This is a genomic window from Stenotrophomonas sp. PUT21, assembly GCF_052232875.1.
Taxonomy (GTDB): domain Bacteria; phylum Pseudomonadota; class Gammaproteobacteria; order Xanthomonadales; family Xanthomonadaceae; genus Stenotrophomonas; species Stenotrophomonas maltophilia_N.
Map to the genome: position 1 here is coordinate 846408 of NZ_CP197645.1, position 57671 is coordinate 904078.

At 67.7% G+C, this 57671-nt stretch carries 45 protein-coding genes (2 of these 45 cut by a window edge); 26 read left to right on the forward strand and 19 right to left on the reverse strand.

What is annotated here, in order from left to right; genetic code table 11:
- Nucleotides 1-130, forward strand: partial view of an RNA-binding S4 domain-containing protein gene (locus ACTT2I_RS04020; protein ID WP_088432165.1) — the end only. Its footprint begins 275 nt before the window's first position; 130 of the gene's 405 nt are visible here — the last part of the coding sequence; its start codon lies beyond the left edge, outside the window; its stop codon occupies nt 128-130.
- A 69-nt stretch (nt 131-199) separates the two neighbouring features.
- Here ACTT2I_RS04020 and katG read toward each other — a convergent pair whose 3' ends face one another.
- The 4 genes from katG to ACTT2I_RS04040 form a co-directional block, all read right to left on the reverse strand.
- Nucleotides 200-2434, reverse strand: coding sequence for a catalase/peroxidase HPI (katG, locus tag ACTT2I_RS04025; RefSeq protein WP_443096787.1), 2235 nt, complete (start codon nt 2432-2434; stop codon nt 200-202).
- Nucleotides 2435-2638: 204 nt separating this feature from the next.
- Complete coding sequence (locus tag ACTT2I_RS04030) at nt 2639-3250, reverse strand: DUF937 domain-containing protein (RefSeq protein ID WP_421100534.1); 612 nt, start codon at nt 3248-3250, stop codon at nt 2639-2641.
- A 92-nt stretch (nt 3251-3342) separates the two neighbouring features.
- Entirely contained in the window at nt 3343-5898 is a 2556-nt protein-coding gene (gene mutS / locus ACTT2I_RS04035; RefSeq protein ID WP_443096850.1) for a DNA mismatch repair protein MutS, read from the reverse strand.
- A gap of 229 nt (nt 5899-6127) precedes the next feature.
- Entirely contained in the window at nt 6128-6523 is a 396-nt protein-coding gene (locus ACTT2I_RS04040) for a barstar family protein (RefSeq protein ID WP_088434358.1), read from the reverse strand.
- A 311-nt stretch (nt 6524-6834) separates the two neighbouring features.
- Between ACTT2I_RS04040 and ACTT2I_RS04045 the strand changes: the two genes are divergently transcribed.
- The 11 genes from ACTT2I_RS04045 to ACTT2I_RS04095 all read left to right on the forward strand — a co-directional run bounded on the left by ACTT2I_RS04045 (nt 6835) and on the right by ACTT2I_RS04095 (nt 22827).
- On the forward strand, nt 6835-7692 hold the full coding sequence (locus ACTT2I_RS04045) for an HpcH/HpaI aldolase/citrate lyase family protein (protein ID WP_421100741.1): 858 nt from the start codon (nt 6835-6837) through the stop codon (nt 7690-7692).
- 85 nt (nt 7693-7777) lie between these two features.
- Nucleotides 7778-10225 (forward strand): sodium:solute symporter, encoded by a 2448-nt coding sequence (locus ACTT2I_RS04050; protein ID WP_421100740.1) that lies wholly within the window; start codon nt 7778-7780, stop codon nt 10223-10225.
- 93 nt (nt 10226-10318) lie between these two features.
- Entirely contained in the window at nt 10319-11200 is an 882-nt protein-coding gene (locus tag ACTT2I_RS04055) for a LysR family transcriptional regulator (protein WP_088434361.1), read from the forward strand.
- 244 nt (nt 11201-11444) lie between these two features.
- Nucleotides 11445-13619, forward strand: coding sequence for a TonB-dependent receptor (locus tag ACTT2I_RS04060; protein ID WP_293984707.1), 2175 nt, complete (start codon nt 11445-11447; stop codon nt 13617-13619).
- Nucleotides 13620-13718: 99 nt separating this feature from the next.
- Nucleotides 13719-14996: a serine hydrolase domain-containing protein gene (locus ACTT2I_RS04065; RefSeq protein ID WP_172407569.1), complete on the forward strand. Its 1278-nt coding sequence runs from the start codon at nt 13719-13721 to the stop codon at nt 14994-14996.
- Nucleotides 14993-15946, forward strand: a complete 954-nt coding sequence (locus tag ACTT2I_RS04070; protein WP_421100739.1) for a ribokinase — start codon at nt 14993-14995, stop codon at nt 15944-15946. The genes ACTT2I_RS04065 and ACTT2I_RS04070 overlap by 4 nt, the downstream gene beginning before the upstream one ends.
- Before the next feature lie 37 nt (nt 15947-15983).
- A complete protein-coding gene (locus ACTT2I_RS04075; RefSeq protein ID WP_421100738.1) occupies nt 15984-18173 on the forward strand; it encodes a formylglycine-generating enzyme family protein in 2190 nt (729 codons plus the stop codon).
- Nucleotides 18170-20035 (forward strand): glycoside hydrolase family 127 protein, encoded by a 1866-nt coding sequence (locus tag ACTT2I_RS04080; protein WP_421100737.1) that lies wholly within the window; start codon nt 18170-18172, stop codon nt 20033-20035. Before ACTT2I_RS04075 ends, ACTT2I_RS04080 begins: the two co-directional genes overlap by 4 nt.
- 137 nt (nt 20036-20172) lie before the next feature.
- A complete protein-coding gene (locus ACTT2I_RS04085; RefSeq protein WP_088434366.1) occupies nt 20173-21363 on the forward strand; it encodes a CaiB/BaiF CoA transferase family protein in 1191 nt (396 codons plus the stop codon).
- Nucleotides 21364-21379: 16 nt separating this feature from the next.
- Nucleotides 21380-22336, forward strand: coding sequence for a transaldolase (locus tag ACTT2I_RS04090; protein ID WP_443096788.1), 957 nt, complete (start codon nt 21380-21382; stop codon nt 22334-22336).
- A 128-nt stretch (nt 22337-22464) separates the two neighbouring features.
- Nucleotides 22465-22827, forward strand: coding sequence for a glycine zipper 2TM domain-containing protein (locus tag ACTT2I_RS04095; protein ID WP_019184476.1), 363 nt, complete (start codon nt 22465-22467; stop codon nt 22825-22827).
- Nucleotides 22828-22911: 84 nt separating this feature from the next.
- On the opposite strand, the gene ACTT2I_RS04100 is transcribed toward ACTT2I_RS04095, so the two are convergent.
- From ACTT2I_RS04100 to fabR, 6 genes are all read right to left on the reverse strand, one after another.
- Nucleotides 22912-25227 carry a hypothetical protein gene (locus ACTT2I_RS04100; protein WP_421588887.1) on the reverse strand — a complete coding sequence of 772 codons (2316 nt, stop codon included), beginning with the start codon at nt 25225-25227 and terminating at the stop codon, nt 22912-22914.
- A 35-nt stretch (nt 25228-25262) separates the two neighbouring features.
- Nucleotides 25263-25973 carry a PilW family protein gene (locus ACTT2I_RS04105; protein WP_421099747.1) on the reverse strand — a complete coding sequence of 237 codons (711 nt, stop codon included), beginning with the start codon at nt 25971-25973 and terminating at the stop codon, nt 25263-25265.
- Nucleotides 25970-26404, reverse strand: coding sequence for a type IV pilus modification PilV family protein (locus ACTT2I_RS04110; protein ID WP_421099746.1), 435 nt, complete (start codon nt 26402-26404; stop codon nt 25970-25972). The genes ACTT2I_RS04105 and ACTT2I_RS04110 overlap by 4 nt, the downstream gene beginning before the upstream one ends.
- A complete protein-coding gene (locus tag ACTT2I_RS04115) occupies nt 26388-26891 on the reverse strand; it encodes a pilus assembly FimT family protein (protein ID WP_421099745.1) in 504 nt (167 codons plus the stop codon). The genes ACTT2I_RS04110 and ACTT2I_RS04115 overlap by 17 nt, the downstream gene beginning before the upstream one ends.
- Nucleotides 26892-26901: 10 nt before the next feature.
- Nucleotides 26902-27315 carry a type IV pilin protein gene (locus ACTT2I_RS04120; RefSeq protein WP_088435163.1) on the reverse strand — a complete coding sequence of 138 codons (414 nt, stop codon included), beginning with the start codon at nt 27313-27315 and terminating at the stop codon, nt 26902-26904.
- A 206-nt stretch (nt 27316-27521) separates the two neighbouring features.
- On the reverse strand, nt 27522-28184 hold the full coding sequence (gene fabR / locus ACTT2I_RS04125) for an HTH-type transcriptional repressor FabR (RefSeq protein ID WP_026069985.1): 663 nt from the start codon (nt 28182-28184) through the stop codon (nt 27522-27524).
- 93 nt (nt 28185-28277) lie between these two features.
- On the opposite strand from fabR, the gene ACTT2I_RS04130 reads away from it, so the two are divergent.
- Both ACTT2I_RS04130 and ACTT2I_RS04135 read left to right on the forward strand, forming a co-directional pair.
- Nucleotides 28278-29351, forward strand: a complete 1074-nt coding sequence (locus ACTT2I_RS04130; RefSeq protein ID WP_421099744.1) for a ferredoxin reductase — start codon at nt 28278-28280, stop codon at nt 29349-29351.
- A gap of 2 nt (nt 29352-29353) precedes the next feature.
- The gene (locus tag ACTT2I_RS04135; RefSeq protein ID WP_088435161.1) at nt 29354-30487 is read left to right on the forward strand and encodes a fatty acid desaturase family protein; all 1134 of its coding nucleotides are present in this window, start codon (nt 29354-29356) and stop codon (nt 30485-30487) included.
- Here ACTT2I_RS04135 and ACTT2I_RS04140 read toward each other — a convergent pair whose 3' ends face one another.
- From ACTT2I_RS04140 to ACTT2I_RS04150, 3 genes are all read right to left on the reverse strand, one after another.
- Nucleotides 30488-32662, reverse strand: a complete 2175-nt coding sequence (locus ACTT2I_RS04140; protein WP_443096789.1) for a TonB-dependent receptor plug domain-containing protein — start codon at nt 32660-32662, stop codon at nt 30488-30490.
- 113 nt (nt 32663-32775) lie between these two features.
- Nucleotides 32776-34278, reverse strand: coding sequence for a peptidoglycan DD-metalloendopeptidase family protein (locus ACTT2I_RS04145; protein WP_421099742.1), 1503 nt, complete (start codon nt 34276-34278; stop codon nt 32776-32778).
- On the reverse strand, nt 34275-34661 hold the full coding sequence (locus ACTT2I_RS04150) for a BlaI/MecI/CopY family transcriptional regulator (protein ID WP_088435158.1): 387 nt from the start codon (nt 34659-34661) through the stop codon (nt 34275-34277). Before ACTT2I_RS04150 ends, ACTT2I_RS04145 begins: the two co-directional genes overlap by 4 nt.
- A gap of 222 nt (nt 34662-34883) precedes the next feature.
- On the opposite strand from ACTT2I_RS04150, the gene ACTT2I_RS04155 reads away from it, so the two are divergent.
- From ACTT2I_RS04155 to ACTT2I_RS04170, 4 genes are all read left to right on the forward strand, one after another.
- Nucleotides 34884-36857 (forward strand): oleate hydratase, encoded by a 1974-nt coding sequence (locus ACTT2I_RS04155; RefSeq protein WP_421099741.1) that lies wholly within the window; start codon nt 34884-34886, stop codon nt 36855-36857.
- A 113-nt stretch (nt 36858-36970) separates the two neighbouring features.
- On the forward strand, nt 36971-37573 hold the full coding sequence (locus ACTT2I_RS04160; RefSeq protein ID WP_421099740.1) for an ECF-type sigma factor: 603 nt from the start codon (nt 36971-36973) through the stop codon (nt 37571-37573).
- Nucleotides 37570-40269 (forward strand): protein kinase domain-containing protein, encoded by a 2700-nt coding sequence (locus ACTT2I_RS04165; protein WP_421099739.1) that lies wholly within the window; start codon nt 37570-37572, stop codon nt 40267-40269. The genes ACTT2I_RS04160 and ACTT2I_RS04165 overlap by 4 nt, the downstream gene beginning before the upstream one ends.
- Before the next feature lie 138 nt (nt 40270-40407).
- Nucleotides 40408-40614 carry a hypothetical protein gene (locus ACTT2I_RS04170; protein WP_443096790.1) on the forward strand — a complete coding sequence of 69 codons (207 nt, stop codon included), beginning with the start codon at nt 40408-40410 and terminating at the stop codon, nt 40612-40614.
- Between the two features lie 33 nt (nt 40615-40647).
- Here ACTT2I_RS04170 and ACTT2I_RS04175 read toward each other — a convergent pair whose 3' ends face one another.
- Complete coding sequence (locus ACTT2I_RS04175; RefSeq protein WP_421099737.1) at nt 40648-41781, reverse strand: metallophosphoesterase; 1134 nt, start codon at nt 41779-41781, stop codon at nt 40648-40650.
- Nucleotides 41782-41908: 127 nt separating this feature from the next.
- Entirely contained in the window at nt 41909-43333 is a 1425-nt protein-coding gene (locus tag ACTT2I_RS04180; RefSeq protein WP_421099736.1) for a diguanylate cyclase, read from the reverse strand.
- Nucleotides 43334-43476: 143 nt separating this feature from the next.
- On the opposite strand from ACTT2I_RS04180, the gene ACTT2I_RS04185 reads away from it, so the two are divergent.
- The 3 genes from ACTT2I_RS04185 to ACTT2I_RS04195 all read left to right on the forward strand — a co-directional run bounded on the left by ACTT2I_RS04185 (nt 43477) and on the right by ACTT2I_RS04195 (nt 47637).
- On the forward strand, nt 43477-44526 hold the full coding sequence (locus ACTT2I_RS04185) for a cation diffusion facilitator family transporter (RefSeq protein WP_421099735.1): 1050 nt from the start codon (nt 43477-43479) through the stop codon (nt 44524-44526).
- A gap of 87 nt (nt 44527-44613) precedes the next feature.
- A complete protein-coding gene (gene gpmA, locus ACTT2I_RS04190; protein WP_176990015.1) occupies nt 44614-45363 on the forward strand; it encodes a 2,3-diphosphoglycerate-dependent phosphoglycerate mutase in 750 nt (249 codons plus the stop codon).
- Between the two features lie 180 nt (nt 45364-45543).
- Complete coding sequence (locus ACTT2I_RS04195; RefSeq protein ID WP_421099734.1) at nt 45544-47637, forward strand: M13 family metallopeptidase; 2094 nt, start codon at nt 45544-45546, stop codon at nt 47635-47637.
- Between the two features lie 85 nt (nt 47638-47722).
- On the opposite strand, the gene ACTT2I_RS04200 is transcribed toward ACTT2I_RS04195, so the two are convergent.
- The 4 genes from ACTT2I_RS04200 to ACTT2I_RS04215 all read right to left on the reverse strand — a co-directional run bounded on the left by ACTT2I_RS04200 (nt 47723) and on the right by ACTT2I_RS04215 (nt 53497).
- Complete coding sequence (locus ACTT2I_RS04200; protein ID WP_088435148.1) at nt 47723-48319, reverse strand: HD-GYP domain-containing protein; 597 nt, start codon at nt 48317-48319, stop codon at nt 47723-47725.
- Between the two features lie 106 nt (nt 48320-48425).
- The gene (gene mfd, locus ACTT2I_RS04205; protein ID WP_421099733.1) at nt 48426-51893 is read right to left on the reverse strand and encodes a transcription-repair coupling factor; all 3468 of its coding nucleotides are present in this window, start codon (nt 51891-51893) and stop codon (nt 48426-48428) included.
- Nucleotides 51894-51967: 74 nt separating this feature from the next.
- Complete coding sequence (locus tag ACTT2I_RS04210; protein ID WP_019184458.1) at nt 51968-52513, reverse strand: GNAT family N-acetyltransferase; 546 nt, start codon at nt 52511-52513, stop codon at nt 51968-51970.
- A gap of 126 nt (nt 52514-52639) precedes the next feature.
- Nucleotides 52640-53497, reverse strand: coding sequence for a 23S rRNA (adenine(2030)-N(6))-methyltransferase RlmJ (locus ACTT2I_RS04215; RefSeq protein WP_088435146.1), 858 nt, complete (start codon nt 53495-53497; stop codon nt 52640-52642).
- 45 nt (nt 53498-53542) lie between these two features.
- Here ACTT2I_RS04215 and creB point away from each other — a divergent pair, with 45 nt between their 5' ends.
- The 5 genes from creB to ACTT2I_RS04240 form a co-directional block, all read left to right on the forward strand.
- Nucleotides 53543-54232, forward strand: a complete 690-nt coding sequence (gene creB, locus ACTT2I_RS04220) for a two-component system response regulator CreB (RefSeq protein ID WP_421099732.1) — start codon at nt 53543-53545, stop codon at nt 54230-54232.
- A 2-nt stretch (nt 54233-54234) separates the two neighbouring features.
- Entirely contained in the window at nt 54235-55692 is a 1458-nt protein-coding gene (creC, locus tag ACTT2I_RS04225) for a two-component system sensor histidine kinase CreC (protein ID WP_421099731.1), read from the forward strand.
- A gap of 92 nt (nt 55693-55784) precedes the next feature.
- Nucleotides 55785-57104 carry a cell envelope integrity protein CreD gene (gene creD, locus ACTT2I_RS04230; RefSeq protein WP_421099730.1) on the forward strand — a complete coding sequence of 440 codons (1320 nt, stop codon included), beginning with the start codon at nt 55785-55787 and terminating at the stop codon, nt 57102-57104.
- A 9-nt stretch (nt 57105-57113) separates the two neighbouring features.
- Complete coding sequence (locus ACTT2I_RS04235; protein ID WP_421099729.1) at nt 57114-57545, forward strand: hypothetical protein; 432 nt, start codon at nt 57114-57116, stop codon at nt 57543-57545.
- A 100-nt stretch (nt 57546-57645) separates the two neighbouring features.
- Nucleotides 57646-57671, forward strand: the start of a protein-coding gene (locus tag ACTT2I_RS04240) for a M28 family metallopeptidase (RefSeq protein WP_088435168.1). It continues 1561 nt past the right edge of the window; only the first 26 of its 1587 coding nucleotides appear in the window; the start codon lies at nt 57646-57648; its stop codon lies beyond the right edge, outside the window.

Sequence of the window (57671 nt, forward strand, 5' to 3'; positions counted from 1 at the left end):
ACGTGCGCGCCGGGCGGAGCTGCGCCTGCAGCGCGCCGCGGCCAAGAACGGTTACCAGCCGCCGGAACACAAGCCGGACAAGCGTGCGCGTCGATTGATCCGTGCGCTGGGCGATCTGGACGCGCTGTGATCCGCGCCCCGTGGACATGAAAAGACCGGGCCAGTCGGCCCGGTCTTTGTATGTGCCCGCAGTGTTGAATCAGCGCAGATCGTAACGGTCCAGCTCCATCACCCGCGCCCAGGCAGCGACGAAGTCGCGAACGAACTTCTTCTCACCGTCCGCGCTGGCATAGACCTCGGCCAGTGCCCGCAGCACCGAGTTCGAGCCGAACACCAGGTCCACCCGGCTGCCGCTCCAGCGCTGCGCGCCGGTGCTGCGGTCGCGTCCGCTGTAGCTGTCGCCATTGGCCACCCATTGCGTGCGCATGTCGAGCAGGTTGACGAAGAAGTCGTTGCTCAACGTGCCGACGCGATCAGTGAACACGCCGTCCTGGCTGCCGCCGACATTGGTGCCGATCACCCGCAGTCCGCCGACCAGTGCGGTCATCTCCGGCGCGGTCAGGGTGAGCAGCTGTGCGCGGTCGATCAGCAGCGCCTCGGTGGGCACGCTGTAGCGCCCCTTGACGTAATTGCGGAAGCCATCGGCATACGGCTCCAGCACCGCGAAGGACGCCACATCGGTCTGGTCCTGGCTGGCATCGGTGCGGCCAGGATTGAACGGCACGCTGACCTCATGGCCACCGGCCTTGGCCGCCTGCTCGACGCCGACATTGCCGGCCAGCACGATCAGATCGGCCAGCGACACCTGCGCACCGCCATCGCCCTTGAAGCCGCTCTGGATCTTCTCCAGCGCGGCCAGCACCTTGCCCAGCTGCTGCGGCTGGTTGACCGCCCAGTCCTTCTGTGGGGCCAGGCGCACGCGCGCACCGTTGGCGCCCCCGCGTTTGTCCGAACCGCGGAAGGTCGAGGCCGAGGCCCACGCGGTGGAGACCAGTTCGCCCGCACTCAGGCCGGCCGCGGCGATCTGCTGTTTCAGCGAGGCGATGTCCTGCGCACTGAGCGTGGTCTGCGGGGCCGCCGGGACCGGGTCCTGCCAGACGAATTCCTCGGCGGGGATTTCCGGGCCCAGGTAGCGTGCACGCGCGCCCATGTCGCGATGGGTCAGCTTGAACCAGGCGCGGGCGAAGGCATCGGCGAAGGCCTGCGGGTCGGCCAGGAAACGACGGGAAATCTTTTCGTAGGCCGGGTCCACCCGCAGCGACAGATCGGTGGTGAGCATGGTGGGGCGATGCTTCTTCGACGGATCGTGCGCGTCGGGAATGATCGCCTCGCTGTCTTTGGCCACCCACTGGTGCGCCCCGGCGGGGCTCTTGGTCAGCTCCCACTCGTGGCCGAACAGGATCTCGAAGAAGTCATGGCTCCACTGCGCCGGCGTGCGCGTCCAGGTGACCTCCAGACCGCTGGTGATGGTGTCGCCGCCCTTGCCGGTGCCGAACCGGTTGGCCCAGCCCAGGCCCTGGCTTTCCAGCCCGGCCGCTTCCGGTTCCACATCGACGTTGTCGGCCGGGCCGGCGCCGTGGGTCTTGCCGAAGCTGTGGCCACCGGCGATCAGGGCGACGGTTTCCTCATCGTCCATGGCCATGCGGCCGAACGTATCGCGGATGTCGAAGGCCGCCTTGAGCGGATCGGGGTTGCCGTCCGGGCCTTCCGGATTGACGTAGATCAGGCCCATCTGCACGGCGGCCAACGGGTTCTCCAGATCGCGCGAGTGGATGTCACCGTCTGCGTCGTCATCGGAGACCAGCACGCCGTGGTCTTCCTGCACGCCTTCGGAGCCATGCGCATAGCGCACGTCGCCGCCGAGCCAGGTGGTTTCGCGGCCCCAGTACACATCCTGGTCGGGTTCCCAGGTATCCGGGCGGCCGCCGGCGAAGCCCAGCGTCTTGAAGCCCATCGATTCGAGCGCGACGTTGCCGGTGAGCACCAGCAGGTCCGCCCAGGAGATCGCCTGGCCGTACTTCTGCTTGATCGGCCACAGCAGGCGGCGGGCCTTGTCCAGGCTGACGTTGTCCGGCCAGCTGTTGAGCGGGGCGAAGCGCTGCTGGCCGCGGCCGGCGCCGCCACGGCCATCGCCGATGCGGTAAGTGCCGGCGCTGTGCCAGGCCATGCGCACGAACAGGCCACCGTAATGGCCGAAGTCGGCCGGCCACCAGTCCTGCGAGTCGGTCATCAAGGCCTTGAGGTCGGCCTTGAGTCCGGCGTAATCCAGGCCCTTGAAGGCCTCGGCGTAATCGAAGGTGTCATCCAGCGGATGCGAGCGGGTCGAGTGCTGGTTGAGCAGGTCCACCCGCAGTTGCTTGGGCCACCAATCGCGATTGGTGGTGGCATCGCCGACAAGGGCGTGGTTGAACGGACACTTGGCTTCGCTTTTCATGGGTATCTACCTGTGGACTGGCGAACGTGGAGACCACCGGCGCGGGGGAGGCGATGGCAACGGCGGAGAACGTGGGACCGGCACATGCGGCGTGTGGGGCGGCGCGATGTGAAGGCGTACGCCCACGTTAGGCACAGCCGTTCATTCAGTAAATTCGAATGAATCAACCAATGCGATAGGCCTGGGCTATTCCTAGGCGATGCCTCAGCGTTTGCCGAACAGCCCGCCACCGAGCTTGAGCAGATCGCCGACGCCCAGTTGGCCATCCCCGTCCTGGTCCAGCACAGAGGTCAGCAGGCCACCGCTGTTGGCGCTCTGGGCTTCCTGGCCGAGGGCCTGGCTGAGCTGGCCGGGGCTGGCGTTGCCGCCGCTGGCGAAGCGCTGGGCCAGATAGGACATGACGATGGGCGCGAGGATCGCGAGCAGCTGGCTGGTCTTGCTGCTGTCCAGCCCGGTGGCCTGGCTCAGGCCCTGGGCGGCGCGCTCAGTGTTGCCGCCGAAGACATGGCCGAGGATGCCGGCGCCATTGGTCGCATTGCCGCCTCCGCCGCCCAGCACGCTGCCCAGCAGCCCGCCCAGATCGAAGCCGCCGGCACTGGCCGGGGCGTGATCACGCTGCAGGGCGCCGAGCAGCGCCTGCGCGCCCTGCGGTTCCTGCGCGTTGCGGCCCATCGCGCCGAGCAGCAGGGGCAGGGCAGCGCCGACTGCGGTACTGGCCTGGTTGGGGTCGATGCCCAGTTGCTGGGACACCTGCTGCAGGCCTTGGCCCTGCTGCAGTTGCTGGAAGAGGGACGCGGCAAGTGATTCGGTATTCACGGCGGACTCCAGGGCAGGGGTGGGAACTGCCCGAGCATAGCGCCGCGTTCACTACGGGAATGCGAAGAATTCACGCGGGCCCTGCCGCGCCCTCAGAGCAGCGTCTTCAACCGGTACAGCGCTTCCAGTGCCTGCTTCGGGGTCAGCTCGTCCGGATCGATCGCGGCCAGTGCGTCCTGCGCGGCGGTATTGGGCGAATTGAACAGGCCGAACTGCTGCGGTGCATCCAGTGCCTGCGCGGCGACCACCGCAGACTGCGTCTCGTGGCTGCGCTGCTCCAGCTCGGCCAGGCGGCGGCGTGCCTGCGCCACGGTCGATTTCGGCAGGCCGGCCAATGCGGCCACCTGCAGGCCGAAGCTGCGGTTGGCCGGGCCATCCTTCACGGCGTGCATGAACACCAGCGCGTCGCCGTGCTCCACCGCATCCAGGTGCACGTTGGCGATGCCGCTGGCGCCGCCTTCGTGCTGTTCGTCGGCCAGCGCGGTCAGTTCGAAATAGTGCGTGGCAAACAGTGTGTAGCAGCGGTTCTGATACGCCAGATGCCGTGCGACCGCATCGGCAAGCGCCAGGCCATCGTAGGTGGACGTGCCGCGGCCGATCTCGTCCATCAGCACCAGCGACTGCGCGCTGGCGTGGTGCAGGATGTAGCTGGTCTCGGCCATTTCGACCATGAAGGTCGACTGCCCGCGGGCCAGATCATCGCCGGCGCCGATGCGGGTCAGGATGCGGTCGATCGGGCCGATCACCGCGCGGCTGGCCGGCACGAAACTGCCGATATGCGCCAGCAGCACGATCAGCGCGTTCTGGCGCATGTAGGTCGATTTACCGCCCATGTTCGGGCCGGTGATCACCAGCATGCGGCGGTCCGGATGCAGGTCCAGGTCGTTCGGTTCGAACGGCTGCTCCCGCACCGCTTCGACCACGGGATGACGCCCGCGCTCGATCTTCAGGCACGACGCGGTCTCCAGTTCCGGGCGCGCCCAGTCCAGGGCCTGCGCGCGCTCGGCAAAACCGGCCAGCACGTCCAGTTCGCTCAGCGCGGCAGCGCACTGCTTGAGCGGCTCCAGCCCGCTGGCAAGGATGTCCAGCAGCTGCTCGTACAGGAACTTCTCGCGGCTCAGCGAACGCTCGCGTGCGGACAGCACCTTGTCCTCGAAGGACTTCAGTTCTTCGGTGATGTAGCGCTCGGCATTGGTCAGGGTCTGGCGGCGCGTGTAATGCACCGGCGCCTTCTCGGACTGGCCCTTGCTGATTTCGATGTAATAGCCGTGCACGCGGTTGTAGCCGACCTTCAGCGTGGCGATGCCGCTGCTGATCCGCTCGCGCTGTTCCAGGTCGATCAGGAACTGGTCCGCATGCGTGGAGAGGCGGCGCAGCTCATCGAGCTCGGCGTCGTAGCCTTCAGCGATGACGCCGCCATCGCTGAGCTTCAGCGGCGGGGTCGGGGCGATCGCGCTGGCCAGCAGGTGCGCGCATTCGTCATGCGAGCCCAGTGCATCGTGCAGCGCGATCAGCCGCGGCGAGTCCAGCGGTGCGAGCACCGCGCGCACCTCGGGCAGCAGGCCCAGGCCATCGCGCAGCGTGGAGAAATCACGCGGGCGCGCCGAGCGCAGCGCCACGCGGGTGAGGATGCGTTCCAGGTCGCCCAGTGCGCGGAAGGCATCGCGCACGTCGCCCTCGGCGCCGCGATCGATCAGCGTGGCGACCGCATCGTGGCGATGCACCAGCACCTCGCGCAGGCGCAGCGGGCGATGCAGCCAACGTCGCAGCAGGCGGCCGCCCATCGGCGTTACCGTGGTATCCAGCACGCCGAGCAGGGTATTGCGGGTATCGCCGTCGACGCGCGTGTCCAGTTCCAGATGGCGGCGCGTGGCCGCGTTCATGGCGATGGCTTCGCTGGCGGTTTCGGTGGCGATCGCGGTGAGGTGCGGCAGGCGTTGCTTCTGGGTTTCTTCGACATAGCCGAGCAGGGCGCCGGCCGCCGCAGTGGCGCGCGGCTTGTCGTCGATGCCGAAGCCGGTCAGGTCGTGCAGCTTGAAGAAATTCAGCAGCTGGCGGCGGCCGCTGTCGGCATCGAACAGCCAGGGCGCCCGGCGACGGATGCCGCTGCGGTACTGCAGGAAGGCCGGCCAGTTTTCCTCATCCGGCACCAGCAGCTCGGCCGGTTCCAGCCGCGCGAGCTCGGCTTCCAGTGCATCGTCCGAATCGACCTCGTTGACCAGGAAGCGGCCACCGGCCAGATCGGCCCAGGCCAGACCGTAGCCGTGCTTGCCGCGCGAGAGCGCCATCAGCAGCGTGTCGCGGCGCTCGTCCAGCAGCGCTTCGTCGGTCACGGTGCCGGGGGTGACGATGCGCACCACCTTGCGTTCCACTAGCCCCTTGGCCAGCGCCGGGTCGCCGATCTGCTCGCAGATCGCCACCGACTCGCCCAAGGCGACCAGACGCGCCAGATAGCCTTCGTAGGCATGCACCGGCACGCCGGCCATCGGGATCGGCGCACCGCCAGAGCTGCCGCGCTGGGTCAGGGTGATGTCCAGCAGTCGCGCCGCCTTGCGGGCGTCGTCGTAGAACAGCTCGTAGAAGTCGCCCATCCGGAAGAAGAGCAGCAGGTCCGGGTAATCGGACTTGGCGGCGAAAAACTGCTTCATCAGCGGGGTGTGTTCGGGCTGCTTCTCTGTCACGCGGGGTCCATCACAGTCGGGGGCAGCCTGGAAGGCCGCCTGGTCGGCCATTGTAGGGGAGGGGGCGGGCAGGGCGAAGGGCGCCCGGCGCTGGCGGCCTGGGCGCCAGCGCAGGGGGGCAACAACGCGCCCATGCAATGCGGGCTGGCCGCTCGGCTTGCCGCGGCGGTACCGCGCGTGCGCGATGCGCCGCCGGTCAGTCCGTGCGCAGCTGCAGGGTGGGGTGGGCCGCGAATACGTCCATGATGATGTCGAAGTAGGTCTGGCCGCCGCCGCGTTCCAGTGCGTCCAACTGGGCGCCGATTCTCGCGGCGTTGAACGTGCCCGGCTGCGCCAGCTTTTCCTGCAGCCAGGCGCGGGTGGCCGCCACCCCGAGCGCGGCGCGGCTGTGTGCGATGTGCGTCCAGTGCACCGTGGCGGATGCGTGCCCGGCCAGTGCGCCGTAGCCGCCGTAGAGCAGGTCATCCAGTGCATCTAGGCTTGGGGCCAGTTGCCAGTCCTCGCTGGCCATGAACACGCGGTTGATCTCAGCGTAAAAGCTGGGGATGTCGTGGATGGCGCTTCCGTCCAGCACCAGGGTTGGGCCGGTCATGCCCGGGTCCGCGCGTCCAGGTGCGGTGCGCACCGGGCGGTGGTTGTCGACGGCAAGGTGGGTTCATGCATCGGCAGCAGTCCTCGTGACGCGTTTGGTGGGTGACCTCCCGAGGCGCGACGTGGGCGGTCACCCCGGCAGGTTGCAGCGATCGATTGTGCGCGCAGCACGGTGATGTCCCACGCGCTTCTGCTCGTGGTGCACTGCAGCGCAGTGGGCGGTCGAAACAAATGCTATCCAATGAATGTCCGGGACCGCACTTTTAAAGGGCTTCCAATTCTGCAGACTGCGCGGGTTGATGAGGGAAAACCATGCGTAGCAAGCTGTTCGTCCCCGGCGCCCGGCCGGAACTGTTCGACAAGGCCATGGCCGGCGAGGCCGATGCGCTCTCTTTCGACCTGGAAGACTCGGTTCCCGAGGCCGGCAAGGCGCAGGCCCGTGACCAGGTCGCCGGCTTCCTGCGCCGCGTGCAGGGAGGTGCCGGCGACAAGCAGTTGATCGTGCGCAGCAACGGGACTGACAGCGCCCATTTCGGCGCGGACCTGGATGCGGTGGCACTGCCCGGCGTGAGCCTGCTCAATCTGCCCAAGATCGAATCGGTGGCTCAGCTGCTGGCGGCCATCGCCCGGCTGGAACAGGCCGAGCAGCGCAATGGCGTGACGCACCCGATCGGTCTGCTGATCAACATCGAAACCCCCAGGGCCCTGCGCATCGCCGCTGAACTGGCCGGCGCGCACCCGCGCGTGGCCGGACTGCAGCTGGGGCTGGGCGACCTGTTTTCGCCCAACGGCATCGACCGTGAGCCGAGCAACGTGCATGCCACGCTGTTCGCGCTGCGCTTGGCGGCCGCTGAAGCCCAGGTGTTCGCCTGCGACGGCGCGTTTCCGGACGTGGCCGACAGCGACGGCTTCCTGGCCGAGGCGCAGATGGCCCGGCAGTTGGGCTTCATCGGTAAAAGCTGCATCCACCCGCGCCAGGTTGCCCTGGCCAATGCCACCTTCAGCGTGCCGCCGGCGATGCTCGCAGAGGCGCAGCGGATTGTTGCCGCCGCCGCCGGTGCCGAAGGGCAAGGGCACGGCGCGTTCCTGTTTGAAGGCCGGATGATCGACCTGCCGTACCTGCGCCGTGCTCAAGCCCTGCTTGCCGCATCTTCTCCCCCGCTTGCCTGATTGCGGTATCGGGATGCATCGACCACTGTCTCCTACCTGCGCTCTTGCCGGCTTCGGCGTTGCCGCACTTCTTCCGGGTACTTTCATGCACAAGCCTGCACCGTCCGCGTTCCTTTCCACTGTGCTCCGGCGCTGCGCGCGCAGCGTCCGGCTGGTCGCCGCCGCGGCCCTGCTTGCCGGCAGTGGCGCGGTGGCCGCCGAGAGCCTGACCACGGTGGCAGCCGGCGACCTGCCGGCACTGCCGGCGCAGATCGCGCCGGGCGGGCTGGTGCATGTGGACGGGCGCCTGGTGGCGCTCAGCCATGACAGTGCCTGGGCACTGCGCGCCGACAACAAGGCGTGGGATGCGTTGTCGGCGCTAGCTGCAGGGCAGCTCGACGGGCTCGAGGGCAGCGTCAACGCGGCCGGGCGCACCTACCTGTTGCAGGGTTCCGATGTGCGCGGCGACCGTCTGCAACCGGTCGCGCTGGACAATGGCGCGCTGGTGTTCGGCGCGGCGATTGCGCTGCCCGAGACGCTGCGCAACGCGCAGGCGGCGACGTTCGGTGATGCGCTGTATCTGGTGGGCACCGATGCGGCTGGCCGCGCCCAGCTCTACCGCCGCACCGCGACGGCAAGCACCGCCGCCTGGCAGCCTCTGGAGGATCTGCCGCAGCAGGGGGTTGCCAGCGCGTTGCAGGCGCAGAAAGGCGCGCTGTACCTGGGCCTGGGTACCGGGGCCGGCAGCGACCAGCTGTGGCGCCGCAATGCCGATGCCAGCTGGCAGCAGGTCGCTTCGCCGGACGGCACGATCGTTGCCGGCTCGATGCGCGCGCTGGGCCAGGCCCATCTGCTGATGCTGGTGAAGGACGGCAGCGGCCACACCCAGGCGCGTACGTTCCACACCATCACCGATGCGTGGGCGACGCTGGAGACCCCGGTCACCGGCGCACCGCAGGCGGTGACGGCGTGGGGCAACGGGTTGGCCTGGGCAACCGCGGGCGCCAGCGGCAGCCAGCTGCAGTACGCGGAAATGCAGGGCGGCAAGCACCTGCTGCGCTGGCTGGACTGGACGGTGATCGGCATCTACCTGCTGGCCATGCTGGGCATGGGTTTCTACTTCTATCTGAAGGACCAGAACACCTCCACCGCGGACTTCTTCGTCGGTGGGCGCTCGATTCCGTTCTGGGCAGCCGGCATCAGCCTGTATGCCACCAACACCAGCTCGATCAGCTTCATCGCCATCCCGGCCAAAGCCTTCGATACCAACTGGCAATACATGACCAACAACCTGATCGCGGTGATGGGGTTGATGTTCGTGGCGATCTGGATCGTGCCGCTGCTGCGTCGGCTGGACCTGATGAGCGTGTTTTCCTACCTGGAAACGCGCTTCCATCCGGCGATCCGCATGCTGTCCAGCGCGCTGTGCATCGTGATGCAGATCGGCAGCCGCATGAGCGTGATTCTGTTCCTGCCGGCGCTGGCGATTTCCACCATCACCGGTGTGGATGTGGTCTGGTCGATCATGCTGATGGGCGTGTTCACCATCATCTACTCCACCGTTGGCGGTTCCAAGGCAGTGATCTGGACCGACGTGGTGCAGGTGATCGTGATGTTCGGCGGCGCGCTGTTCGCGATCGGGTTCATTTTCATGCAGACCGGTGGCGACCTGCCGCAGCTGCTCAGCGCGGTCGGCGCGGAAGACAAGACCAAACTGTTCGATTTCAGCTTCGACCTGACCAAGGCCACGGTATGGGGCTTCATCTTCCTCGTCGTGTTCGATGTGGTGCTGACCTTCCCGAAGGACCAGGTGCTGATGCAGCGTGCACTGTCCACGCGCTCGGACAAAGAAGCCGGGCGCTCGATCTGGACGTTCGCGGTGATCATGATCCCCGGTGGCTTCGTGTTCTACGGCATCGGCACGGCACTGTGGATGTACTACCGCAACAACCCTGAGCGCCTGAATCCACTGTTGCCGATCGATGCGACCTTCCCGCTCTTCATTGCCGCCGAGCTGCCGGCCGGGGTCACCGGGCTGATCATCGCCGGCATCTTCGCCGCGGCGATGTCGACCCTGTCGAGCATCATCAACTCGATCTCCACCCTGGTTTCGGTGGATTTCTACCAGAAGCTGGTCAAGGATCCGAACGAGAAAACCGCGGTGCGCGTGGCCGAATGGTCCGGCGTGGGCGTGGGCCTGATCGGCATCGGCATCGCGCTGGTGATGAGCCGCTATGACATCCATTCGCTGTTCGATGTCTCCATCGAACTGGCTGGCCTGCTCGGTGGTGGCTTTGCCGGTGCCTACACGCTGGGCATGTTCACCCGCCGCGCCAACGCGCCCGGCGTGGCGATCGGTGTGGCCGGCTCGATCCTGATCACGCTGATCTGCTGGAGCATGGACCTGGTGCACCCGTACTTCTACCTGGCGATCTCGATCCTGCTGTGCATCGTGATCGGCTACGTGGCCAGCCTGTTCTTCCCGGCGCCGACCCGCTCGCTGAAGGGGCTGACCATCTACAGCGATACCCCGGCCGAGGCGGCAGCCCCATGACCAGCACCGTTGGCGCGCCGGCGCGCGGGCCATTGGTCCAATCGCATTGCGCCGGTAGCTCGTGTAGGTTGCTCACGCGCTGAGAGGTAATCCGTGGAAACCCAGTTCCTGAGTACGTTCGTAACGGTCGTGGACCGCGGCTCGATGGCTGCCGCGGCCCGCACGCTGCATATCACCCCGGCGGCGGTCGCCCAGCAGATCCGCACGCTGGAACGCGAACTTGGCGCGCCGCTGATCGCCCGCGCCGGGCGCACCGTCAGCGTCACCGAGGACGGTGCCCGCATCCTGCAACGGGCGCGCGATCTGCTGCGCCAGGTCGCCGACCTGCGCAGCGTGGCCAATGAGAACGATATCGCTGGCGAGCTGCGGCTGGGCGCCTGTCCGACCGCGTTGGCCGGCCTGTTGCCGGACATCCTGTCGCGGATGGTGGCGACCTTCCCGCAGATCAATGTCTTCATCAAGCCGGGCTACTCGGCCGATCTGTACCGGGCGGTGGAGGCCGGCGATCTGGACGCGGCGATGGTCTTGCAGGCGCCGTTCGCGCTGCCCAAGACCTGCAAATGGCAGCAGCTGCGCGAAGAACCCCTGGTGGTGCTGGCGCCAGCCCATCTGGGCAGCCGCGACCCGCATGAGCTGCTGCGCGAGCAGCCGTTGATCCGCTACGACCGCCACGAATGGGGCGGTCGCCTCGCTGATGACTACCTGCGGCAGGCCGGGATCGTGCCGCGCGAGCGGTTCGAGCTCAATGCACTCAATGCCATCGCGGTGATGGTCGACCGCGGGCTGGGCGTGTCCCTGGTGCCGGACTGGGCCAAGCCCTGGCCGGAGGGATTGAACGTCGTGCGCATTCCCTTGCCGCAGTGCAGCGAACCGCGACGTATCGGGGTGGTCTGGTCGCGTTCGTCGGTGCGCATCCGCCTGGTCAACGTGCTGCTGGAGGAAGCGCGCGTCGCATTGACCGAGCCGCAACGCTGACACCACGGGTTTTCGCGCGGTGCGCGGTGCGAAGCGAAACAAATCCTAGGCTTTGAACATACCTGAGCACAGTTCTATCGCCATGAAGCCGCGCCTAGGCTCTCGCCTCGTTGCCGGACAGGACGTGGAGACCCGCAGGGGAACCGCATCGACCGGCGGAAGGGCGAAAGCCCACGCGCGTCATCGGTGGCGACGGCTCCCCGGCCGGCTGTCCCGCATTTCCTTTTTTGGGGGGGAGAAACGAATGATCAAGCCACTTTCCGCGGCCATCAGCACTGCACTGTTCGCCTGTGTCATCAGCCCTGCCATGGCGCAGAGCACGACGCCTACCGATCTGGACCAGGTGATCGTGACCGGCAGCCGGACCCCGATCTCGATCGAGAAAGTCCCCGGGGCAGTGACGGTGGTGAACCAGGAGCAGGTGCAGCGCACGCTCAACCTGACCGAAGACGCGACAGCGGTGCTGGCGCGCATGGTGCCGGGCTACTCCGAGTCCTCCCAAGCGATGAGCAACAGCGGCGAGACCCTGCGTGGCCGCGTCGCGCTGCGTCTGTTCGATGGTGTGCCGCAGGGCTCCCCACTGCGCGAAGGCAGCCGCAACGGCACCTTCACCGACATGGGCGTGATCGGCCGCATCGAGGTCATCAACGGCCCGTCGGCCGCCGAGGGCATCGGTGGCGCGGGCGGCGTCATCAACTACCTCTCCAAGAATCCGGAAGTGGACGGTCACCAGACCACGGTGAGCACGCGCTACGGCACCCAGTTCAAGGATGACAGCGGGCAGTCCAAGATCGGCATCACCCACACCTTCAAGGGCGATGCGGCGGACTTCCTGATCAGCGGCGCCTACATCGACCGCGGCATCGCCTACGACGGCGACGGTCGCCGGGTGGGCTTGAACACCTCCGGTTCGCTGTCCGATTCCTACAGCAAGAACCTGTTCCTGAAGGGCGGCTACAACTTCGGCGAGGGCCAGATGCAGCGCATCCAGGCCAGTTACAGCAACTTCCACATCGGCGGCAAACACAATTACATCCCGGTCGAAGGCTGCCGCTACGACGCCGTGGAGTGCCCGATTCCGAGCACCAATACCGCCGAGAAGGGCTCGATCAAGGATTCGCTGGCGGAGTTCAACGACTTCGAGCAGTTCGCTGCCAAGTACACCCATGCCGACTTCTTCGGCGGTGACCTGAGCGTGGATCTGTACTGGGCAAAGCAGGCGATGCGCTATGTGCCGGAGAACGGCACCGATCGCCAGCTGGTCAAGCCGGCCCCGCCGGAAGCCGACCGCATATGGGACCAGTCGGAGATCAACTCCGAGAAGAAGGGCCTGCGCCTGGCCTACGCTTACAGCGGTCTGTTCGCGGTGGAGGGGCTGCGCCTGCGCACCGGCCTGGACCTGGTGGAAGACACCGCCGAACAGCGCCTGGCGCTGACCGATCGGGTCTGGGTGCCGCCGATGAAATACACCAGCCTGGCGCCGTATGCGCAGCTGAGCTGGGATATCGGCCCGGTGACGCTCGATGCCGGCATCCGCCGCGAAGACGGCGAGCTGGAGATCGATGGCTACACCACCACCGCCTACCGCGACTTCACCCCGGTGCAGGGCGGCAAGCTGGACTACAAAGCCAACCTGCCCAACTTCGGTGCGATCTGGCGCATCAGCGATGCATGGTCGGTCTTTGCTTCGTACTCGGAGGGCTTCGGTATCGCCAACGTGGGCATCCCGCTGCGCAACATCCAGGCCAACAGCCCATGCAAAGCGGTTTCATGCATCGCCGATCTGCAGCCGCTGATCACCAAGAACAAGGAAGTGGGGTTCAACTGGCGGGGCGAGCAGGCGCAGGTCGGCATCTCGGGCTACCGCTCGACCTCCGAGTTCGGGTCTTCGCTGACGGTGGACAAGGTGACCGAGGACTTCATCCTCACCCGCGCGCCGACCCGGATCGAAGGCATTGAGATGAACAGCGCCTGGACCTTCAACGACCAGTGGAAGGCGACGCTGCTGTACTCGCGGATCCGCGGCCAGACGCAGTACTACGACGGCTCGGGCCTGAACAAGGAGATGGGCATCCTCGACATCTCGCCGGACAAGGTCAATGCCTCGCTGACCTGGACACCGAATGATCGTTTCGATGCGACGCTGGGCGTGAGCCGCACCTTCAGCCGCGACCTGCGCGAGACCTTCGTCAATCCGTCCAACGGCGCGGTCTATCTCAACGAGGAGGACACCTACGGTTACGCGCTGTGGGACCTCAGCATGAACTACGACACCGGGACCTACGGCAAGCTGTCGCTGGGCATCGAGAACCTGCTGGACAAGCAGTACGTGCTGACCTGGTCGCAGCTGCCGGGCTGGCAGAACTTCTTCTCCGGCCGTGGCCGCATGGTGTCGCTGACCCATACCTTCACGTTCTGACCGTCACCGCGGACCGGCGCTGCGGAGCACTGCAGCGCCGGTCCGTTTTTATTGCCTTACCCTGTCATGGCGTTACCGCCACTGACAGCAGGAGAGCGGATGTACTGGCCATCGCAGGGACCGGCCCACGCCCGTCATTGCCGCCCCGGGGCACGCCTGGTCGTGCTCGCGTGGCTGATGCTGGCGGTGGGACAGGCCGCGGCGTCGGCGCGCTTGCCGGCAGTCGATGCCTTCCTGCACGACTCGACCGGCCGCCAGGGCTATACCGGCGCGGTCGCGCTGGTGATCCACGATGGCCGCGTCGTGCATGAAGCCGCCTACGGTTGGCAGGACCTGGCCCATGCCACGCCCATGCAGCGTGACAGTATTTTCCGCATCTACTCGATGACCAAAACGGTGGCCTCGGTGGCCGCCATGATGCTGGTGGAGGAGGGCCGGCTGGATCTGGATGATCCAGTGGCGCGTCATCTCCCCGAATTTTCCCGGCTGCAGCTGTTCGCCGGTGGTACGGCCGCGGCACCGCAGCTGCGCCCGGCAGCGCAGACGCTGACCGTGCGACATCTGCTCACCCACACCGCCGGCTTCGCGGCGGGCGGGGAGGGATTCGAGACCGTCACCGCGCTGCTGGAACAACAGCAGGTGCAGGCCGCGGACAGCCTGGCCGACTACACCGCACGGCTGGCACGCGTGCCGCTGGCGAGCGAGCCGGGTACGCGCTTCCGTTACGACAGCACGTCCATCGAGGTGCTCTCGCGGTTGGTGGAAGTGGTGGGGAAGCTGCCATTCGAGCAGTTCCTGCAACAGCGTATCTTCCGCCCGCTGGATATGCGCGATACCGGGTTTGTGGTGCCGGCGCGCGACCGCGCCCGGGTGGTCGAACTGACCACCATGGGTGAGCACGGTGATCTGGTACTCGCCGATGAGACGCACGCGCGGGCGCCTGGCAGTGCGCTGCGCCCGTATCCCAGTGGTGCCGGCGGCCTGTATTCCACCGCCGGCGACTATGGCCGGTTCGCGCAGATGCTGCTGGACGGCGGCCGCCATGGCGACGTGCAGTTGCTTCGAGCTTCCACCGTGGCCCTGATGATGCAGAACCAGCTGGTGCACACCGCCTTGCCGCGGCCGGTGACCGAGTTCAGTGATGCCGAAGGCTTCGGGCTGGGCGGTTCGGTGTTGCTGGATCCGGCCCTGAAAGGTCGCACTGCCTCGGTGGGGGCGTTCGGATGGTCGGGCGCTGCCTCGACCTACTACACGATCGACCCGGCACGCCGCCTGGTCGCGATCCTGATGCTGCAGCATCTGCCCGGTGGCAATGACGATCTGCCGCGCATCAGTACGACGTTCTACAACCGCGTTGATGAGGCGATAGACCCATGAGTAATGCGGCACGTTCCACCGTCCTCGTTGCCGGCTCGGCCAATCTCGATTTCGTGGTGCGCGCCACGCACGTGCCGGCGCCCGGAGAGACCGTGCTGGGCCGTGGTTTCAGCACCTTCCCCGGTGGCAAGGGCGCCAATCAGGCCGTGGCCTGCGCGCGGGCCGGTGGTGTGCCGACGCGGATGCTGCTGGCCCTGGGCGAGGATGACTTCGCCACGCCGATCGAGGCGTCCCTGCGCGAGGCCGGTGTGGCGCTGTCGACCGTGCGCGATCCTGCGCTGCCTACCGGCACCGCCTTCATCTGCCTGGCCGACAACGCCGAGAACGCGATTACCGTTGCACCTGGCGCCAACCTGGGCCTGCGCGAGGAACACCTGCCTGCGCTGGACGGGATCGGCTGGCTCTTGCTGCAGCTCGAGACCCCGGTGCCCACCATCACTGCCTATGCCCGCCGCGCCCGCGCGGCCGGGCTCAAGGTCGCGCTCAACGCCGCGCCGGCGCAGGTGCTGCCCGACGCGTTGCTCGCTCTGCTGGACGTGCTGATCGTCAACGAAGGGGAACTCGAGGTGGTGGCCGGTCATCCCCCGGACCTGGCCACCGGGCTGGCACGCGTGCCGGTGCCCTGTGTGATCGTGACCCTGGGGGCGCGGGGTAGCCTGGCCCGCGTGGACGGGCAGATCCTATTGCAGCCCGGGTTCCGTATCGAGCCCACGGACACCACCGCGGCCGGCGATACGTTCTGCGGTGCCCTGATCGCCGCGCTGGCGGAGCAGCAGCCGATGGCCCAGGCACTGCTGGCCGCCACCGCTGCCTCCGCGTTGACCTGTACGCGCCTGGGCGCGCAGTCGAGCATTCCCTGCCGCGCCGAGGTGCTGGCGCTGCTGGCAGACCCCGCGCGTGTTCCCGATGCCGCCGCCCATGCTGCGCTGGCAGCGGTGTGCGCGCGGTGATGTCCCCCTTTTTCGTTTCCTGCTGGATGCCTTGCCCATGACCACGCCGTATCAGAGCCCCGACTACGACACCGACGCAGCCGATTACGGGCGTGACGCCATCCGTACCGAGTACAAGTTCTCGCACGTGACCACCGGGCGCTACCTGCCGACGCCGGGCAGGGCGCCGGCATGGCCGTTCGCCGACATCGGCAGCTGGATGATCGACGCCAATGCCAGCGCCGGCGACTGGCTGGAAGAGCTCAAGGACTGGCGCCGCGAGCATCTGGTCCGGATCGGCTATACCGACGTCAACTACCGCCGCCCCGAACTGCAGTGGGCGCAGCGCAACTTCGTGCATGCGCAGATGATGGTCGAGGACCGTTACTTCTTCGACGCCGCCAGCGGCCAGTACACCGTCGATCGCTATCTGGACGATGTGACCGCGCGGTTTGGCGGGCTGGATTCGGTGCTGATCTGGTACATCTACCCCAACATCGGCATCGACGACCGCAACCAGTTCGACCTGGCGCACGACATGCCCGGCGGCCTGGCGGGATTGAAAACCGCCGTACAGGCCTTCCAGAAGCGCGGCGTCAAGGTGTTCCTGCCAGCCAAGCCGTGGGACCACGGCACCCGCGACCCCGGCGTAACGCATTGGGACGGGCTGGCCGAGATCGTCAAGGCAGTCGGTGCCGATGGCATCAACGGCGACACCTTCAATGGTGTGCCGAGAGCGTTCTTCGATGCCTGCGATGCACGTGGCAATCCGGTGGTGGTGCAGCCTGAGTCCACCATCAGCTCCGAAGAACAACTGATCTGGAACGTGCAGAGCTGGGGCAAGAAGGCGCCCGATGGCCCGGTGCCGCCGGTCTCCAAGTGGAAGTGGCTGGAGCCGCGCCACATGGTCAACTACGAGAACCGCTGGGGCCGCAACCGCAATCACGATCTGCAGTATTGCTTCTTCAATGGCATCGGCTACAACGCCTGGGAAAACATCTGGGGCGTCTGGAACCAGTTCACCCCACGCGATGGCGAAACCCTGCGCCGGATCGCCACGCTGTACCGCCAGTTCCCGGCGCTGGTGGTGTCCATGGATTGGGAGCCGTACCAGGTCTGCCTGCAGGGCGGCATCTTCGCCAGTCGGTTCCCGGGCGAGGGGGTGACGCTGCATACGCTGATCAACCGCAACGAGTATGCGGTGGACGGTGAGCAGATCGCACTGCCGCACGCGGAAGGGATGCGGTACTACGATGCGTGGCACGGCCGCGCGCTGGCGCCGCGGATCATCGACGGCGCGGCGTACATCGAACTGCCGATGGAAGCGCGCGGCTTCGGCGCGATCCTCAGTGTGGCCGCCGGCACCGTGATCGAGGGCCTGGCTGACTTCCTGGCCGCGACCGCCGAGCGTGCCCAGCAGCCGCTGAGCAGTTACTCCGCGGCGTGGACGGCCGCCCCGCAGGAACTGCTGGCCATCGCGGCCACGCCCGCGCAGGCCGAGGCACCCGCTGGCATGGTCACGATTCCCGCCGGGGAGTTCCTGTTCCAGGTGGGGGGTATCGAAATCGAAGGCTTCACCTGGGCCGGGCTGGATGTGCAGTTCCCGTGGGAAGACTGCGCGCGTCGCCACCATCGCCGGCGCATGACACTGGCGTCGTTCCATATCGACCGCCACCCGGTCACCCATGCCGCGTTCAAGCGCTTCCTCGATGCCAGCGGTTACCGCCCGGCCGATGATCACAACTTCCTGGCCGACTGGAAGGACGGCGCGCCGCGTGCGGGCTGGGACAACAAGCCGGTCACCTGGGTCTCGATCGAAGACGCCCGTGCGTATGCGGCGTGGGCCGGCAAGCGGCTGCCGCATGCGTGGGAATGGCAGTACGCCGCGCAGGGGACCGACGAGCGCCTGTACCCGTGGGGCAACGCGTGGGATGCCAGCTGCGTGCCGCGGGTCAATCGCGGCCGTCGGCTGACGCCGCCGGCCGATGTCGATGCGCATCCGCAGGGGGCCAGCCCGTTCGGCGTGGAGGACATGGTCGGCAATGTGTGGCAGTGGACCGATGAATTCAGCGATGCGCACACCCGCGCAGCGGTACTCCGGGGTGGCAGCAGTTATCAGCCGCAGACCTCGCACTGGTACTTCCCGCAGGCCTACCGCCTGGACCAGCACGGCAAGTACCTGTTGATGGGGCCGTCCAAGGACCGCTCGGGCACGGTCGGCTTCCGTTGCGTGGTGGACGCGGCATGAACCGTCTGCATCCCGCCGCCCGCGGCATGACGTTGGTCCCGCCACAGCAGGTCACGTTGCAGGGTCTGCTGGGCGACGCCCTGGCGGCCAACCGCAATGGGCGCCTGAGCACGTTCATCGTTGATGAGCACAGTGCGCCGATCAGCATCTTCGGCCAGGCGCACAAACACCAGAATCATGAGGGCGACTGGTACGGCGAGCACGCCGGCAAGTGGCTGTCGGCCACGGCACGCGCCGTGGCCCAGGGTGGACAACCACTGCTGGAGGCCGCGTTGCGCCGCGTTGCGGATTGGTTAATCAGCCAGCAGGACGATGACGGGTATCTTGGCAACTATGCGCCCGAGCGCCGCTTCACCGTGCCGCAACCGCCCAAGCCGGAGAGCTGGAACGGTGAGCCGGCGCTGCGCACCTGGGACATCTGGACGCACAGCTATCTGATCCTGGGCTTCCTGGAAACGTGGCGCGCACTGGGCAATGCGGCTTATCTGCAGGCCGCCTGCCGGATCGCCGATCTGTGTTGGCAGGCGCTGGAATCGGGAATCGACATCACCACGCTGGGCAACCACCACGGCATGTCCGCCACGGTGCTGCTGGATCCAGCGGCGGATCTTTACCTGGTCACCGGCGAGCCGCGCTACCTGGCGCTGGCCGAACGCATCCTGTCACAGGCCAACGCGAATCCGCGGCTGGCCCTGCTGGACAAAGCACTGGCCGGTGAGGATGCGGCGTTCATCGCTACCGGCAAGGCCTATCAGCTGAGCTGGAACCTGGTCGGGCTGGCCAAGTTGTACAAGGCTACCGGGCAGGACGACCACCGCCAGGCGCTTGATCATCTCTGGCACAACATCCGCGATCAGCACCTCACCCTGGGCGGTGGGCCGTGGGGTGGGGTGGCACACCGGTCGCGCGAGGTGTTCAACGCACCGCGCACGTTTTTCCCCCAGGCCTATGTGGAAACCTGCTCGGTGCTGGCATGGATGCAGCTCAACCGCGAGCTGCTGGCCATCACCGGCCACGCACGCTATGCCGACGAACTGGAGCGCACCGCCTACAACGATCTGCTGGCGGCGATGGCGCCCAATGGCGAGGACTGGTGTTACTACACCTATCCCAATGGCCGGCGTGTACACACCACGTATTGGCGCTGCTGCAAGTCCAGCGGCGCGATGGCGGTGGAAGAGCTGCCGCAGTTGGCCTACGGAATCGCGGCCGATGGCGGACTGCGGGTCAATCTGTATGGGCCGGGTGAAGCAACCTTGGTGCATGCGCAGGCCGGTGCGGTGACCCTGCTGCAGGCGACCCGGTTCCCCTTCGACGGCGCGGTGACCATCACCGTGCTGCCCGAGTGCATCGCCGACTTCAGCATCGGCGTGCGGCTACCGGGCTGGACCGCGGGCGCGCGGATCGAGGTCAATGGGCAGCCTTACGCGGCCGAGGTCGGTGCTGACGGGTTCGTGCACGTGCAGCGCACCTGGCAGTCCGGCGACACGATCGGTGTGCACCTGCCGATGCAGCCGCGCCTGCACCGGGCGGCCAACATCAACGTGCAGGAATCGCGCGCACCGGATGGCTCCCCAGTGGCGCAGGAAGTGCTGCGCTGGGAGTACGTGGGCCTGAGCTACGGGCCGCTGGTATATGCCACCGGCCTGATCGACGGGTACAAGACAGACGAGACGGTGCGCGTGCCGGACCGCCCACCCTCGCAGTGGCTGCAGGTGGGCGAAGACGCGGGCGAGGGGGCGCCGATCACGCTGCAGTTGGAGTGCCGGGCGCCACTGACATTCGAGCCCTACTACCGGTGCGGTGGCCGCGATGACGGCAGCTGGCGGTTGAGCTGGCTGTCGCTCGCACCGGTGGACTGAGCGCTCCGCTGTCCTCGGCGGCCGAGGCGCTACCGACGCCGCAGCGTGCTTTTTGTCCACGCAGAACATACCCACACGATCTGTTTCTTCCCGTTGGCCAGGAGGAAACTTCCAGCAAGGTATCGAGTGTATTGACCATGACCGGAAGCAACCCCAGTTCTCCATTCGCCATCGCCCAGCGGGAAGGTGCCACCGGGCCGTTGAGCGGTATCCGTGTGCTGGACCTGAGCGCCTACATCGCCGGTCCCTACGGCTGCACGCTGCTGGCCGACCAGGGCGCGGAGGTGATCAAGGTGGAGCCGCCGGTCGGCGACAACCTGCGGCGCTATCCCTCCACGCTGGAGGCCGAGAGTCGTGCATTCCTCGGCGTGAACCGCTCCAAGCGCGGGGTGGTGCTGGACCTGAAACAACCCGATCAACGTGCCGTGCTGATGCGCCTGGTGCGCGAGGCGGACGTGTTGGTCCACAACTTCCGGCCCAGCGTGCCGGTGCGCCTGGGCATCGATTTCGACAGCCTGCACAAGCTCAATCCGCGCCTGGTGTACTGCTCGGTCACCGGTTATGGCGAGCAGGGCCCGCTGAAGGACAAGGCCGGCTACGATCAGGTGCTGCAGACCATGACCGGCATGTGCACGATGCAGGGCAAGACCGGCGGCGCCCCGGAGATCCTGTACGGCTCGGTGGTCGACTATTACGCCGCCGCCCTGGTGGCGGCCGGTGTGTCGTCGGCCCTGTACGAGCGCGAGCGCAGTGGCGAAGGCCAGTTCGTGGGCGTGTCGCTGCTGCGCAGTGCGCTGACGATGCAGTCGGCGCGGATGATCTGGGCCGAGGGCGAGCCGGCGGGCGTCGGCCGCGATATGCGCTCGGGCGGTGTCACCGGCATCCATCCCACCGCAGAGGGGTATCTGTACATCTCGGCCAATACGCCACGCTTCTGGCAAGCGTTGTGCGAGCGGATCGGGCTGCCGGCGCTGGCAGCCGACGTGCGATACGACACCGTGCGCAAGCGCGCCGAGCAGGCCGAGGTGCTGCTGCCGCAGTTGCACGCGGCGCTCGCTGCGCGCAGTGCGCTGGCGTGGGAGGCGTTGTTCGGTGAAGAAGTGCCGTGCGCGGCCGCGCGCCAGGTCGAGGACATGTTCGACCACCCACAGGTGCAGGCCGAGCAGATGATCACCGCGCTGCCGCACCCGTTGCTGGGCAGCTACCGCGGCATCACGCGGCCGATCGTGTTCGGCCGCACGCCCGGCCCGGCACCGTTCGCCGCGCCGGTGTTCGATCAGGACACCGCGGCGGTCGGCGCGCTGCTCGACGCTTCCTCTGATGACTGACGTGAAGGACCCCTGCATGGCTTCGCTGTCCAGACTCTCCCAGCTGCGTGATCTGTCCGTCGTGGTGGCCGATACCGGCGATGTCGAGGCGATCAAGCGCTTGAAGCCGGTCGACTGCACGACCAACCCTACCCTGGTGAAGAAAGCGCTGGACCTGCCGGTGTACGCCGATCTGATCGAGAGCGCGCTGGCCTGGGGCCGCGAACAGGGCGGCGAACGCGAGGCGGTGGTGCACGCGGTCGCCGATCGCCTGACGGTGGGTGTCGGCACCACGCTCAGCGCACTGGTGCCGGGCCGGGTCTCGACCGAGGTCGATGCCGACCAGGCGCACGACACCGCCGCCACGGTGGCCAAGGCGCGCCAGTTTATTGCGATGTATGAAGCGGCCGGTGTGCCGCGCAGCAAGGTGCTGATCAAGATCGCGGCGACCTGGGCAGGCGTGGAGGCCGCGCGCCAGCTGCAGGCCGAGGGGATCGACTGCAACCTGACCTTGATCTTCAATCCGACCCAGGCGCTGGCCTGCAGCGAGGCCGGGGCGTTCCTGATTTCGCCGTTCGTGGGCCGCATCCTGGATTGGTACGTGGCCAACGGGCAGGCGCCGGCGAACATCGATGACGACCCGGGCGTGGTGTTCGTGCGCGGGGTGTATGCCGAGTTCAAGCGCCGCGGTTCGCCGACGGTGGTGATGGGCGCCTCGTTCCGTTCGACGGCGCAGATCGAGGCCCTGGCAGGCTGCGATCGCCTGACGATTTCGCCGGATCTGCTGGAGAAGCTGGACGCCGATCATGGCGAACTGCCGCGAAGGCTGGTGGCCGGCGCGGCGGAGCCGGTGCAGGCGACGCCGATCGATGCGGCGCGGTTTGCAGCCGATCTGGCGGCCGATCCGATGGCCACGGAGAAGCTGGCGAGCGGTATCGATGCGTTCGCCAAGGATCTGGAGGCGTTGCGTCAGACGATCCGCGAGCGCTTGTAAGCGCTCGCCGCTGGATGGCTGCGGCCTGAACGCCGCGGGCTGTCTTGACGCGGTGTGGACGCGAATTCACCCGGGCTTGTCGCGGTCAGGCAGACACTCCAGCCATGTGCCATAAACAGGGATCGACCATGAAGACGAGCATCCGCGTGTTGTGCCTGGGCAGTTTGCTGGCGGTGTCGGCGGTTGCCGGCGCACAGACTTACGGCCCCAAGGACGAAGGACGCCGATTCAACGACGGCAGCAAAGTGGTATGCCACAACGTCGAGGTCCAGCGTAACTCCAAGGATCCCAACCGCATCACCGGCACCGCCACTGGTGCGGTCGTCGGCGGTCTGCTTGGCAACCAGGTCGGCGGCGGCAACGGCAAGAAGCTGGCTACCGTAGCCGGTGCAGTCGCCGGTGGTGCCGCAGGTCGCCAGATCCAGGGCAACCAGCAGTCCAAGAACGGTGATCGTGTGGTCGAGCGTCGCTGTGAGCGTCAGTACCGCTGATCGGTCGCGCGCCGCAGCTGCGGTTCACCCATATCCACGAAAAAGGCGACCCTGGGGTCGCCTTTTTCGTGCGCCGGTCTGGCCTCAGCGGTAGCGGCTCCAGCGCACTGTTGCCGCAGCCGGACCGCCTGGCGTGACCGACGGTGCTTCGCAGATGCCCGGGTTGTAATGGTTGTCGCCGTTCTGCGGCACGATCACCTGTGCACCGCCCTGTTGAATGGTTGTCGCACTGCCCGGGCTGTTGGTGCCCACCGTCAGGCTGCCGTGGATCACGGTCGTCTGCGCGGCGGTCGCCAGGGTGGAGCCGAGGATGACGTTGCCATGGATCTCCCAGCCGGACAGCTGCGCGCCACTTTCGCTGACCAGCGCAACGTTGCCGATCGGCAGGCCGCGGTGGCGTGTGTCGGCGGCGTCCGTCCATTCGGTGAACTGCGATGATGCCCCGGTCTTGTCGCACAGGTTGGACGGGTAGTAGTCCCCGTCGCAGATCCGGGCCGGGGTGGAGAAGTTCGGCGCGATCATCCGGTCATGGCCGGACTGGGTCAGCGTCACGTAGCCCTTGGCGATCAGCGTGGTGAGCAGATCGCGATTGCCATCGTCGTCACGCAACTGTGTGCCGTCGATCTTCAGCGCAGCGTCGAACCAGAACACGCCGCGTGGCAGGTGGGTCAGGCCGGTGATCGTCCATGCGCCGGTGGCGGTCTTGTCGCGGAAGCAGTGCGCAGCGCCATTGTCGGCCTGGTTCCAGTTGCAGGTCAGGAACTGCGCACCGTTGGCAGGCAACCGGCGCACATCCTGGGTTGCCAGGTTGTAGACGCCGTCCATCGATTGGCCCGCTTTGTTGCGTACATTGCGGATGGTCAGGTGCGGCGCGCCTTCCAGCCATTCGAAGATATAGTTGGCGCCGTCGCGGTAGGTGCTCACATCGATTGCATCGACACGGGTGTCGCAGAACGGAATCCCCGGCAAACCTGGGGTGGTGCCGCTCTGGCGGGTGCGCAGGCCGGGCATCGCCGCGCCAACATCGGGTACGGTCTGCCGGCTGCCCCCCCACTTCAGTTCGCCGGCGACGGTACCGTTGCCGACCGTCGGGAAGTTCCAATACAGGCCGGCCTGGGTGGCCGTGATATCGCGGCCACCGACCAGACTGCCGATGGTGCCGGTCACGATATCCACATCGCCATTGGCCAGGACCGCGGTGTAGCGCCCGCCCCAGCCACTGATCGAAAGATAGTGGCCCCACAGCTGCTCGATGGTCAGCGTTGCCAGGTTGATGGTGCCACCGGCGATCCCGGTCGAGCGGAAGGTGAGCTGGTCCGGCAAGGCATCGGTAGACGCTCCGGAGAGATGCTGGGCCGATGCTGCACCGGTGACAGCCCCGCTGCCGGGGTCGGTGGTCAGTGCCGACAGGTCCAGCAGCCAGGTATCGCCGCTGGCGAGGGTCACGACGATCCGACCACTGGTGGACGGCAACACGGTGCCCACGCTCCACGGCAGGCCGCCGCTCACCGTGGAGGCAATGAGCCTGCCGCCGACTTCGGTCGTGCCGATCAGGGTGCCGCCGCTGTAAACGCTGGCAGCGTAGGCGCCGGCCTTGACCGCAGTGTAGTTGCCGCCACTGACGCCGCTGCCGATGGTCACATTGCGACCCCACAGCGTGGTGTTGCTGGGGTTGCCCATCTGGTTGATGCGGATGGTGCCCTGCGAGTGCACGTGCCCGCCGCTGAGAATGCCGCCACCGCTAAGCGTGACATCGCCCTTGGCGCAGCCGGAGATGCTGGCCTGGCTGGCACCGGACAGGGTGATGCTGCCTGCCACCGCGATGTTCTCGAAGCCGGTCGGGTTGGTGACGCCGAGCGAGCCGCCGGTGATGTTGAGGTCGCCGTTGAACACCATCGGCGCCGCAGGAATCGTGGCGCATACGGGCGAGGTGGGTGTGCCACCGCCACCGGGCGTCACGTCGTACAACACTTCCACCGTGGCGCTGGTGGTGGTCGATCCGCTGCCGGCCAGCGCAGTGATCGTGGCCGCGACCTGATAGTTGCCACTGGCGCCGCTCAGCGCGGTGATCTGTGCGTTGCCATCGGGGATGCCGATCGCGCCCATGCCGCTGAAGGTGGCGGGCATGGCCAGTCCGCCACTCGCGTTGGCCCAGCCGGCCATCGTTGCTGGATCCACCGCCAGCAGGTAGCGCCGCACGACTTCGACACCCCGCCAGGCCGCAGCCTGCGCGGCGGTCACCGAGTGCGTGGTGACCTGGCGTTGCTGGTCGCCGCGCAGGGCGTAGATCGAAGCGGCGACCGTGACCGAGACCGCCAGGCCCACCATCAGCACGATCCACAGCGTCGCCATGCCCTTCTGCCGTGCGGGGCCGGGCGAGCGGCGGGAACGGACGGGCACTTGCCGGGCAGGATGGTGCATCGCGGACGACCTGGTCATGCGGCAGGAGAGACGGTGAGGTTGGGCAGGCACACGGAGAACAGCACGTCGTCGCTGGCCTGGCGCAGGATCACGCGTTGGCCGGTGCGTTCGACGCTGTCCTGCTGCTGGTAGGGCAGGCAGGCACCGGGCACGGCGACGAACCGGTAGCCCGCCCCATCCGCAGCGCCGCGCAGGGTGAGCGCACCGACTTCGCGTTCGGCACCAGCGAAAGCGCTCCCATCCTTCTGGATCGGGTCGAAGAAGGCGGCTTCGGCGGCGACGGGGTGCCATTCGGTGTCCGCCCAGGTGGCCGCCGCCGCGCTGCCGCAGAGCTTGGGTGGCAGGCGGTAGAGTCCGCGTGGGGCGGTCCCGCTGTTGGCGGCATCCACCAGGCGCAGGCCCGCACAGAGGTCGGCCTGGCCGAGCTCCTGTTTGAAGCGCCAGGCGATCTGCTTGCCGTCATTGCTGATCACCAGCCGGCTGTCCAGGGTGTCGGCGGCCGGAATGCCGAAGCCCGCTTCCTGCAGTTCGATCTGCGCGGCCAGCAGTGCGGAGGCGACCTGCCCATCGCGCAGCGCAGCGCGCGACGCATTGCCGGTGCTCTCGATCATGTTCTTGTAGAGCACCAGCATCGCGGCGATGGTCAGCAGTGAGATCACCAGGCCGACCATCATGCTGATCAGGCTCTGGCCACGCTGGCGGCGGGCGGTGATGGGCGGGCTCATTGGTGGCTCGACAGCAGCAGGTCGGCGCCGTACTCGCCGGGGTCGTCCCCGTCCAGCTCCAGATCGGCGGCACGCACGCTCAGGCCCACTTCGCGGGGTGCTTCGACGGACAGGACGGTGCCGCCCAGGCCGACATTGATCTGCGGTGCGGTGCCGCAGGCGACCTGGGCATCGCGGCTCAGATCGGCGGCCAGCGCGAGCGAAATCGTGCTGCTGCCGCACAGGCCCGTGCCTGCGTTCTGCAACTGCTCACGCAATTGGCTCACCACCAGCCGCTCGATCTTGGTCGCGCGCTGGTTGGCCATCAAGCGCGACTGCACATGCGCCAGGCCCGCGGCGATCAGCGAGGTGATCAGCACGGCAACCAGTGCTTCGAGCAGCATGTCGCCACGCTGCCGGCGCGGACTGCGCGGCTCAGAGCATGTCGACATACAGCGGATCCTGGTTGGAGAGGCCGACGGCGATGCGGCCCAGTGCGACGTCGCTATCGGTGCAGCCATCGGCACCAGGCAGGCGCAGACCGCGCGCAGTGAAGCTGACGCAGTCGAAGTCCGGGTAGTCGCTGGCGGCCAGTGCGTCGGCATTGGCGAAACCGTCCTGGTCGGCCAGCTTGAGGTGGACGCCATGGCGCAGCTTCGCCGACCAAGCGGGGGTGTCCACCCCGGCGACCATCACTTCCAGCCACCCGGCGCGCAGGCGCAGCATCGCGGCCGGGGCGGTGGCCCGACGCGCGGACGGATTGCGCAGTGCCATCGCGCGGGCCTGGGAGACGCCTTCCCACAGCACGCTGCGCGCCTCCATCTGGCGGTTGCTGCTGACCCAATGCGCACCGAACGGCATGGCCGCCATCAGCAGCATCGCCATGATGAACAAGCCGATCATCAGTTCGATGAGGGTCACGCCTCGGGGACGGGACATCCGCATCGGGTTACCAGCTGTCGATGCCGACGGCGCTGCAGGCGCTGCCGACCGTGCGGGTATTGGCCGCGTCCAGGCTGAGCACGCAGCCGCTGGCCTTGCCCATCGTCGTGCCGGCTTCGGCGCTCAAGGTGTAGCCGCCGTCTTTGCTGGTGTAGCTGAAACTGAAGTCCGCGCTGCTGGCGGCCGGCGTCCAGCCGCGCTGGGCGACCTCGGCGCTGGGCGGGTAGCTGAGGGTGCGCTGGCGGAAATTCTCGACATTGGCCGAGAGGGCGAGCAGGTCGCTCTGCGCCAGCCGGATCTTGGAGCGCAGCACATAGCGCGAATATGCCGGCAGTGCGATCGCCGCGAGGATGGCGATGATCGCCACGACCACCATCAGTTCCAACAGGGTGAAACCGCGCGCGCGACGCCCGCCGTCCATGCTTGTCACTACTGTCTCCATTGATGTCCGTCGCCTTCCCGGGGCGTGATGTGTCCGCACTCACCGACGCGGTGAGCCAAGCCCGCCGTCAGACGGAATTGTGAGGAGCTTCACAATTTATTAGCGATTGGCGCGCGGTGTCAACGAAAAATGCTGCGGCGCAGCGTCGCACCCTGATGCGCCTGCGGTGGCCCGTTGGCAGCCACTTAGCGCAGCGGCGGACTACCTGCCAATGTCCGCGCCCCGGTGATGATCATCCGCAGCATCTGGGTCAGCTGCTCGATCAGCTCCGGATCCTTCTCCGGGGGCAGATCCACGGCAGTGGCACCCATGGCGAACACCAGCCGGGTAATCGCCTTGGACGCCAGCGCGGGTTCGTGCAGGCGCGCGCCGTCGGCGGCGGCCAGGCGGATCAGGTCCACCCGCAACTCGTCTTCGAAGTAGTTCAGCTCGCGGTCGACCGCATGCTTGAACGCGTCCGAGCCCGCCGTGCCTTCGCGCAGCAGCACATGCAGCAACCGATCGTCGGCGCGCAGCTGTTCCATGAAGGTCTCCACCGAGAGGCGGATCACGCTGCGGTCGGAGGAGGCCGCGCGCTGGCGCGCCTCGCCGATGATCGTGCGCAGCGAGCGCCCGGCCAGGTCGATCAGGGCCACGGTCAACTCGTCCATGTCGCGGAACTGGCGGTAGAACGAGTTCGGGGCGATCCCGGCTTCACGCGCGACCTCGCGCAGGCTCAGCGTGGAGACGCTGCGGTGCGGCCCGATCAGGGCCAATGCCGCGGCCAGCAGATCCTCGCGGGAGATCGAGGCTTTGCGCGCGGGATGGGCGTCGTCGGAGGCGGGCAGGGGCAGGTCTGGGGAGGTCATCAGGGGCAGCGCGGTCAAGTCCCTGAATCATAGCCCGTCCCGGCCATATACAACTGTATACACAGTCGTATGCTCGGCCGTATAGTGCGCAGCATGAGCACCGTCCCGCGCATTGCCGCCCGCCGTCACCCCGCCAGCCCCCGTCGCTGGGTCTCCGAGGAGCTGTTCGACTTCTGGGGCACCCGCCTGCATCCGCTGTGGACCCTGCGCCGTCCCTTGGCCCGCCTGGTCTCGCGCACTGCCGAGAGCGCGGATGCGGTCACCCTGGTGCTCAAGCCCAATCGCCATTTCCGTGGCCTGCTGCCGGGCCAGCACGTCACCCTGGGCGTGGAGGTCGACGGCCGTCGGCTGTCGCGCAGCTATAGCCCCACGCGGCTGGCCGATGGCCGCCTGGCGATTACCGTCAAAGCGATTGCCGGCGGCGCTGTCAGCCAGCATCTGGCCAGTGCCGCGGTGATCGGTGAGGTGTTCGAACTGGGCCAGGCGTTCGGTGAGATGACCTTGCCGGCGGCCTCCCACGAACGCCTGCTGCTGTTGGCCGCTGGCAGCGGCATCACCCCGATGCGCGCGCTGCTGCGCCAGCTGGATGGCGCCGGCATGCCGGGCCAGGTGGACCTGGTGTACTGGGCACGCCGCCGCGAGGAACTGTGTTTTGCCGATGAGCTGACCGCCCTCGCGGCACGCCATCCGTCGTTCACGCTGCACATCGCGTTGACCCGCGATCCGGCGGCGCCTGCCTCGCGGGTCGATGCTTTCGCGTTCGACACCCTGGGCGATCTGAGCGGCGCCCGCGCGCTGGTATGCGGCCCGGGCGGCTTCGTCGATGCGGCGCAGGCGCGCCTGCACGGCCAGGTCGCGTCGCTGCAGTCCGAAGCGTTCACCCCGCCGGTACTGCCGGACGCGGAGGGCGGCACCGTGCAGGTCGAACTGCGTCGCAGCGGCCGCACGCTTGCCCTCCCACGCGGCACCTCGCTGCTGCAGGCGCTGGAGGCCGAAGGGCTGCGCCCGGCCAGTGGCTGCCGGATGGGCATCTGCAATACCTGTGTCTGCGGCAAGGTGTCCGGCGTCACCCGCCACACCCTCACCGGTGAACACGCGGCCGAACCGTCCACGCAAGTAAAGCTGTGCGTGAACAGCGCCAGCACCGACCTGATCCTGGAGCTGTGACCATGTCTTCCGTGCACAACCGCGCGCTGTCCCCGGCCGAACTGCAGGCCTTCGGCGATGAACTCGATGCACTGCGCGCGCGCCAGCTGGCCACGCTGGGTGCGCGCGATGCGCGCTATATCCGCCGCGTGGTGGCTGCGGTGCGCTGGACCGGTGTGGCCGGCCGCGCGCTGCTGTTCCTGGGGGCGTTCGTCCACAGTGTGCTGATTCCGGCCTGGATCGCCGGTGTGGTGATGCTGGCGCTGTCCAAGATCCTGGAAAACATGGAGCTGGCGCACAACGTCATCCATGGCCAGTACGACTGGATGGGCGATCCGCAGCTGCAGGGCAGCACCTACGAGTGGGACATCGTCGGCACCGCCGACGCCTGGCGCAAGACCCACAACTTCCGCCACCACACCTATACCAACGTGCGCGGGCTGGATGACGATATCGGCTACGGCCTGCTGCGCATTTTCCCCGAGCAGCGCTGGCGCCCGTTCTATCTCATGCAGCCAGTGGTCGCGGTGGTGTTCGCGCTGCTGTTCGAATGGGGCATCGCCATACAGGATCTGCGCCTGGGCCGCGTGTTCGCCGGCAAGATGACCCTCCGGCAGCTGGGCGCGCAGTTCCGCCCGGTGGGCCGCAAGATGGGCAAGCAGATGTTCAAGGACTATCTGCTGTTCCCGGCGCTGGCCGGCCCGTTCTTCCTGCCGGTGCTGCTGGGCAACGTGGTCGCCAACCTGATCCGCAACGTGTGGACCTACGTGATCATCTTCTGCGGTCATTTCACCGCCGAGGCCGAAACCTTCCCGAAGGAATGCGTGCGCGATGAGAGCCGTGGCCACTGGTACCTGCGCCAGCTGCGTGGCTCGTCCAACCTGACCGGCGGCAAGCTGATGAATGTCATGTCGGGCAACCTCAGCCACCAGATCGAGCATCACTTCTTCCCGGACATCCCGGCCAACCGCTATGCCGCCATCGCGGTGGAAGTGAAGGACATCTGCGCGCGCTACGGCCAGCACTACAACACCGGTTCGCTGCCGCGCCAGTTCGGCCAGGTGATGTGGCGGATCGTGCGCCACGCCTTCCCGAGCAAGCCTGGCCGTGCGCGCGCGCTGCCGGCGGTCGGGCAGGCCAGCCGCCAGCCGGGCTGATCAGAGCGGGAGCTCAAGCTGCACGCGCAGCAGCGGCGATGCCTTGCGTTGCCGCCGCAGCTGCTCGGTGCCTTCGGCACTGATCCGCCCTTGCCCCGTGTACAGGGACCGGTGCAGTGCGTTGGCGAGGCTCACCCGCAGTTTGCTGCCTGCGCCGAGCGACCATAGCGAGTACAGGTCCAATTCGCGCCCATACGCGCTGATCTCGAACTGCCCCGGGCTGACCTGCACGGTGCCGCCGGTGCGATAGGTGTAACTGCCGCCAATCGTCCAGCCGGTGCGGATCTGGTAATCCGCGCCCAGGGTGCTGCTGAAACGCACCTGCTCGTCGAGCCGGTTGTCCGGGCCGGGCACATCCTCCACCCGCGAATCGTTGGCCGTTGCATTGACGCGGAGCGCTACCGCCGGCGCGCCTGCAAGGAGCTGCGACAGGCGGACTGCCGCATCCATCTCCACTCCCCAGGTCATCGCGGTGCCGCCGTTCACCGGCGAGGCGACCCAACGCCCGTCCTGCAGCTGCGTTTCAGTGCGGATCACGTCGCTGATCCGGCGCGCATAGCCGCCGACACTGAGCTGGGCGCCCTCCTTGCCGTACGTTTCGTAGGACAGATCCACCCCGGTGGCCAGCTCCGGGCGCAGCGCCGGGTTGCCGCGCTCATCGGGGTTGAGCGGGCGGTTATTGGTCGAGGTGTACGGTCGCGGGATCAGCGAGGCCAGCGAGGGCGAGCGATAGGTGCGTGTCAGTGCGACGCGCAGCTGATCGCCCTGGGTCCCGGGAACCTTCCAGAGCGACTGCAGCACCGGCGACAGCACCTGGTCACGCCGATGGATGCCGCTGAAGCTGCTGCCCTCACTGCGCGTCTGGATCTGCTCCCAGCGTGCACCGGCATACAACGACCAGCGCTCGCTCAGCGAGATGTCATCCTGTGCGTACAGCGCCAGCCGACGGATGCGCGCATCGAAGGCCAGATCGCTGATCCAGATCTCGCGGTCGTCGCTGACGGGCAGCAGGCGCTGCACGCGTGCTTCATCGCGGCGGTCCTCGCTGCCTTCCCAACCGAGCTGCAGCGCATGCCGCCCGCGGGCGGGCAGCGTGTACTTGCCGGTGCTGTTGCGGTCACGCACCGTCAACCGCGCATCGGTGTGATCCTCCAGGTTCTGCTGCCCGTCCGGTGCCTGGCCCTGTTCGCGGTAGGTATAGCGCTCACGGTTGCCGCCGAGGCGCAGCTTGGTGGTGAACGTGCCGCCGCGTTCGAACGCGCGCGTCCACGTGACGCTGCCATTGGCCTGCGCGACGTCGATGCGCGTGCGTTGTTGATAGCGGGTTGTCTGCAGCGGCGCGCCGAGGGTCGTGGTCCAGTCGATGTCGGTGATGCGGTTGAACCGGCTCGCGTCGGCAAAGCCCTGCAGCGCGAAAATGTCGCCGTTCTCCAGCGTCGTTTCCAGGCTCGGGGCCAGTGAAAGCACATCGCGGTGTCCGCTGGCGCGCAGGGTGGTGTCGCGCAACACTGTCGGCGTTTCCTGTGGGTCCCAGGCACGTTCGGTGCCGGTTTCTTCAACGAGGAATTCGCGGCGCGATGCGGTGGCCGTGATCGCGCTGCTGCGATGGTCGGCGCGCCGGTTGCGCTGCCAGCTGACCGAGGGCGTGTTCCGGCCCTGGCTGTTGCCCCAGGTCACCGACAGCTGCTCGATGTCCTTGCGTGCGCCAGCGGCCAGCACGATGTTGATCGAACCGGCGATCGCTTCGCCACGCTGGTCGGCCGTCGGCGCACGGAGGATCTCCACCCGTTCGACCATCTCCGGCGTGAGCGAGTCCAGGTCGAATCCGGCCGGCGCTTTCTGGCCATTGAGCAGGATCTGGGTGTAGCCCGCGCCCAACCCGCGCAGTGACAGCGCGCCGCTTCGGCCGGGCGCACCAGTGCCGACGGTGATGCCGGGCAGGCGTTTGAGCGCATCGAGCAGACCGATATCGCCGTGCTGGCGCAGCGCTTCAGCGCCGACCACGATCCGGGTGGCCGTGTCCTCGCGGCGTGCATCGTAGGCCGGGCCCTGCACCTGCACGGTGTCCAGTTCGGTGGGAGGCGGCGTCTGCGGTACGGGCAATGACTGCGCAGCGCTGGAGAATGCGGCGCACAGCGGGGTCAGGGCAAACACGATGCGGAGCGTGGGTGACATGGGCGATCCGTGCAGAAGGGCAGGGGCCGCATTTCGCGGGGCAACACGCGCCGCTCCTGTGGCCAGGAAAACGAGATGCAGCAGTGAGTGAGGTGTGGGGCGGGGTCAGCCGGTCACGGCAGATGCGCCTGCGGATCGACGCGCTCGCCGTGGCGGAGCATTTCCAGATGCAGGTGCGGGCCGGTCACCCGTCCGGTGCTGCCGACGCGGGCGATCTGCTCGCCGGCGTGCACCTGCTGGCCGACCACGACATCGGCGCCCTGCAGGTGCGCATACAACGTCTGCCAGCCTTGGCCGTGGTCGATCACCACCACCGTGCCGTACTGGGGGCCGTCAGGGTAGGCGGTCGTTGCCGCCACCACGCGGCCGTCCGCGGGCGCCAGTACCGGGGTGCCGGGGCGTGCACCGAAATCGGTGCCGCGGTGCGCGCGTTGCCGGATGCTGCCGGTATCGCCGAAATGACCGGTGACCCGTGGTGTCGCCAGCGGTGCCTGGAACCGCACCTCGATGGGGCGCTCGCTGACCGGTGGCAGCGGCAGTGGCAGCAAGGCGTGCGTCGTTGAGCCCGGGGACGGCGCGCTGCCGACGACAGGATCAGGCAGCGGTCGCGCCGTGCTGGCCTGCATCGCCATCAGCAGACTGCCGATCAGCAGCGCGCTGCCCAGCAACATGGCGCGCCGCGATCCTGCCAGAGGCGCTGCGGCATCGCCGTGCAGCATGTGGCGGATGCGGATTTCATGGCCGGCCAGATCGCGGTGGGTCAGTGCCGTGGCAGGCGCGTGGGCCGCGGCGGACAGGCGCAGCGTGCGCACATACGCCGTGGCGAACGCGCGCCCGCCCTGGGCATCTTCGGCGAGTGCCTGTGCATCGCAACGCAGTTCTGCTGCCAGCTGCACGCGGGCCGTGAGGCGGGGCAGGAACGGGTTGAACCAAAGCAGGGCGTTGATCACCGCCATCAGGCCGGCGCGCTGCGGATCGCGGCGCTTCAGGTGCGCGGCTTCATGGCCCAGGATCAGGCTCAGCGCACGATCCTCCAGTTGCTCCATCGCCGAGACGGGCAGCACGATCACCGGCCGTGGCCAGCGCACCGCGAACGGGCTCACCGGCAACGTGCTGAGCCGGCAGACGATACCGGCCGACTGCAAGCGCTGCGCGCAAGCTCGGCTGCGCGGCCCCGGCCAGGCGGCGGGCGTGACGCGCGTCGTGGCGCGGCACAACCGGGAAGTCGCCCGGACGCCCGACAGGACCCGCAGCACTGCGATCCCCAGACCCGCGCAATACACGGCCGCCAGCAGCGTGGCGACGGAGGGACGGGTCCAGAGCGTCGCCGCCACCGCACCGCCGGCTGTTCCAGCATCCCCCAGCTCCAGCGCGACCGGCAGCGGCATCGTCAATGTAGGTGCCAGCGCGACGAAGGGGGCGGGTGCCCACAGCGCCACCAGCGTCGACAGCAGCACCGGCATCACCGCCAGCAGCCACAGCCCGATCCAGTAACCATAGGCCGCATGGGAGAGCCCCAGGCGCCGGTGGAGGCGCCGGCCGACCGTCCACGCCAGCCCGCCCGCCGCGAGGGCGCCGGTGGCCTGCACCGCCCAGAATCCCAACGTGAGGCTCATGCCGGATCGTCCTTGGCGGGTGCGCGCAGCAGGGCATCCAACTGCTGCAGCTCCTGCTCGCTCAGCAGGCGGCTGTCGGCGAAGGCCTGCGCCGGCAATGCCCCATCGATTTCCAGTACCCGGCGCGCGAAGTCCGTGCTGAGGGCGGCCAACGTGGCGACCTTGCCGACCCGGGCGCGGTACATGTTCAGCCCGTGCTCGACGGATTCGTCGACCAGGCCCTTGTCCACCATCCGCTCCAGCGTCTTGCGGGTCGAGGAATACGACCAGTCCAGCGCGGCCACGGCGCCGTTGTGCACTTCGCGCGCGCTGCAGGCGCCCTGGCGCCAGAGCGCCTTGAGCAGCTCCAGCTCGGCATTGGAGGGGGTGGGCAGCACGGACATGGCAATCCCGGTTTGGCGAGGTGTCGCAAGTGTGCGACATGTGTCGCACATGATGCAACCCGACGGTCATTGATGCGGATCAATGCCGTCACAGGCGGGGTGCGTACCATCGTGGTGTGCAGCGCGGTGCCAGGAGGGGGCCGCGGGCGGTAGGGAAGCCGTGCTGCCAGGCGTCGGGCTGCCCGGCGCCTCCTGTGGGTCCATCGAAAAAGGAGTAGTGATATGGCTGTCGAGGAAACGAACGTGCGCCGGGCACCGGTGATCGATAAAGAACCCGATGCCACGGGGGCCTACTGGTGCAACCGGCCCGAGAACACGTTGCCGCCGCCGGACATGATGGGCGCCTACATGCGCAACCGCCCGGTGGCACCGGAGGGCGTGGCGGCGCGCAAGGCGTGGATCATCGGCACCGGCATCGCTGGCCTGGCCGCTGCGTTCTACCTGATCCGCGATGGCGGCATGCCGGCGGCGAACATCACCCTGATCGACAGCCTGGACATCGAAGGCGGTTCGCTCGATGGTGCCGGCGACCCCGAGCAGGGCTATCTGGTTCGCGGCGGCCGCGAGATGAACTGGAACTACGACAATTTCTGGGACCTGTTCCAGGACGTGCCGGCCCTGGAGCTGCCTGCCGGCTACAGCGTGCTCGACGAGTACCGGGCGGTGAACGACAACGACCCGAACTATTCCAAGGCCCGGCTGATGCACCAGCAGGGGAAGATCCAGGACTTCTCCACGTTCGGGCTGAGCAAGCCGCAGCAGTGGGAACTGGTCAAGCTGATGCTCAAGCGCAAGGAAGACCTCGATGATGTGACCATCGAGGATTACTTCAGCGCAGGCTTCCTGCAGAGCAACTTCTGGTTCTTCTGGCGCTCGATGTTCGCGTTCGAGAACTGGCAGAGTCTGCTGGAAATGAAGCTGTACATGCATCGCTTCCTGGACGCCATCGACGGATTGAACGACATGTCCGCGCTGGTCTTCCCGAAATACAACCAGTACGAAAGCTTCGTCAAACCGCTGGTGAAGATGCTGCGCGAGCAGGGCGTACAGGTCACCTTCGGCACCCGTGTGTACGACCTGGACATGCGCGTGGACGGACAGACGCGGACGGTCACCGGCCTGCGCTGCCGCGTGGATGGTCACGATACGTTGTTGCCGGTGGCCGAGGGAGACCTGGTGTTCGCGCTGACCGGCTCGATGACCGAAGGCACCGCCTACGGCGACATGGACACGGTGCCGGTGCTGCAGCGCCCGCGCGAAACGCCCGGGCAGGACAGCGACTGGGCGCTGTGGCGCAACCTCGCCGCACAGTCGCCGCTCTTCGGTAAACCGGAAAAATTCCACGGCGATATCGACCGCTCGATGTGGGAGTCGGCCACGTTGACCTGCCGCCCTTCGCCGCTGGTGGACAAGATCAGGGAACTGTCCGTCAACGATCCCTATTCGGGCAGGACCGTGACCGGTGGTGTGATCACCTTCACCGACTCCAACTGGGTGCTGAGCTTCACCGTCAACCGCCAGCCGCACTTCGTCGACCAGCCCAAGGACGTGCTGGTGGTGTGGGTGTATGCGCTGCTGATGGATCAGAACGGGAACCACGTGGCCAAGCCGATGCCGGCCTGTACCGGCCGCGAGATCCTGGCCGAACTGAGCTACCACCTGGGCATTGTCGACCAGCTCGATGAGATCGCCGCCAACACCAAGGTGCGTACCGCGCTGATGCCGTACATCACCGCGCAGTTCATGCCGCGCGCCGCCGGGGACCGCCCGCATGTCGTGCCCCGGGGCTGCACCAACCTTGGCCTGCTCGGCCAGTTCGTGGAGACGCACAACGATGTGGTGTTCACCATGGAAAGCTCGGTACGCACCGCGCGTGTGGCGGTGTACACGCTGCTGGACCTGCCCAAGCAGGTGCCGGACCTGAGCCCGACCCAGTACGACATCCGCAATCTGGTCAAGGCCGCGCGTGCGCTCAACAACAATGCGCCCTTCCCGGGCGAGCGACTGCTTCGCCGCGTGCTCGACAAGACCTACTTCGCGCACATCCTGCCGCCGCTGCCGGACCACGAGCGCAGCCGGACCGGCTTCATGGAAGAAGAGGTGTCCTGGCTGGTCGGCAAGGGCGGCAGCGCGTTGAAGGATCTCTCCACGCGGCTGGAAACCCTGCGCGAGAACCTGGCCAAGCGCGGGAAGTAGCCCGGTGCCGGTGCCGCGGTGACCGACCTCACCGCAGCACCCCCGCCCCATGCGGTTGGGGATCGGCGATACTGCAGGCTGCTCGCCTGCTGTGATGCACGGACCCGCCCCACATGTCTTTTGACGCGACACTTCCTGCCGCCGAACGCCAGGATGTCACCTGCCTGTTGCGCCGCTGGAGCGAGCAGCAGGACATCGCCGCCCGCGATCAGCTGCTCGCGCTGCTGTATACGCAGTTGCGTGGCATGGCCGTGGCGCGCCTGGGCAGTCCCCAGGACGGCGTGCTGCAGCCGACCGTCCTCGTGCACGAAGCGCTGCTGCGCATGCTCGATGGCGAGATCGGCTACCGTGACCGCGTGCATTTCCTCTCCTTGGCCGCGCTGAAGATGCGCAGCGTGCTGGTCGATCATGCGCGCGCGATGGCCGCGTCCAAGCGCGGCGGCGGGGTGGTCAACCTGACTCTGTCCTATGCCGATCTGGAAGCCAGTCCCGCCCACGACGCCTTCGAGGTCCTGGCCCTCAACCGCGCGCTGGAAGAGCTGGCCGCGCTGGATGAGCGTGCCGCCCGGACGGTGGAATGGATGTACTTCGGCGGGATGAGCCGGGACGAGATCGCCCTGGCGCTGGATGTCTCGGTGCCCACGGTGGACCGCGATCTGCGGTTCGCCAAGGCGTGGTTGAACCGCCACCTGGCCGGCCCGGTCACGCGCGCATGAGCGATGCAGGCCGCTGGCAGCGCGTACGCGGGCTGTTCGACGCGGTCTGTGATCTGCCCGAGGCGCGTTGGCGTCCGGCCCTGGGTGAGCTGTGCGATGACCCGGGCGCGATCGACGAAACCCTGCAGTTGCTGCGCGCGCAGACGACGGACCTGGGCCGTATCGAGCACGCGCTGGCGGCCGTGATGGCGGCGATGGACGATCCGTCCACGCTGGTCGGGCAGCGGCTGGGTCCGTGGCGGCTGAGCCGCTTGCTGGCCGTGGGCGGCATGGGCGTGGTGTTCCTGGCCGAGCGTGCCGATGCGCTGTACCGGCGCGAGGTGGCGATCAAGCTCATGCGGCGCGCCTACGACCCGCTGCTGGCCACGCGGCTGGCCAGTGAAAGCCAGATCCTGGCCGACCTGCAGCACCCGCATATCGCCCGGCTGTATGACGTCGGCGTGGCCGAGGGCGGTCAGCCCTATCTGGTGATGGAATACGTGCATGGCGAGCCGCTGGACGAGGCCTGCCGCACCCTGGCGCTGGATCTGCCCGCTCGCCTGCGGCTGTTCGTGACGATCTGCCGCGCGGTGCAGGCCGCGCATTCGCAATCGGTGGTCCACTGCGATCTCAAGCCGGGCAACGTGCTGGTGCGACCCGACGGCCAGCCGGTACTGCTGGATTTCGGCATCGCGCATCTGCTGGGCGACGCCGATGATGCCGCGCCATTCCTGACCCCGGCTTACGCCAGCCCGGAGCGGCTGGCCGGACGCCCGGCCAGCGTGGTGGGCGATGTCTACAGTCTTGGCGTGATGCTCGAAGCGCTCCTGCAGCCCACGCCCGCGCCGGCACCGGCGCGCAGCGTGCCCGCCGACCTGCTGGCGATCGCGGCCAAGGCCCGCGCCGCGGATCCGGCGGAGCGCTACGCCTCCGCCGATGCGTTGGCCGAAGATGTTGAACGTTACCTGGCACACCGCCCGGTGCGCGCGCGTCGCCCCAGCCGTTGGCATCGTGCGCGCCTGCTGCTGCGCCGGCAATGGCGCGCCAGCGTGTTGGTCACCTTGGTGGCGGTGATGGTGCTGGCCTTCGTGCTGCGGCTGAGCGAGGCGCGGCGGCAGGCCGAGCACAATGCGGTTGCCGCGGCCGGCATCGCCGATGTGCTGGTGGCCGCCTTCGATGCGGCCGATCCCGGCCTGCGCAACGGCGCGCCGATGACCGCGCGCGAGGTGCTTGATCTGGGTGCACGCCGCCTCGAGCATGACCGCACCGTCTCGCCCGCACTGCGCGCGCGCATGCAGGCCGCGCTGGGGCGCGCCTATCAGAACCTTGGCCAACCTCAGGATGCCGAGGCCCTGCTGCGGGACAGTGTGGATGGGCTGGTGCGCACGCGCGCCGCGCCGCATGAGATCGCCGACGCCCGCGCCAGTCTGGCCGTCCAGCTGCTCAGCGCCGGGCGTGAGCAGGAGGCGTTGTCCAGTGCCGGGCGCGCGCTCGCGCTGCTCGATCAGGACGACGCCCCGGCGGTGCGGGTGAAGGCCTTGAACGCACGTGGCCTGGCCCAGGCGCAGCTGGAGCAGCCCGGGGAGGCAGAGCAGTCCTTCCGCGCGGCACTGGCCCTGAGCCGGGGCGGGACCGGTGCACCGCTGCAGCGCGGCGGTCTGGCCGCGATGGCCAACCTCGGCGATCTGTACCGCGCCCAGGGCGAGCTCGACAAGGCCGAAGCGATCCTACGCGAAGCCATGGCCGAGGCATCGCGCGAGCACGGTGTGCAGGGGGCGGAGTACCAGCGTGTGCTGCGCGCGCTGTCCTCCACACTGCTCAACCAGGGCCGCATCGACGAGGCCCTGGCGCTGGCCGAGCAGGGCTTCGCGCTGACCCGGCAGATGTTCGGCGCAGGCAGCAGCTACACCGCCTCGGCCGAGGCCGCGCTGGCGGGCCAATATCTTGATCTGGGCCGCTACCACGCCGCCGATCAGCACTTCCGCAACAGCCTGCAGACCAGCGCCGCGGTGGATGGCGTGGACAGCCGCGCCTACGCGGTCAAACAGTATGCGCATGGCCTGATGGAGGAGGCCCGCGGCGACTACGCGCAGGCCGAGCAGAACTACCGCGCTGCGCTGGCGCGCTATCGCGCGTTGCTCGGGCCCGCGCACGCCGACACGCTGGACGTGGAGATGGTGCTGGCCCGGTTGCTGCTGCGCACCGACCGCACCGCCGAAGCGCAGGCACCGCTGCAGCAGGTGGCCGCGCTGTGGCGCCAGGAACTGCCGCCCGAGTCACCGCAGTTGCTGGTGCTGCAGCTGGTTGAAATCGAATGGCTGACCCGGGCTGGGCAGCATGCCGAGGCCGCGCGGGTGCTGACGGCGTTCGGCCAGGCCCATCCCAAGCTGCCGCCGTGGCTTGGACTGCGCCTGCAGATGCAGCAGGCACTGCTGGCCCAGCGCCGGGGCGATCCCGCGGCGGTGCCACTGTCGGCGCAGCTGGTGGATACGTTTGCCGGCTTCTATGGCGCCGATTCCACCGCGACCGCCAAGTGGCGCATCCCGCTGGCCGAGGCATTGTTCGCCAACGGCGATCCCGCCGGTGCCCGTGCCCAGATCGCGCGGGCCCGCCCGCACCTGCAGGAATTGGCGCCGACCTCGGAGTTCCTGAGCCGCATCAAGGCGTTGGAGCAGCGCCTGGACGGTCGCGCACCGGGTATGACGGGGGCGCGATAGGTTTGCGATGGTTCTGACGGTTTATCGATCAGGAGGCCGATTCCGGGCCTCGTTGATCGAAGGGACGCCATGTCAAACCATCTCCATCCGGACGCCACCCGCCCTGCAGCGCATCCGCCATCAGCCCCTGCCGAGGCCATGAACCCGCCTGAGGGCGAACTGGACAACACGCAGGCCCGCGGCCCGTTCCGGGCTTTCCGCAAGGCCTATGGCAAAGCACGCGACTGGCATTGTTCCCGCGGGCGCGCCACGGTGGTCGCGCTGCGCTTCGCCCTGACCGGCGACAGCGGCCGCTTCCGCAGTCACGGCGGCTGGATCGTCTCGCGCATTTACAAGCCGCGCTGATCGGTGCCGTCCTGACCGGTCGGCACGACCGGGTCAGTCGCTTTCGCCGATCCTGCCTTCGGCCAGCGGCACCCGCGAGCCATCGAGCAGGCCACGGCTGAGGGCGCCGTTCTCGATGAACAGCAGCTCGCCGTTCTCACCGTTCTTGATGCTGCTGTCGACGGCGATGATGCGGTCGCCGTGGAAGCTGCTGACATGCGGCATCGAGGTGTGGCCGACCACGATGCGGGTGAGGTCGAGCTGTTTGAGCAGGGCCTCGACCTGGGCGGTGTCCATGCGGCCATCGAAGTAGCCGCGGTACCAGATGGGGCTGGTCTTGCCATCGAACAGGCGGGCGGTGTCCGGTGCAGCCTTGACCTGCGCCTTCGGCAGGCCGACCGCCGCCTGGTAGCCGGCATTGGTGGCATCGATGTCGCGCACCAGGTCCAGGTTCTCCGGTGCGATGCCGCCGTGCAGGAACAGGGTATCGCCGATGCGCAGCAGCACCGGCCGGGTGCGCAGCCACTGGCCGATCGCCGAGTCCGGGCCGTACAGCGCGGGATAGGAGCGGCCAAGCAACTGCGCGCTCTTGAGGTACTTCGGGTGGACGTAGCGCAGGTCGTTGTAGAGCACCATCGTCTCGTGATTGCCGAGCACGAAGTGGACCGCACCACCGGCCGCCGCCGCTTGCTGCTGCAGGCTGTAGAGCAGCCAGAACGCCTCGGTGACCTGCGGGCCGCGATCGAAGACATCACCGGCCACCACCAGCGTGGCATCGCCCAGCGACCAGCGGTCTTCGCTGTCGATCACGTGGTGGGCGCGCAGCAGCGTCACCAGCAGGCCGTACTGGCCATGGATGTCCGACAGCGCGACGATCCGCGGCGTGGCCGGAAACCGGGCGATCTCCGCCGTGCGCGGCGGCAGCACGGTCAGCGGGTGCCGATAGCCGCATTCGGGCGCGACCACCGTGGCCTCCCCGCGTGCCGGCAGCTCGCGGCGGATCACGTGGTCCTTGCACACCCACGATGCCTCCAGGCCCGTGGCGGTACGGAATACGTACGGTCCGTCGGCCTCCACATGCTCGGCCGGCGCAGCCACCTCGCGCGCCGTGGCCAGCAGCGGCGTCATCAGCAGCGCCGACTGGAGCAGCAGCAGAGCGGGGCGGGTCAGGGTGCGGCGGATCGACATCGGCGTGTTCCTGTAACGGACGGCAGTGTTGCGATGCTACGCCGCACGGCGCGCGCCGGGCATGCGCCATTGGTCAGCCACCGTTGCCGCAACAGGCGGATGAGGGGCGGCATCCGCCCCGAGGGGATCATCCGCGCTGCAGGGCCTGTCTGCCCGGGGCGTCGGGGAGTGCGTCGGTGGCCAGCACCACCTGGTCGCGCCCGCGCTTCTTGGCCTGGTACATCGCCGCATCTGCGCGGGCCATCAGCCGCTCGTAGTCGGGATGGCCATCATGCGCGGCGACGCCGATGCTGGTGGTCAGCGACAGGTGCTGGCCATTGGCCAGCTGCACCGGGCTCTGCGCGATGTGCTTGCGCAGATTCTCGGCGATGACCTCGGCCTGGGCGGCCGTGGCGGCCACCAGCACCACCACGAACTCCTCACCGCCATAACGGAACAGGTAGTCGCTGCCACGGGTGAGCTGGCCGAGCAGGGCGGCCACGTGCTGCAGGGCGCGGTCGCCGCCGTCATGGCCGTGCGCATCGTTGATCGCCTTGAAGTGGTCCAGATCCAGCAGCAGCACCGAGAACGGCGTCTGCGTGGCGTTGGCCAGCTCGATTTCCCGGCGTAGCACGGTCGGCAGGAAGCGACGGTTGAGCAGGTTGGTCAGTGCGTCGCTGCCGGCATCGAGTTCGCCGATCCGTTCGAACAACATCCCCATCAGCGTGCGGATCTGCGCCAGCCGCTCGCGGATGCCCTGCAACGCGCCGAAGCGCGCTGCGAAATCGACATGCGCCAGCGCTTCGCGCAGCTGGGTATCGACTGCGGCCACCAGGGCGCCGACCTGGCCGGTCTCGCTGCTTTCGCCGAAACTGGGAATGCCCTTGTGGGTGAACCACAGGCCGAATTCGGACTGGGCCAGCCCGGTGAGTTCGGCGTCCGCATTCTGGCTGGCCATCGCATAGAGCAGCGCGTTTTCCCAATCCAGCAGCAGGGCACGTTGACGCTCGCGCTCGGTGCTGACGTTCTGTACCAGCGAGAACAGGCGGTAGGCCGCATCGGTCCGTGAAGAGCGTTCGCGTGCGTGCGTGTAGGCCAGAGTCATGCCTTCCAGCGCGATATCCATCGAGGCGCTGAGGCAGTGGATCGCCGCGAACGCGGTCGCACTGTCGTCGGCCTGCGCGATGATGCGGTCGAACAGGCGATGCTTGAGGACACGCGCACCGCGGGCCACCAGATCCACCGGAATGCCCACGCGGGCATGCACGTCACCGATCACGCGCTGCGCGGCGACCAGCGCGTTGATGCTGTCCGGCGTGGCGGTGAGGATCTGCTGCAGCCATCGCTGCATCGCCGGTTTCAGGCGCAGGCGTACCTGGTCGTGCGAGAGGAAGCGGCCCGCGCGCGGGTCTTCGAGCAGCACATCGTAGAAATGGTGGGCCAGCCCGGGCGGGCTCTCCGCCGAGAGGCTGCCCAGCAGCGTCGCCGCGGCGGCCGGCGTCTGCGTCAGCGTCTGTGCCCAGGCCAGCGCCAGCGGTTGGCTGGCTTCATCAAGATTTGGAACGTTATGCACGATTGTCTTCCCGCCACACAGGCCGTCGAGAGGTAGCGGCCGGGCGCTGGTGTTATTGAGTTGCAAACTGAACGCTGCGGTAAGTGTAATAGTCTCCGCGCGAGGCGCTGCTTACCCTGCCGGCATTGTCCAGGAGAGCTTCCATGGGTCACGACCACGACCATCTGCCCAGCGAGATCCGCCACGAGAAACCCCTGTGGTGGGCGCTGGGGCTGACCACCACCTTCCTGCTGGTGGAGGTGGCCGGTGCGTTCTGGACCAACAGCCTGGCGCTGTTGTCCGATGCCGCGCACATGGCCACCGACACGCTTGCGCTGATGATCGCGCTGGTCGCGGTCCGGCTCAGCCGGCGCCCGCCCGACGCCAAGCGCACCTACGGCTATGCGCGGCTGGAAGCCATCGGCGCGATGATCAACGGTGGCATGCTGTTCGTGGTCGCCGGCTACATTCTCTGGGAGGCGGTGCAGCGTTTCCGCGCGCCGCAGGAGATCGCCTCCACCGGCATGCTGGTGATCGCGGTGTTCGGGCTGGTCATCAACCTGATTTCGATGCGCCTGCTGCGCGCGGGCAGTGGCGAGAGCCTCAACGTCAAGGGGGCCTACCTGGAAGTCTGGGCTGACATGCTCGGCTCGGTCGCGGTGATCCTGGGCGCGCTGCTGATCCGCTGGACCGGCTGGAAGCCGATCGATCCGATCCTGGCCGTGCTGATCGGCCTGTGGGTGCTGCCGCGCACCTGGGTGTTGATGCGCGAGGCGATCAACGTGCTGCTGGAAGGCGTGCCCAAGGGCATGGATGTCACGGCGGTACGCGGCACCCTGTGCGCCCACGATGGCGTGGTGGATGTGCACGACCTGCACGTCTGGGCGCTGGCGTCCAGTACGCCGGCACTGAGCGCGCACGTGGTCATGGGCACCGGCGTGGATGCCGATCGCCTGCGGCGCGAGCTGGGCACCCGGTTGCACGAGCAGTACGGCATCGACCATGTGACGCTGCAGATCGAGTCGGACCATTGCGGCGATCCCTGCAGCGTCGGCAGCCCGCGCGATCCGCATGCCGATGACCATGCCGGGCATGGCCATGCGGCCCACGATCACGCCGCGCACTCCCACGGCAGCCATGCGCACGGCAGCGGCGACAGCCGCCGGCGCGCCGCACCCGACGCGCAGGGCCACCACGGGCATCCGCATCCCTGAGCGCCAGGGGCGGCCCGGCGGCGGACGGGCAGGGCAGGGTTGCCGCTACAATGCGGGTCTGCCTTGCCATCTGTCGGAGATACTGCAGTGACCCGGAAACTCGTACTGTTGCGCCACGGCCAGAGCCAGTGGAACCTGGACAACCGCTTCACCGGCTGGGTGGACGTGGAACTGACCGAACAGGGCCGCCGCGAGGCCGCCGCCGCCGGCCGCCTGATGCGTGAAGAAGGGCTGCAGTTCGATGTCGCGCACACCTCGGTGCTCAAGCGCGCCATCCACACCCTGCAGGGCGCCCTGGCCGAGCTGGACCAGGACTGGCTGCCGGTCAGCAAGAGCTGGCGCTTGAACGAACGTCATTACGGTGGGCTGCAGGGCCTGGACAAGGCCGAGACCGCGGCCAAGCACGGCGAGGACCAGGTCAAGATATGGCGCCGCTCCTACGACATCCCGCCGCCGGCGATGGACATCGAAGACCCGGGCCACCCGATCCACGACCGCCGTTATGCCGGCTTGGACCGCAATGCACTGCCGGGCACCGAATCGCTGGCCACCACGCTGGACCGCGTGCTGCCGTACTGGTTCGATGCGATCGCCCCGCAGCTCAAGGACGGCAAGACCGTGCTGGTCACCGCCCACGGCAATTCGCTGCGCGCGCTGTACAAGTACCTCAACAACGTTTCGCAGGAAGCGATCCTGGAGCTCAACATCCCGACCGGCATCCCGCTGCTGTTCGAACTCAACGACGACCTGACGGTGCAGTCGTTCCGCTACCTGGGCGACCCGGAGGCGGCACGCAAGGCGGCCGAAGCCGTGGCGAACCAGGGCAAGGCGCGGTAGATACCCACCATTGGTGGGTATGCACTGCCCGGCGAGTGCGGGCCAACGGTCCGCACCTACCGACCGGTGACGACCCGCTCCCCCTGTGACCTTTGGCCGGTCCGTCCCGGCCCCTCCCGCGCTACGCTGCCCGATTGCCCGTGGTCCGGGTGATGCATCCATCTGTAGCCGGAGAGTCGAATGAAGTTTTCCAAGCTGGTCCCGCTGGGCCTGACCGCCGCCATCGCCGTGTCGCTGGCCTCCTGTGGCAAGACCGATACCGCGCCTGCCGCCACCGCCGATGCCAAGCCGGCGTTTGATCAGTCGCAGATCAAGACCGCGCTGATCTCGCTCAACAATGCCGATCTGGACACCACCATCGCCGCCTGTACCGACCTCAACGGGTTCGTGAACAGCAAGTGGCTCAAGGCCAACCCGGTCCCGAACGACCAGACCACCTGGGGCAGCTTCGAAATCCTGCGCGAGCGCTCGCTGGAAGTGCAGCACGCGCTGGTGCAGCAGGCGGCCGCCAGCCAGGCCAAGGCCGGCACGGTGGAAGCCAAGATCGGCGACATCTGGAAGACCGGTTCGGACGAAGCCAAGATCGAGGCCGCCGGCATCACCCCGCTGCAGCCGCAGCTGGACAAGATCGCCGCGCTGAACGACACCGCCGCCATCACCCAGTACCTGCGCGACAGCCAGGCGGTGGGCCAGGGCGTGCTGTTCTCGCTGTTCGCCAATGCCGATTACAAGGACTCGGCCAACGTCATCGCCTATGTCGGCCAGGGCGGCCTCGGCCTGCCGGAGAAGGGCTATTACTTCGACGATTCGCAGGCCAAGATCCGCGATGCGTACGTTGCCTACATCGCCCAGGTGCTGACCCTGTCCGGCGTCGACGCCGAGCAGGCCAAGACCCAGGCCAAGGCCGTGATGGACTTCGAAACGCGTCTGGCCAAGGCCTCGATGTCGCGCATCGAAATGCGTGACCCGGCCAAGCGTTACAACCCGGTCAGCGCGGCGGACGCAGACAAGCTGACCCCGAACTTCAGCTGGACCGCGCTGTTTGACACCCTGAAGGTGCCGGCTGCGCAGAAGTTCTCGATGGCCCAGCCGGGCTTCTTCGGTGAAGTGGACAAGATGCTGGCCGACGTGCCGGCGGCCACCTGGCAGGCCTACCTGCGCTTCCACACCATCGATGACGCCGCGCCGTACCTGAGCAGCGCCTTCGAGAAGGCCAACTTCGATTTCTACAGCACCACCCTGCGTGGCCAGAAGGAAATGCAGCCGCGTTGGAAGCGCGTGCTGGAGTCGGTCAACGGCGCCATCGGCGAAGGCCTGGGCCAGCTGTATGTCGATGCCGTGTTCCCGGCCGACTCCAAGGTGCAGATGCAGCACCTGGTGGAGAACCTCTCGGTGGCGCTGAAGGCGCGCCTGGAGAAGCTGGAGTGGATGAGCGAAGACACCCGCAAGAAGGCACTGGAAAAGTGGGCCAGCTTCACCCCGAAGATCGGCTATCCGGACAAGTGGCGTGACTGGTCGGGCCTGGAAACCAACGGCGACAGCTACCTGGGCAACATGCAGGCCGCGCGCACGTTCAACTACCGCTTCATGCTCAACAAGATCGGCAAGCCGGTCGACAAGACCGAGTGGGGCATGACCCCGCAGACCGTCAACGCCTACTACAACGCCACCAAGAACGAGATCGTGTTCCCGGCGGCGATCCTGCAGGCGCCGTTCTTCGACGCCAAGGCCGATCCGGCGCTCAACTACGGCGGCATCGGTGCGGTCATCGGCCACGAAATGATGCACGGCTACGACGATTCGGGCAGCCAGTTCGCCGCCAACGGCAACTTCGACAACTGGTGGACCGACAGCGACCGTGCGGCCTTCACCCAGCGTACCGACCAGCTGGTCGCGCAGTTCGACGGCTATGAGTCGCTGCCGGGCGTGAACGTGAAGGGCAAGCTGACCCTGGGCGAGAACATCGGCGACCTGGGTGGCCTGACCGTGGCGTACGACGCGCTGCAGATGGCGCTGAAGGAAGACCCGAAGGCCAACGTCGAGGTCGATGGTTATTCGCAGGACCAGCGCTTCTTCATGAACTGGGCCACCGTGTGGCGCCGCAACTTCAATGAAGGCGAGCTGCGCGTGCGCCTGAACACCGATCCGCACGCCCCGGCCAACTTCCGTGCCAACGGCGCGCCGTCGAACATGCCGGCGTACGCACAGGCGTTCGAGTGCAAGGCCGGCGATGCGATGGTGCGGGCCGACGACAAGCGCGTTGTGATCTGGTGATCGCACGCGGTTGAGTGATACATGAAAACCCGGCGAAAGCCGGGTTTTTCTTTTCCAGCACGCTCGCAGCAAACCCAGGCCGAGACTAGGTAGTGGCGGCCATCATCCGGGTGAACAGCCCGAACACCTCCGGGTCGATCAGGCCGCCCTGCTGGTCGGCAAGGATGCCCATCGCCTTGGCATGCGGCATCGGGCCGCGATACGGACGGGTGCTGGTCATCGCGTCGTAGCCATCTACGATGGTCAGCACGCGTGCGCCCAGCGGAATCTCGCTGCCCTTCAGGCCGTCCGGATAGCCACCGCCATCGAAGGCCTCGTGATGGGCGCGGATCAGACGCGCTACCTCGGCCGCATCGGCGCGCCCGGTCGCGGCGAAGATGCGTTCGCCCCGCTCGGGATGGGTGCGCATGATCGCGCGCTGTTCGTCATCCAGCCGGGCCGGGTGCAGCAGCACATTGTCGGGAATACCGATCTTGCCGATGTCGTGGAAGCGCGCGGCGAGCGCCAGATGCGCGCGCTGGGCCTCATCCAGATCGCACAGGCGGCCGAGCTGCTCGCCCAGCAGGCCGACACGGTCGCAGTGGAAACGGGTGTACTGGTCGCGCATCTGCAGCGACATCGACAGGGCATCGATGGAACACGCCTGCGGGTGGGCATCGTCGAACCGGGGGGAGTCGAACATGGGGGCGTCCGGTGGTGGGCGGCCGGAAGACCGCCATCCTGGCAGGGCGGCATGCCGCCCGTGCCGGTGGAAAGATACCGCCTGGCGACCGGCGCCAGGCGTGAAATCAGCGCGGAGACAGGGTCAGCAGCAACGCCTTGGCGGCACTGAAACGGTCTTCGGGCAGCGGCAGGGGATGCTTGATGCGCAGCTTGTCCGGCCCATCCATCGTGTACAGCTTGGGCTGCTTCTGGATCAGCTGGATCACCGCCATCGGGTCGATTTCCGGCTTGGGGTTGAACACGATGCGGCCACCGTTCTCGCCCAGTTCCAGCTTGCGGATACCCAGCACGTTGGCCTGCAGCTTGAGTTCGGCGATCGCGAACAGGTGCTTGGCCGGATCCGGCAGCAGGCCGAAACGGTCGATCATCTCCACCTGCAGTTCGCGCAGCTCACCGGTGTCGCGCGCGCTGCTGATGCGCTTGTACAGGGTCAGGCGGGTGTGCACGTCGGGCAGGTAGTCGTCCGGGATCAATGCCGGCACATGCAGTTCGACCTCGGCACCGCGCGCCTCTTCGCCCGCATCCAGGTCCGGCAGTTTGCCCAGGCGGATGCTGCGCACCGCGCGTTCGAGCAGCTCGGTGTACAGGCTGAAGCCGACCTCGGCCATCTGGCCGCTCTGGTCCTCGCCAAGCAGCTCGCCGGCACCGCGGATTTCCAGATCGTGGGTGGCCAGGGTGAAGCCGGCGCCGAGTTCGTCCATCGAGGCGATCGCCTCCAGGCGCTTTTCGGCATCGGGCGTCATCGCGCGCTTGTCCGGCACCACCAGGTAGGCGTAGGCACGGTGGTGCGAACGCCCCACGCGGCCACGCAGCTGGTGCAGCTGGGCCAGGCCGAAGCGGTCGGCGCGGTTGATGATGATGGTGTTGGCGTTGGGGATGTCGATGCCCGATTCGATGATCGTGGTCGACAGCAGCACGTTGAAGCGCTGCTTCTGGAAGTCCAGCATCACCCTCTCCAGCTCGCGTTCGGGCATCTGCCCGTGCGCGATGCCGATGCGTGCTTCGGGCACCAGCTCGGCCAGCTCGCGCTGCATGCGGCCGATGCTCTCCACGTCGTTGTGCAGGAAATACAGCTGGCCACCACGGGCCAGTTCGCGCTGGAATGCTTCGCGCAGCAGCGCGTTGTCCCAGGCGGTAATGAAGGTTTTGACCGCTAGCCGGTTCGGGGGCGGCGTGGCGATGATCGACAGGTCACGCAGCCCGGCCATGGCCATGTTGAGCGTGCGCGGGATGGGCGTGGCGGTCAGCGTGAGCAGATGCACGTTGGCGCGCATCGCTTTGAGCGCTTCCTTCTGGCGTACACCGAAGCGCTGCTCCTCATCGACCACGACCAGGCCGAGGTCCTTGAACTTCACGTCCGGCTGCAGCAGGCGGTGGGTGCCGATGATGACGTCGATGGTGCCGGCGGCGACCTTCTCCAGTTCGGCCTTGATCTCCTTGGTGGATTTGAAGCGCGAAAGCACTTCCACCTTGAGCGGCCAATCGGCGAAGCGATCGCGGAAATTGCGGTAATGCTGTTCGGCCAGCAGGGTGGTGGGCACCAGTACGGCGACCTGCTTGCCGGCGCTGGCGGCGGCGAACGCGGCGCGCACGGCGACCTCGGTCTTGCCGAAACCCACGTCGCCGCAGACCACGCGGTCCATCGGCTGGCTGCTGGCCAGATCGCGCAGCGTGGCGTCGATCGCCGCGAGCTGGTCGGGCGTCTCCTCGAACGGGAAGCCGGCCGCGAACGGCTCGTACATTGCGCGGTCCACGTGCAACGCCAGGCCGGCACGGGCACGGCGACGCGCCTGGATTTCCAGCAGTTCGGCGGCGACGTCGCGGACCTTCTCGGCCGCCTTGCGCTTGGCCTTGGTCCATTGTTCGCCACCGAGCGAATGCAACGGCGCGGTTTCCGGCGAAGCGCCGGAATAGCGGCTGATCAGGTGCAGCTGGGCGACCGGCACGTACAGGCGGTCGCCCTTGGCGTATTCGATCTCCAGGAACTCGCCGGGCATGCCGCCGGCATCGAGCACGATCAGGCCACGGTAACGGCCGACACCGTGGTCCTCATGCACGATCGGCGAGCCTTCGCTCAGCTCGCCGAGGTCGCGGATGATCGCTTCGGGCTCACGGGAGGCGCGGCGGCTGCGGCGTTGCTGGCCGGCCCGTTCGGGGAACAGCTGGCGCTCGGTGAGCACCGCGATCGGCGGGCTCTCCAGTGCGAAACCATCCTCCAGCGGCGCCACGGTGATGCCGAAGCGCACGCTGTCATCGGCCAGGAAGCCGGGCAGGTCGGCGACCACCGGCGGTTTCAGCTCGGCGGCAAGCAGGACTTCGAGCAGGGCTTCGCGGCGGCCGGCGGAATCGGCGGCGATCAGCACGCGGCCGGGGTAGTGACCGATGAAGGATTTGAGTGCCTCGGCGGCCGGGGCGTCGCGGGCCGCCACCGGCAGCGGCGGCAGTGGCTGGTCGCCCAGCGGCTGCGCATCGGCGATGCGGTCGTGGTCCGGCGGCCAGACTTCCACGCGGGCCAGGCCATTGAGCGTGCCACGCAGCTGTTCGGGGCTGGCGTACAGCTCTTCCGGGGCCAGCAGCGGCCGCTCCACATCATGGCGGCGCTGCTCGTAGCGGTTCTGCGTCTGCGCCCAGAAGGCGGCCGCGGCGTCGAACACGTTCGGCGCCAGCACCGGCAGCACGTTGGGCTGCAGGTAATCGAGCAGCGTGGCGGTCTGGTCGAAGAACAGCGGCAGGTAATACTCGATGCCGGCCGGTGCGATACCGGCCTTGAGATCCTGGTACAGCGCGCTGCGCCGGGTATCCACGTCGAAGCGTTCGCGCAGCGTGTTGAGCACGCGCGAGACGCTGAGATCGTCCAGCGGCACTTCGCGGCCGGGCAGCATGTGGACCGCCTCGACCTTCTCCAGCGAGCGCTGCGATTCCGGATCGAAGGCGCGGATCGAATCGATGTCTTCGTCGAGCAGTTCCACCCGCAGCGGCGCATCGGCGCCCATCGGGTAGACATCGAGCAGGCCGCCACGCACTGCGAAATCACCCGGGTCCATCACCTGCGGCACGTTGCGGTAGCCGGCTGATTCCAGTCGGCGCTTTTCCGCGTCCATATCCAGACGCTGGCCCACCGTCAGGTCGAAGCTGCCGCCGATGACGTACTTGAGCGGGGCCAGCCGCTGCAGCAGCGTCTGCACGGGCACCACCACGATGCCGCGCTTGAGCGACGGCAAGGCGTGCAGCGCGGCCAGGCGCTGGGAAATGATGTCCGGGTGCGGGCTGAAGGCGTCGTAGGGCAGGGTTTCCCAATCCGGGAAGGCCACGATCGGCACGTCGCCGACACTGCCCAGCAGGGTGTGCAGGTCGGCTTCGATCTGGTTGGCGCCGTGGTTGTCGCGCGCGACCACCAGCAACGGCCCGTCGTGCGACTGTGCCGCGCGGGCGATGTACCACGCCAGCGCTGTCGCCGAAGCGGGAGCGCGCCACCAGGCGCGGAGCTGTCCAGGACGTGGCAGCGGCGGAACGGGATAGGAGGTGCGTGACATGAACCGTCGATTTTAGCAGACCGCCACGTGGCGGCCGCGTCATCCGGATCAGCCGGGCAGTGCCCGGCGTCCCATCAGCTGTCCAGTTCGAGCACCATGCGCACCAGGCCCGGGGTGCCGTTGGGGTGCGGGATCGGCTGGAAGCCCAGCGAAGCGGCCAGCTGCTTCATCGGTTCGTTCTCTTCGGCGACATCGCCGTACAGCCGATCCAGATACTTGCCGCGCGCCCACTTCACCAGTTTGCGCATCAGCTGCCGGCCCAGGCCCTGGCCGACCAGGAAGCGGCTGACCAGAATCGCGTACTCGGCTTCGCGGGTGCCGGGGATGATCGAGGCGCGCGCCACCGCACCCACCACGGCTTCACCGGCGGGCAGGGACTCGGCCGCGACCAGGGTGATTTCGCTCTTGGGATTGGGATGGGTCAGGCGCTGCGTCGTTTCCGGCGACAGTTCAGTGACCGACTGCAGGAAGCGGTCGCGGATCTCTTCGGGCCCGAACAGACTGAACGCGGCATGCAGCGGCGGGCCGTCTTCCGGCCGGATGGGGCGGATCAGCAGCTCGTGGCCACTAGGTGCCTTGAAAATCTCGTGCCAGGGCGGCATGCGGTTACGGGTAGCCATACCGGTGATTCCTTGGTGGTCTTCGGATTCTCGCATCCCGGGGGCAGCGTTCCGTGAACGGATCACTCACGCCGTGCCGGACGGGAGGCGCCGGCCAGGCCGGGTGCCGGCCTGGGATTCAGGGGGTCATTCGGCCTGCTTGAGCCACTGCAGGCGGGTCGAGGCGCCTGCCTCGCCCAGATGCTGCTTGAGCGCCGGCATGGCCGGAGCCAGTACCTGGTCGAACTGCCACGGCGGGTTGAGCAGCAGCATGCCGCTGCCGTTGAGCCGCAGCGGGGAGTCGTCCGGGCGGATCAGCAGTTCGGCGGTCAGCACCGATTTCACCGGCAGGGCGCAGGCCTTGCGCAGGAAATGCAGGATGGTCCGGCGCTGTTTGATCGGGAACCAGATCGCAAAGCTGGCCTGCGGCCAGCGGCCCAGGATCTCGGTCACCGAGGCCAGGATGGCCTGGTATTCGGCGTCCTGACCCTCGTAGGGCGGGTCGATCAGGACCAGCCCGCGGCCGATCTTCACGCCGTTGGCCTTGGGCGGCAGCAGCTTCTTGTTCTGGGCATAGCCGTCGGCGTGATACACGGCCACCCGGCTGTCATGGGCGAACAGCGCCTTCAGCGCGGCGGCCTCGGCATCCTGCACTTCGCAGACGGCCATGCGGTCCTGCTCGCGCAGGGTCTGGGCGGTCAACAGCGGCGAACCGGGGTAGCTGATCATCGCCCCGACCGGGTTGTCGGCCTGGACCGCCTTGAGATAGCGCTCGACCACGGCCGGCAGCTGCGGCTGGGCCATCAGGCGCATCACGCCGTCTTCGGCCTCCAGCGTCTTGCGGCTTTCCTCGCTGGCCAGCAGGTAGCGGCCAGCGCCGCCGTGGGTGTCCAGCACGAAGAACGGGCTGTCCTTGCGCTTGAAGGTGTCGAGCAGGGCAAGCTGCACGATGTGCTTGAGCACATCGGCATGGTTGCCGGCATGGAAGGCGTGGCGGTAATTCATCGGCGCAGTGTACGGGGCGGCGGGCCCAGCGGCTATGCTGCGCGCATGAGCCACCCCCTGCACAACGTCCTGGTGGTCGAGGACGAAACCGCCATTGCCGACACCGTTCTCTATGCGCTGCGCAGCGAAGGCTATGGCGCCGAGCATTGCCTGCTTGGCGGGCAGGCGTTGACCCGGCTGCGCCAGCAGGCCTTCGACGTGGTGGTGCTGGATGTCGGCCTGCCGGACATGAGCGGCTTCGAGGTCTGCCGCACGCTGCGCACCTTCAGCGAGGTGCCGGTGATCTTCCTGACCGCCCGCAATGACGAGTTCGACCGCGTGTTGGGCCTGGAGCTGGGGGCGGACGACTACATGGCCAAGCCCTTCTCGCCGCGTGAACTGGTGGCACGGGTCCGGGCGCGCCTTCGCCGGTCCGCCGCGCCCGTCGGGGCGTCGGGCTGGCAGCAGCATGGCCGCTTCGCGATCGACCGTGAGGGCAGCCGGATCCGCTTCGGTGACCAACTACTGGATCTGACCCGCTACGAATACGCACTGATGGCGGCTCTGCTGCAGCGCCCCGGCGCGATCCTCAGCCGCGCCCAGCTGATGGACCGCGGCTGGGACAGCGATGCCGACAGCGCTGACCGCACGGTCGATACCCACGTCAAAACCCTGCGCGCCAAACTGCGCGCCGCTGGCGCCGAAAGCGACCCGATCCGCACCCACCGTGGGCTGGGCTACGCACTGGAGGTATAGGCATGCGGCTGGGCCTGAAACTGTTCCTGGGCTTCTTCCTGATCGTGGGCATCGCCGCGTTCTTCGTGATGCGCATCTTCGTCAATGAAGTGAAGCCGGGGGTGCGCCAGGCGATGGAGTCGACCCTGGTCGACGCGGCCAACGTGCTGGCGGAAATGGCGGCGGCCGATCTCAAGGCCGGGCATATCCGCGACGGCCGCTTTGTCTCTGACCTGGCGCGTGCGCAGCGGCGCGACCCCAAGGCGATGGTGTGGCGCTTTCCCAAGCGCACGCTGGATTACCAGGTCACCATCACCGATGCCAAGGGCATCGTGGTGTACGACTCGACCGGCCGCGATGTCGGCCGCGACAACTCGCGCTGGAACGACGTCTACCGCACCCTGCGCGGCGAGTACGGGGCGCGCTCCAGCCCGGAAACGCCCGGTGATGACACCCACTCGGTGATGCACGTGGCCGCCCCGATCTTCGATCCCGCCGATGGGCGCACCCTGATCGGCGTGCTCAGCCTGGCCCAGCCCAACCGCAGCATCGATCCCTTCATCGCGGCCAGCCAGCGCGCCATCATCAAGCGCGGCGCGTGGCTGATCGGGTTGTCAGCGCTGATCGGCCTGCTGATGACCGCGTGGCTGATGCACGGGGTGAACCGGCTCAACCGCTATGCCAAGGCGGTCAGCGCTGGTGAACCGGTGCCGCCGCCGAAGCCGCGCCGCGATGAGATCGGCGATCTGGGCCAGGCGCTGGAAACCATGCGCCGCAAGCTGGAAGGCAAGGCCTACGTCGAGCAGTACGTGCAGTCGTTGACGCATGAAATGAAGAGTCCGCTGGCAGCGATCCGCGGCGCGGCTGAACTGCTGCAGGAGCCGCTGCCGGAGGCCGACCGCGCGCATTTCGCGCGCAGCATCGAAGGCCAGGCGCAGCGCCTCACCGAGACCATCGACAAGCTGCTGGCGCTGGCCGAGGTGGAGCAGTACGGCTGGCTGCAGAAACACGAGCGGCTTGCCCTGGCGCCCTTGCTGCAGGCGGCCGCAGATGCGGTGGCAGTACGTGCGCAGGCGGCGGGCGTAGCAATCCATGTGGAGGCGCAGGCCGAGAGCGTGCAGGGCGATGGCTATCTGCTGCGGCAGGCGCTCAACAACCTGCTGGAAAATGCCGTGGCCTTCTCACCGGCCGGCACGGTCATCGCGCTCGGTGCGCACGCAGAAGGCGAGGGCATCGCACTGACCGTGGCCGATCGCGGCAGTGGCGTGCCGGACTACGCGCTCGACCGCGTGTTCGAGCGCTTCTATTCCCTTGCGCGGCCGGGCACCGGCCAGCGCAGCTCCGGCCTGGGCCTGTCGTTCGTGCAGGAAGTGGCCCGCCTGCATGGCGGCCGTGTGAGCCTGCGCAACCGCGATGACGGTGGCGCGCAGGCGGTGTTGTGGCTGCCGTCGCGGCTGCCCTCCTTACCACCGCGGCGCTGATCGCTTCCGCACTTCACACAGACTTCAAACTCGGCACAAACCCCGCACACCGGCGCGCGGGAAGCTGGCCCCCTCCCAACCGAGGACGGGTCATGAAATCCCTGAAGATGCTGTTGCGGTTCGCCATCGTGGGCGGGCTGATCCTGTTGTTGCTGATTCCGCTGAGCCTGATCAAGGGCGTGATCCGCGAGCGCGAGGCCTACCGCGACGAGGCTTACCAGCGCGTGGCGCAGAGCCGTGCCGGCGCGCAGATCCTGACCGGCCCGATCCGGGTAGTGCCATGGACGGAGACCCGCGAGGTCGAGGTGGTGGATGCCGCCGGCACCAAGAAAAAGGAAAAGCAGGTCGAGCAGGGCCAGTGGCTGCAGATGCCGGCCACGCTGAAGGTGGACGGCGTGATGCAGCCGGACGAGCGCCGCGTCGGCCTGTTCCGCGTGCCGGTCTACAGCTGGAAGGCCACGGTCAGCGCCACGTTCGCCGATGACGATTACCCGATCAAGGCCGGCCGTGTGTATGGCGCGCCGTTCCTGACCGTGGGCATCGCCGACGTGCGCGGCCTGGTCGGCTCGCCCAACCTGCGCGTGGATGGAAACGCCATGAGCCTGTTGCCCGATGCCGGTGGCGTCAACGGCATCGGCACCGGCCTGCACGTCGGCCTGCCCGGCCTGGAAGATGAGCGTGGCGGCGTGCTCAAGGGCAGCAAGGTCGAGCTGGAGCTGGTGCTCGATGGCACCCGGTCGCTGTCGGTGGTGCCGGTGGGCGATGACAGCCGCATCGCGCTGCGCTCGCCGTGGCCACATCCGCTGTTCGGTGGCAGTTTCCTGCCCAACGAGCGCAAGGTCGACGCACAGGGCTTCGATGCACAGTGGGCGGTGTCCTCGCTGGCCTCGCGTGCCCAGCACCAGTTGCGCAACCGCCCGGACATCGATGCTGAAGCCGTGAGCGTGGAGCTGGTCAATCCGGTCGATGTGTATACCCAGGCCGATCGTGCCAGCAAGTACGGCATTCTCTTCATCCTGCTGACCTTCGTCGGCTTCATCCTGTTCGAACTGATCAAGCAGCTGCGCATCCACCCGCTGCAGTACCTGATGGTCGGCCTGGCGCTGGCGATCTTCTTCCTGCTGCTGCTCAGCCTCTCCGAGCACATCGCGTTCTGGCAGGCCTACGCGCTCTCGGCACTGGCGTGCATCGGCATCCAGACCGTGTACCTGGCCGGTGTACTGAAGAGCTGGAAACGCGGCCTGGGCTTTGCGGTGATGCTCAGCGCCCTGTACGGCGCGCTGTATGGGCTGCTGATCTCGGAGAACAACGCGCTGCTGATGGGCTCGCTGCTGCTGTTCGCCGTGCTGGCCGCGGTGATGTGGGTGACCCGCCGGGTCGACTGGTACGAACTTGGCGCACGCCTGAGCTGAGGAACGCTGATGAGCTTGCGCCGCTGTCTGCAGGAACGTGTGCGCCGGGCGCTGCCTGCCCGGCTGGAGGTGGCTTCGCTGCTGGGCGGCGAAGCCTCGGGGTGGCCGTCACCGCTGCTGGCGCTGCCCGGCGCGGAGGGCGCGCCGGGGCTGGTGCGCTTCGGGCTGGCCCCGGCCACCCGCGAGGCGATCGCGCTGCACGGGCTGCGCTTTCTGGAACAGGCACGGCAGGCGCGCGGGCGCCTGCCGCTGCCCGAGTGGTGTGGGGCCTACCGACCGTGGCGCGCAGGCGCGCAGGCCCTGCGCGAGATCGGCATCCGCGGGCTGCCGGGTGACTGGCCGGTGCATGCGACGGTCTACGCCAGCGCCTCGGTGGACCGCAGCCGCTGGTTGCTGGTGCTGCCCACCCGCGGCCAGCTCTGGTACGGCTGGATGGACTGACCATGACTCTTGGCCCGGGGGCACCGGGCCCGTGCTCGATAGACTCGGGGATTGTTCGTGGTCTGGCCGAGAGGCGGGGGTAATCGTGTTCAAGTGGGGCATGTTGAGCGTGGCATTGGCACTGAG

Excerpts from the sequence above, each read along its gene's own strand:
- ACTT2I_RS04170 (WP_443096790.1), top strand. The coding sequence starts at position 40,408 with ATGAACCCGCCTGAGGGCGAACTGGACAACACGCAGGCCCGCGGCCCG.
- ACTT2I_RS04085 (WP_088434366.1), top strand. The coding sequence starts at position 20,173 with ATGACCGGAAGCAACCCCAGTTCTCCATTCGCCATCGCCCAGCGGGAA.
- katG (WP_443096787.1), bottom strand. The coding sequence starts at position 2,434 with ATGAAAAGCGAAGCCAAGTGTCCGTTCAACCACGCCCTTGTCGGCGAT.
- ACTT2I_RS04090 (WP_443096788.1), top strand. The coding sequence starts at position 21,380 with ATGGCTTCGCTGTCCAGACTCTCCCAGCTGCGTGATCTGTCCGTCGTG.
- ACTT2I_RS04110 (WP_421099746.1), bottom strand. The coding sequence starts at position 26,404 with ATGTCGACATGCTCTGAGCCGCGCAGTCCGCGCCGGCAGCGTGGCGAC.
- ACTT2I_RS04050 (WP_421100740.1), top strand. The coding sequence starts at position 7,778 with ATGCACAAGCCTGCACCGTCCGCGTTCCTTTCCACTGTGCTCCGGCGC.
- ACTT2I_RS04210 (WP_019184458.1), bottom strand. The coding sequence starts at position 52,513 with ATGGCTACCCGTAACCGCATGCCGCCCTGGCACGAGATTTTCAAGGCA.
- ACTT2I_RS04185 (WP_421099735.1), top strand. The coding sequence starts at position 43,477 with ATGGGTCACGACCACGACCATCTGCCCAGCGAGATCCGCCACGAGAAA.
- ACTT2I_RS04065 (WP_172407569.1), top strand. The coding sequence starts at position 13,719 with ATGTACTGGCCATCGCAGGGACCGGCCCACGCCCGTCATTGCCGCCCC.
- ACTT2I_RS04040 (WP_088434358.1), bottom strand. The coding sequence starts at position 6,523 with ATGACCGGCCCAACCCTGGTGCTGGACGGAAGCGCCATCCACGACATC.
- ACTT2I_RS04115 (WP_421099745.1), bottom strand. The coding sequence starts at position 26,891 with ATGTCCCGTCCCCGAGGCGTGACCCTCATCGAACTGATGATCGGCTTG.
- ACTT2I_RS04165 (WP_421099739.1), top strand. The coding sequence starts at position 37,570 with ATGAGCGATGCAGGCCGCTGGCAGCGCGTACGCGGGCTGTTCGACGCG.
- ACTT2I_RS04130 (WP_421099744.1), top strand. The coding sequence starts at position 28,278 with ATGAGCACCGTCCCGCGCATTGCCGCCCGCCGTCACCCCGCCAGCCCC.
- ACTT2I_RS04060 (WP_293984707.1), top strand. The coding sequence starts at position 11,445 with ATGATCAAGCCACTTTCCGCGGCCATCAGCACTGCACTGTTCGCCTGT.
- ACTT2I_RS04095 (WP_019184476.1), top strand. The coding sequence starts at position 22,465 with ATGAAGACGAGCATCCGCGTGTTGTGCCTGGGCAGTTTGCTGGCGGTG.
- mutS (WP_443096850.1), bottom strand. The coding sequence starts at position 5,898 with ATGAAGCAGTTTTTCGCCGCCAAGTCCGATTACCCGGACCTGCTGCTC.
- ACTT2I_RS04075 (WP_421100738.1), top strand. The coding sequence starts at position 15,984 with ATGACCACGCCGTATCAGAGCCCCGACTACGACACCGACGCAGCCGAT.
- ACTT2I_RS04140 (WP_443096789.1), bottom strand. The coding sequence starts at position 32,662 with ATGTCACCCACGCTCCGCATCGTGTTTGCCCTGACCCCGCTGTGCGCC.
- ACTT2I_RS04150 (WP_088435158.1), bottom strand. The coding sequence starts at position 34,661 with ATGTCCGTGCTGCCCACCCCCTCCAATGCCGAGCTGGAGCTGCTCAAG.
- ACTT2I_RS04160 (WP_421099740.1), top strand. The coding sequence starts at position 36,971 with ATGTCTTTTGACGCGACACTTCCTGCCGCCGAACGCCAGGATGTCACC.
- ACTT2I_RS04070 (WP_421100739.1), top strand. The coding sequence starts at position 14,993 with ATGAGTAATGCGGCACGTTCCACCGTCCTCGTTGCCGGCTCGGCCAAT.
- ACTT2I_RS04215 (WP_088435146.1), bottom strand. The coding sequence starts at position 53,497 with ATGAATTACCGCCACGCCTTCCATGCCGGCAACCATGCCGATGTGCTC.
- ACTT2I_RS04175 (WP_421099737.1), bottom strand. The coding sequence starts at position 41,781 with ATGTCGATCCGCCGCACCCTGACCCGCCCCGCTCTGCTGCTGCTCCAG.
- ACTT2I_RS04195 (WP_421099734.1), top strand. The coding sequence starts at position 45,544 with ATGAAGTTTTCCAAGCTGGTCCCGCTGGGCCTGACCGCCGCCATCGCC.
- creD (WP_421099730.1), top strand. The coding sequence starts at position 55,785 with ATGAAATCCCTGAAGATGCTGTTGCGGTTCGCCATCGTGGGCGGGCTG.
- creB (WP_421099732.1), top strand. The coding sequence starts at position 53,543 with ATGAGCCACCCCCTGCACAACGTCCTGGTGGTCGAGGACGAAACCGCC.
- ACTT2I_RS04145 (WP_421099742.1), bottom strand. The coding sequence starts at position 34,278 with ATGAGCCTCACGTTGGGATTCTGGGCGGTGCAGGCCACCGGCGCCCTC.
- creC (WP_421099731.1), top strand. The coding sequence starts at position 54,235 with ATGCGGCTGGGCCTGAAACTGTTCCTGGGCTTCTTCCTGATCGTGGGC.
- ACTT2I_RS04200 (WP_088435148.1), bottom strand. The coding sequence starts at position 48,319 with ATGTTCGACTCCCCCCGGTTCGACGATGCCCACCCGCAGGCGTGTTCC.
- ACTT2I_RS04155 (WP_421099741.1), top strand. The coding sequence starts at position 34,884 with ATGGCTGTCGAGGAAACGAACGTGCGCCGGGCACCGGTGATCGATAAA.
- fabR (WP_026069985.1), bottom strand. The coding sequence starts at position 28,184 with ATGACCTCCCCAGACCTGCCCCTGCCCGCCTCCGACGACGCCCATCCC.
- ACTT2I_RS04105 (WP_421099747.1), bottom strand. The coding sequence starts at position 25,973 with ATGAGCCCGCCCATCACCGCCCGCCGCCAGCGTGGCCAGAGCCTGATC.
- ACTT2I_RS04135 (WP_088435161.1), top strand. The coding sequence starts at position 29,354 with ATGTCTTCCGTGCACAACCGCGCGCTGTCCCCGGCCGAACTGCAGGCC.
- ACTT2I_RS04045 (WP_421100741.1), top strand. The coding sequence starts at position 6,835 with ATGCGTAGCAAGCTGTTCGTCCCCGGCGCCCGGCCGGAACTGTTCGAC.
- ACTT2I_RS04080 (WP_421100737.1), top strand. The coding sequence starts at position 18,170 with ATGAACCGTCTGCATCCCGCCGCCCGCGGCATGACGTTGGTCCCGCCA.
- ACTT2I_RS04235 (WP_421099729.1), top strand. The coding sequence starts at position 57,114 with ATGAGCTTGCGCCGCTGTCTGCAGGAACGTGTGCGCCGGGCGCTGCCT.
- ACTT2I_RS04120 (WP_088435163.1), bottom strand. The coding sequence starts at position 27,315 with ATGGACGGCGGGCGTCGCGCGCGCGGTTTCACCCTGTTGGAACTGATG.
- mfd (WP_421099733.1), bottom strand. The coding sequence starts at position 51,893 with ATGTCACGCACCTCCTATCCCGTTCCGCCGCTGCCACGTCCTGGACAG.